Below are 40,388 nucleotides of genomic sequence, written 5' to 3'. Positions count from 1 at the left end.
CGAACACAGAAGTTAAGCTTCTTCACGCCGAGAGTAGTTGGTGGGAAACTGCCTGCGAGGGTAGGTAGCCGCCGCGCTCTTTTTTAATAATCCGGTTTAGCTCAGTTGGTAGAGCGCTTGACTGTTAATCAAGATGTCGTCAGTTCGAATCTGGCAACCGGAGTAATGGAGTGTTGTCCGAGTGGCTGAAGGAGCATGATTGGAAATCATGTATACGGGCTTTAACCTGTATCGAGGGTTCAAATCCCTCACACTCCGTTAACTTGAAAGCGAATAAAGTTTTAAAAAAAGACTTGTCAATTATCAATAAATTTGGTATATTAATATTCGTGCTCGAGAGATCTGGCCCGTTGGTCAAGTGGTTAAGACACCGCCCTTTCACGGCGGTAACATGAGTTCAAATCTCGTACGGGTCATTTATGGAGGATTAGCTCAGCTGGGAGAGCATCTGCCTTACAAGCAGGAGGTCACAGGTTCGAGCCCTGTATCCTCCATAGTTCCTAAAGAGAACCACCATTTAGGTGGTTCTTTTTTTATACCTTAGGAACAAATTGTTAAATTTATCAGATCGGTTCAAGTCCTGATAGGATTCGTTATACGAAGATGCCTTGTAACCGAATAGCTTGTCTATAGGGGGACATTATGGAAAAACGTTTATTTACTTCAGAGTCAGTTTCAGAAGGACATCCAGATAAAATTGCTGATCAAATTTCTGATGCTGTTTTAGATGCCATTTTAAAAGAAGATCCAAATGGTCGTGTTGCTTGTGAAACTATTGTAACTACTGGTATGGTTTTTGTTTTTGGTGAAATCTCCACTTCTGCATATGTTGATATTCAGAGTGTTGTACGCCAAACAATTTTAGATATTGGTTACAATGATCCAAGTCTTGGATTTGATGGTAATAATTGTGCTGTTATGGTTGATATTGATGAACAATCCCCAGATATTGCTGAAGGGGTCGATCATTCTATTGAAACTAGAGATAGCAAAGATTCTGATATCTTGGATAAAATTGGCGCAGGTGATCAGGGGCTAATGTTTGGTTACGCAATTGATGAGACACCTGAATTGATGCCATTGCCAATTTCTTTAGCTCACCGATTAATGAGAAAGGTTGCGGAACTTAGAAAAAATCATATTCTTGACTGGCTTAGACCAGATAGTAAAGCTCAAGTTACTGTTGAATATGACGAAAATGATCAACCTAAGCGAGTAGATACTGTTGTTATTTCTACTCAAACTGATGCTGAAGTTTCAAATGAAGAAATTAAGCGTGCAATGATTGAAGATGTAATTAAAGTAGTTATTCCTGAAAAGTTACTTGATAGCGATACAAGATATTTAATTAATCCATCTGGCCGATTTGTTATTGGAGGTCCTAAGGGAGATTCTGGTTTAACTGGTAGAAAGATAATTGTTGATACATATGGTGGATATGCACGTCATGGTGGTGGTGCTTTTTCTGGTAAAGATGCGACTAAAGTGGATCGTAGTGCTAGTTACGCAGCTAGATATGTTGCCAAAAACATTGTGGCGGCTGGACTTGCCAAAAAATGTGAAGTTCAATTAGCTTATGCCATCGGAGTAGCCCACCCTGTTTCTGTTCGAATTGATACAGAAGGAACTGGTAAAGTAGCAAATGATGTTTTAGTAAAGGCTGTTAGGGCAGTATTCGATTTAAGACCTGCAGGAATTATTGAAATGCTTAATTTAAGACGCCCGATTTACCGTCAAACTGCTGCTTATGGACATTTCGGCAGAACTGATATTGATTTACCTTGGGAAAGAACCGATAAAACCCAAGCTCTTTTAGACTTTATTAAAGAAAATTAGAAGGTCAAATAAATGGGAAAAAGAAGAATTGCGATTGTCACTTTTGCTATCTTTTTGACTACTTTTATGAGTGCAGTTGAGGGGACTATTGTTTCAACTGCTATGCCAACCATTGTTTCTGATTTAGATGGACTAGAAATTATGAACTGGGTTGTTTCAACCTTTTTGTTAATGACTGCAATTTCAACTCCATTATATGGTAAAATGGCTGACCGTTTTGGAAGAAAACCAGTATTTTTATTTGGAATTTTTGTTTTTGTACTTGGCTCTTGTTTATGTGGGCTTTCACAAAATATGCTCCAATTGATTATTTTTAGAGTTGTTCAAGGGTTAGGTTCTGGTGCGATTCAGCCAGTTGCAATTACAATGCTTGCTGACATGTATCCCCTAAATAAACGTGCCAAAATGATAGGTCTAAATTCAAGTTTTTGGGGATTAGCATCAGTAATTGCCCCACTACTTGGAGGATTTATTGTTCAACATCTTACTTGGCATTGGGTATTTTATATTAATTTACCTTTTGGAATTTTGGCATTTTTATTAATTAGCTTCTTCTTTAAAGAAGAAATTACTCCTAAAGAAGGAAAATTGGATCTTCAAGGGACAATTTTTTTAGTTAGCTTTTTATTAGCATTTATGCTCTTTTTACAAGGGCTAAGTGAAAAGTATTCAATCTTAATCTTAGGGATTTTAATAGTTTTAAGTTGTGCATCTTTGGTACTTTTTAAGAAAGCTGAGCAAAAGGCAGCCGATCCACTTATGCCACTTGAAATGTTTAGAAATAAAGAGTTTGTTGCTCAAAATGCAATCACTTTACTTATTATGGGAGTAGTAATAGGCTTAGAGTTTTATTTACCAACGTGGATGCAAGGTATAAATGGATTATCAGCATCTATTGCAGGTTTTGCAGTAACACCTAGTGCGCTTATGTGGGTGGTTGGCTCATTTGTTGTAGGTAATTTAATGACCAAATTAGGTTCTAAAAAGTTAATTGCATATTCAATAGTACTTTTACTTATAGCAAATTTAAGTTTGATAATAATACCAAGATATACTCCATTTTGGGTATTTTGTACTATTACTTTTTTCCATGGTCTAACATTTGGTGCAATTACTACAACTACCCAAGTTAAAAGTCAGGTAATTGTTGGTAAAGAGAATATAGGAGTGGCTACTGCTTTTAATACTCTTATGAAATATTTAGGTCAAACTATTATGGTTTCAATTTATGGAATTGTCTTTAATAGTGTAATGGCTAATAAGTTGGCTCAATATCCCAAATTAAATATGTCGATGATGAATAAGGTGGTTAACTCACAAAAGGTACATCAGTTGGCAAGTAATTTAATACCAGACTTGCGAAATGTTTTACATATCAGCTTGCAGAGTGTTTATATTACGAGTTTTATTGTGATTATATTAGCATTAATAATTAATCAAACTTATAGAGAGAAATAACAAAAAAGGTGTGTGATTTGATTAATCACGCACCTTTTTTTGTTGAGTAATTTTAGTTCTAAATATTAATAATCCTAACAAGAAGAAAGTTATTGCTTCAATAAATCCACCGACTACATCACTTGGATAATGAACGTGGACATAAATACGACTCATTCCAATAATGAAAGGAAGTATTGGGAGAGTGATTAATAATAATCGCTTCAATATACCTTTTTTCATTAACACGATGACAACTACTATCAAAACTAGGCAGATTGACATACTTCCAGCTGAGTGTCCACTAGGAAATGAATAACCAGTTGCCTTTACTAAATGTGGAACTGTTGGACGTGGACGCTGGACAATATGCTTTAATAGCCAATTATTTCCATTAGCAGTTACCATTACAAAAGTACTAAAACTTGCTAATGCATATTTCTTTTTAAAAAGTAAAAATATTACTAAGACTACGGTGTATCCAATGACTACAGGAGTATTAGCTAGAACTGTTAAATGCTTCAAAATAAATAATTCAGTTTTGTTTTGATTAGCAATTAAACTTATAAATAGTTTGTCGAACCCTTTAATAAAACTTGCTTGATAAGCAACACTGAATACCCAAAATACATAAAAAGCACAAGAAAAGAGGGTTAAGATGCTAAAACGAATAAGATTATTTTTTTCTTTCATATCAATATTCACCTTTGTTAAAATTAAGCTTATGTGGTAAATTATAATTATTGTCAATAAGATAATAAAGGGTAAGGAGTAGTAAAAATTAACTGCTTGTTTAGAGAAAAGTCGGTTGGTGAAAGACTTTAAGTAGGATTTTGAACTCGCCTTTTTACGAGCCCGTAGTTTGGTATCGCTTTAAGATACTATTGAGTGTCATGTTTATTCATGGAACTTAGGTGGTACCGCGATGTTTCGTCCTATGATTTTTTCATAGGACTTTTTTATTTAGGAGGTATTTATGTATAACCACAAAGTAGTTGAAAAGAAGTGGCAAAAGTATTGGGCAGAACATAATACTTTTAAAACCGGCACAGATCCAAAGAAGAAAAATTATTATGCCTTGGATATGTTCCCATTTCCATCTGGTAAAGGACTTCACGTAGGTCACCCAGAAGGATATACTGCAACTGATATTGTTTCAAGAATGAAGCGCGCACAAGGCTACAACGTGCTTCACCCAATGGGGTGGGATGCATTTGGGTTGCCAACTGAACAATATGCTTTAAAGACTGGACAAGACCCAGCAGTTGTAACTGATGAAAATATTGCTAACTTTAAGAAACAACTTAATATGTTGGGCTTTTCTTATGATTGGGACCGTGAAGTTAAGACTAGTGATCCTAATTACTATAAGTGGACTCAATGGGTTTTTGAACAAATGTATAAGATGGGACTTGCTTATGAAGCAGAAGTTCCAGTTAACTGGTCTCCAGATTTAGGGACAGTTGTAGCTAACGAAGAAATCGTTGATGGCAAAACTGAACGTGGTGGTTATCCAGTATACCGTCGTAATATGCGCCAATGGATGCTTAAAATGACAGCTTATGCTGATAGACTTTTAGAAGACTTAGATGAGTTAGATTGGCCAGAACCAGTTAAGGAAATGCAAAGAAACTGGATTGGTCGGTCTGAAGGAGCTCAAGTTCGTTTTAAGATTAAAGATAGCGATAAGAACTTTGAAGTATATACTACCCGTCCAGACACTTTATATGGCGTTTGTTACACTGTATTAGCTCCAGAAAATCCACTTGTTAAGGAAATTACCACTCCTGAACAAAAAGCGGCTGTTGAAGCTTATATCAAAGAAGTTGAATCTAAGTCAGATCTTGAAAGAACTGATTTGAACAAGGATAAGACCGGTGTATTTACCGGAGCATTTGCAATTAACCCTGTAAATGGTGAAGAAGTACCAGTTTGGATTGGGGATTATGTTTTAGCAAGCTATGGTACTGGTGCTGTTATGGCAGTTCCAGCTCATGACCAAAGAGATTATGAATTTGCTAAAAAGCATGATTTACCAATTAAACGTGTTATTGAAGGTGGCGACTTGGATAAAGAAGCCTTTGTCGATGATGGTGTACACGTAAATAGTGATATCTTAAATGGCTTGAATATTGAAGATGCTAAGAAGAAGATTATTGCCTACCTTGAAGAACATAACTTAGGTGAAGCTAAAGTTAATTACAAACTTCGTGACTGGGACTTCAGTCGTCAAAGATACTGGGGTGAACCAATTCCAGTAATTCACTGGGAAGATGGTGAAACTACTTTAGTTCCTGAAGATGAGTTACCATTAGTATTGCCACATGCCACTGATATCAAGCCAAGTGGAACTCCGGAAAGTCCTCTTGCTAACTTAACTGATTGGGTAAATGTTGTTGATGAAAATGGTCGAAAAGGTAAGCGCGAAACTAATACTATGCCTAATTGGGCTGGATCTTCATGGTATTACTTACGTTATGTCGATCCACACAACAATGAAAAGTTAGGTGACTATGAATTATTTAAGAAGTGGTTACCAGTTGACTTATACATTGGTGGTGCAGAACATGCTGTGCGTCACTTGTTATACGCTAGATTTTGGCACAAGGTTCTTTATGATTTGGGTGTTGTGCCAACTAAAGAACCATTCCAACGTCTATACAATCAAGGTTTAATCTTGAAAGATCATGATAAGATGAGCAAATCAAAGGGTAACGTTGTTAACCCTGATGAAGTAATTGAAGAATATGGTGCTGATTCACTTAGAACTTACGAAATGTTTATGGGGCCATTAGATGCTTCAATTGATTGGGATGATAATGGTCCAGCTTCAACTAAAAAGTTCTTAGACCGGGTATGGCGTTTATTTGTAAATGATTTAGACTTAGATCCAATTGTTAGCGATAAAGTAGTTGAAGAAAATGATGGCAGTTTAGACAAGATATACAACCAAACTGTTAAGAAAGTTACCGAAGACTTCGAAAGCTTACACTTTAATACTGCTATTTCACAAATGATGGTCTTTGTAAATGAAGCACAAAAGGCTAAAACAATCCCTATGGAATATGCAGAAGGCTTTGTAAAATTGCTTGCACCTGTTGCTCCTCATATGATGGAAGAAATTTGGCAAGTTTTGGGTCACAACGAAAGTATCTCTTATGCTGAATGGCCAAAATTTGATCCAGAAAAATTAGTTGAATCAACAGTTGAAATTATGGTTCAAGTTAACGGTAAGTTACGTGGTAAGTTTTCAGCAGCAAAAGATGCAGCAAAAGATGAACTTGAAAAAGCTGCTATGGCAGATCACCATGTTCAAAAATTCCTTGAAGGTAAGGATGTAAAGAAGGTTATTGTAATTCCAAACAAGATTGTTAATATTGTGGCTAAATAGGTTAATTTTTTCCTAAATAGAGCTAATTCTATTAGATTGTATTTTTTAGATAGTAGAATTAATACATAACATTCTTGAATGGGAAAAAGTATGAAAAATAAAAATATAGAAAATAAAGATTCTCAGGCCCAACTTTTAAAAGGCTCTGCTTGGATGACAGCTGGTTCGATTCTTTCACGAATTTTAGGTGCATTATACATTATTCCTTGGTATGCATGGATGGGGAAAGATGGTAATTTAGCTAATGCCATAACTGCACAAAGCTATAATATTTATAGTTTATTTATAATAGTTTCAACTGCAGGTATTCCTGGTGCAGTTGCCAAGCAAATAGCCAAATATAATGCTTTAAATGAGTATGGCGTATCTCGTAAATTATTTCATCGTGGCTTGCTCTTAATGATTGGCTTTGGAATTGTTTGTGCGGGCTTAATGTTTGGACTGGCTCCAATATTAGCTGGACAAGATCCAAGACAAATTCCTGTGTTAAAAAGCTTATCTTATGCAATATTAATTATTCCTTTAATGAGTATCATGCGTGGGTATTTTCAAGGGTTTAATGATATGATGCCGAGTGCTTTATCGCAGTTTATTGAACAGCTTGCTCGAGTGGCATGGATGCTTATGACTGCATATGTCATTATGAAGATGCAAGACGGAAATTATTTGCGAGCAGTTACCCAATCTAATTTAGCTGCGGCAATTGGTGCGATGTTTGGAATTTTACTTTTGGTTTACTATTATCAAAAGCAAAAAAGAGAAATGGATGATTTGGTTGAAAATTCTAATAATGAACTTCAAGTTTCGACTAATAGCTTATTATTAGAAATAGTACAACAATCTATTCCTTTTATTATTATTGATTCAGGAATTAACATTTTTCAGTTAGTGGATCAATATACATTCCATCCAATCATGGCTAGCTTTGTACATGCTAGTTTTGACCAAATTGAAAGTATGTATGCTTTGTTTGGACTAAATGCTAATAAGCTGATTATGATTATTGTCTCTTTGTCAACAGCAATGGCAGTTACTGCAATACCACTTTTATCAGGTGCTAGAGCAAGAAGAGACTATCAGGATATTCGGAAACAAATTGAAAACACATTAGAGTTATTCTTTTTCTTTATGATTCCATCTGCTTTCGGGATGGCAGCTATTAGTACTCCAATTTATACTATCTTTTATGGTTTTGATCCTGTGGGTAGCAACGTGTTATTCATTGCATCATTTACAGCTATCATTTTAGGACTATTTACTGTTTTGATGGCTGTTCAACAAGGATTATCAGAAAACATACTCGCCATAAAATATTTAGTAGTTGGCTTAATTATTAAATGTATCATCCAATATCCACTTATCCGCTTGTTCCAGATTAATGGGCCATTACTTGCGACTGATTTAGCTTTTATGTTTACAATTTTGCTTTCATTGAAGCATTTAAAAGTAGCCTTTCATTTCAACTTTAAAAGAACGAAGCGTCGCTTTATTGGAATCGTAAGTTTTTCAGCAATAATGTTTATAGTAATTTTTGCTTTACAGTTTATTCTGGGAAGATTCATTCCGGCTGATCGCCGAGTTACTGCAATGATTCTGGTTGGAATTTGTGTTGGAGTTGGAATTCTAGTTTATGCGTTCTTAGCTTTAATTAGCGGATTAGCGCATAGTATTTTAGGACCTAAAATTAGCAAATTAGAAAGAAAATTACATATCAATTACTATAATCCTAAACACTAAAAGCCTGCCTAAGTGCGGGCTTTTTTTGTAAGTTAATAGAAAAGAGTAATTAATGATGAAGAAAATACTAAAGATATTCTACTGTATAGTAGCTTGTTTAACTTTGACGGCTTGCTCTTCAACAAAAAAAGCAGAAAAAAGCGCTAGTAGCGTACCTGCTACAAATGCTAAACAAGCTGATAAAAGAGTAGTTACTTTCTTTTTTCATGGTTGGGGTTCAAGCATTAATGCTGAAAAGCAGATGGTAAATGCGGCTAAAAAAGCTGGTGTTACTAAAGATGTCTTGACTGTAATAGTTGATTCAAATGGAGTAGCTCATATTCAAAATGCTATTTCTAAGCAAGCAAAAAATCCAATTGTAAAAGTTGGATATTTGGATAACGAAAATACTAATTATCATACAGATGCTAAGTATGCTTATGCAGCGATTATGGCTGTACAAAAGCAATATCATTATAAGAAAATGAATTTAGTAGGCCATTCAATGGGAAATATGAGTATTATGTACTTGTTGATGGATTATGGAAAAAGAAAAAGTTTGCCTAAGTTGGAAAAACAGGTAGATATAGCAGGCCATTTCAATGGGATTATTGCCTATGATAAAACCTCTTATACTACCTTGAATCATGATGGTAAGCCTGAACAAATGAATAATATTTACAAGGAATTGCTAAAGATGAGATCTCTATATCCTAAAGGGGTATCAGTTTTAAATATTTATGGTAATTTAAATGATGGAAGTAATTCTGATGGTATAGTATCAAATGTATCTTCACGCTCACTCAAGTATTTAATTGCACCTCATGTTAAATCCTATACAGAAAAAGAAATTTTAGGGAAAATGGGTCAACATAGTAAGCTTCATGAAAATAAACAAGTAGATCAGGTGTTGATTAAGTTTTTATGGAATAAATAATTGATTGCATACTAAAAGGGATGATGTTTTTACGCATCATCCCTTTTACGCATCCTTTAAGCATTCTTTTCAGGTAAAACCTTATTCATAATAATTGCAATAATAGCACCAATTGCTACAGGGGAGTCAAATAAGAACTTTAAAAATTGAGGAAGATGTGTTGTTGCTGAACTAGGTAAGAAAATTAGTGCTAAAGCAAATACAAGTGGGATACCAACAACATACATTTCACGTTCGTTAAAATCATAATTCTTAATAACTCTAAAACCACTTAACATAATAATGATAGTTACAATGGCAAATACGCCACCAATAACAGCAGCTGGAATAGCATTGATTAAAGCGGAGAGTTTTCCAATGAAAGACAGAATAACAAACCAAACACCAGCAAAAACGAACACTTTTCTACTTGCTACTCCAGTAATTGAAATAACACCGGCATTTGTAGAGTAACCAGTAACTGGTGTAGCACCACCAAGTGCTGCTAAAATACAACCTACACCTTCACCAATAACTCCATGGTTAATTTGCTTATCAGAAAGTGGTTCATCAATAACTGAGCTTACTGCAAACCAAGTCCCGGTAGTTTCTGCAAGAAGAACCATATAAATGATTAACATGGTGAGAATTGTGGACCAAGAAAAACTTAAATGATAATTAATAAAGGCAATATGAGGGATGCTAAATAATGGTGCTGAACTAACTGAAGATAAATTTAAAACGCCCATAAATGAAGCAAAAACACAACCAACAAATAAAGCGATAATAACTGAAGCAATTCTGAAGAATTTACCCCATTTTGGTAAATAATCGGAAATCATGGAACAGAAGATTAAGGTAATACCAGTAATAATTGCTAAAGTAATATTTTGACTTAGAGAAGGACCATTTTTTGTCACGGTATAAATATTGTCTTTTAAAGCGGAAGGAATTAAGCTAAGTCCTACAATTGTAATGATTGTTCCACTGACTAGTGGAGGAATAAAAGTTTTAACTATCCACTGGTAAACACCTAAAAAACCAAAAAGAGTAACAATAATAGCACCTACTAAACATGCCCCTAGAACGCTACCCATTTTTCCACTTGTACCTAGATAAATTCCAATTATAGCTCCAATTGGAACAAACGATGGACCTTGACATACTGGAAGTTTCATAAAGAACAACACTTGTACAAGTGTTGCCAATCCTGCACCTAAAAATGTTGATTGAATTAACCCAGAAGCATCGCTACTAGAAAGTGCTAAGCTAGTCGCAATAATAAATGGAGGAACATAAACATCCATTGCTAGGACGTGCTGCAATCCTAAAATAATTGCTTGAGAGGTTGGAACATTTTGATCTGGACCGATGGTTAAATTACCGTTTTTGTTTGCCATTTTTTACTCCTTATAGTTGATTTTGATATACCTTTTTTCCTTGAACAAAAACTGCTTTAATTGATGGTGAATTTGTTAAATATAGTGCTTTTTGCCATAAACTATCTTGATTATCAAAGCCACCATAAGTTGGCAAGGTTGATAAATCAATAACTTGAGCATCAAAAGAATAGTCCTTTTTAAATAATCCTAGTTTTAGTTTTAAAGCTTGACCACCTCCGACTGTTGCGTGCCAAAAGGCTTTAGCGAGAGTGATGCGACTATTTGCTTTACCACGTTTTTCACTAGGTAAGGAACTGTCGACACCATCTTCTAACAATCTTGATACAATGACTGCTTGGCGTAAGTTGTCATAAATACTTGGACTAAATCCTCCAGAAATGTCGGACCCTAAACCGATATTTATTCCTAACCGTTGGAATTTTGCTACAGGTAACACACTATTAGCAAAATAGGCGTTAGAAATTGGACAATGAGCAATTGAGGTACCTGTTTCAGCGAAAATATTTGCTCCAGTGGTATCTAATTTTACACAGTGTGCCATAATACTTCTTGGACCTAATAAGCCAAAGCTTTTAAGCATTTCTGCATCACTTTTTCCAAACCGATTAAAAACATAGCTGTCTTCCCAATCGCTTTCACTACAATGAGATTGAACGTAGTAGTTATGTGTTTGGGCTAATTCTCCTAAATTTTTGAGTGTTGAATCAGTACAACTAGGAATAAAGCGGGGTGTGATGACAGGATAAATTCCTTGCAGGGTATTTTGAGCTAGTTTTTCAACTTCTTTACAAAAATCTTCTGTTTCTAACAAAGCAGCTTGACTACTTTCATCACGATAATAGTCAGGTGTTTGATCGGGATTATCCATTACCACTTTTCCGACAAATGCTCGCTGTCCTTTCTTTGCACAAATTTTTGCTAAGCTAAGACTTGTATTTTTATTAGCTGAGGCAAAATAGAGTGCAGTAGTTGTCCCATGAGCTAAAAGAGTATCAACCAAGTTGTTATAAACTTCTTTTGAAAATTCGGGATTTGAGTATTTAGACTCAAGAGGGAAAGTACAGTTGTCAAGCCAATCATAAAGAGGACTATCAAGCGCCACACCAGCTTGTGGCCATTGTGGGGCATGGATGTGTAAATCTATAAAGCCTGGTAATATCAACTTACTATCATCAAAAGCTATTAATCTTTCTTCCTTTTTTGCTTGTTTAAGCTTTTCTTGATAGGTTGCGTCAGTGGGTTTAAGTAAAAACTGAATGATTCCACTTCTATCTAAACCAATTAATGCATGATTTGTGAACTCCACTTTGCCATATTCGGGAGGATGGCAAATATTTGCTAGTATATATTTGTTTATGTTCATATTTGCTCCTTTTTTTAATAACTTATAGGTGTATTATACATTTAATTTAGGACTAAATACAAACCATTTTTAATTAAAGTAAATATAATATACGTGATTAATGAGGAAGAATCATATTGTAATTTCTTTTCAGTTTGATTACTCAAAAGATTTCCTTGCTATAAATCGGTATAATGGTATATACTGAAACACTTGGCTTTTGGTGGAGGAATAGTAATGAAAAAAGCAAAATTTAAGCTAGATAAAACTTTTATAATTGGATTACTTGCGATAGTAGTTGTTCTAGTTATAGGAACGGTATATATTGTTAAGACTAACGATATATCATCGGAAAATTCGAAGACTTTACAAACGACAAAGGTTAGCAATAACACAAAAAAAGTGGCTCCATCGGCAAAGGATAATGTAAAAAATCAACATTTAATAATTAATGTAGATGATAATGTAGAAAATGTTACGATCAATAATGTAAATACCTTAGTTAATAAAAATAATACTGATTTGAAAAAACTTAATTGCTATCAATTTGGTGTATGTGTTGTAAGTTTTGTAAGTAAAAGTATCCATAATCCTAATTATTTAGCACTTTGGAATAATGCTCTTAAAAACAAGCAATTTAATATTAATCTTGTTTCAAGTAGTAACGGTATCTCAGCTTTTATGAATAAAGGAACTGTCTATAAAGTTAAAGTAGACGATAGAGAAGTGTATTATTCAATAGATAAGAATAAGAATGTGCATTTTTATGATGGATCCAATATGTCATCTCTTATTGAAATTGGCTCAGCTAAATTAGGACAGATTATATTTGTCGTTAATCGACCTCAAAACCAATCAGAAGTAAAACACGTAATTAAATATGTTAACGTAAATAGCACTAATTAATGAATGTCCAATTTTATTTTGCATTTAATAATAGTAAAATATCTATAAAAAATAATAGGACTATTGTTTAGTTCAAGGTGGGACTGGAGGATTTTTTATGACGGATGCGAGAGTAGTAAAAACAAAGCAAAAACTTTATCGGGCAATGGGGGAATTACTTGATGAAAAAAGCTTTGATGAAATTACTGTGATTGATCTAGCTCAACAGGCACATACGACTAGAAAAACCTTTTATAGTCATTATCAAGATAAGATTGAATTAATTGAAGAATACGAAAATCAAATTTTTGATGAACTTTCAAAATTACAGGCCCACTATAAGTTTTTAGATAAAAATTATATTACAACTTACTTTAGACATATTGGTAATCAAGACTTATTATTAAAAGGACTTCTTTCATATAATGGTTCTCTTGAAATTCAAAACCTTTTTAAAGAGGGAATGTATCAAGAGGCGCAAAAGTTATTGTCTTTAAAAATTAAGGATAAGACTAAATTGAATTATGCAGCGTTGATTTTTGCTAATGGCTTATTTGGAGTAACTCAATATTGGCTAATGAATGGCAAAAAAGAAAGTCCAGAAGAAATGGCTGATATTATTATTCATTTAGGGTTGTTACCAGGTGCAATTTTTGAAGAAAATCATCGTAATTAATTTAAAATATTTTGAATTAGTTAAGCTTGTGTTGAGATTTAATACAGAGTCTTATATCATATACTAATAAATTAGTTAAGATAAGCAGCATTGAAGGTTATTTAAATGAATTTTGAGATTATCCCTGTTGAAAAAAGTGAACGAGCGTTACATTATTTAGTAAATTTATCATGTGATGCCTTTAAGGCCACTTTTTCTCCATATTATGATAAAGGAGAAATAGAGGCGTACCTTGATTTAGCTTATAATCCTGCTATTTTGAGGAAGGAGCTTTCATCTGAAAGTTCAAGATTTTACTTTATTGAAGTTGATGGCGAAAAAGCAGGATATTTCAAGGTGAACTGGGATAAATCAGTAACTAATGAAAAGTACCTTCACGATTTTGAACTTCAAAGATTATATTTATTGCCTAAATATCAAAAGCAATGCTTAGGTCAAAAAGCAATGGACTTTGTACTAAATTTGGCTCAAAAACTTGAAAAACAAACAGTCTGGTTAGAAGTTTGGGAAGGAAATAAAGTAGCATTGAATTTCTTTAAAGAAAATAATTTTGTTGCCGTTAGTAATAATGCTTTCCCTTTAGGACACTATGCGCAAACTGTTAAAGTATTAAAAAAAGATTTATAGTCGCTCGTTTGAGCGATTTTTTTATTTGTTATAATAAGGCTATGCAAAGGAGAAAAGAAAATGGATTTTTATTCGCTTGATTATATTCAAAACCAAGAAAGTTTTAATTCGACCTTGATTATGGGATCAATTGTTGTTTCAATTATCCTCCTTATTTGGGCAGTCATTTTTTATTTTCGGCATAACTACGATATAAAATATCGCGATTTTGCAATTATTTTTGGCTTATTTATTTCTATTCAGGTTTTTCGGCAAGTTGAAAATTATAATCAGTCTAGGCAACAAGGTAATAAGACCTCACAAATGGCTCCATTTATTAAATCGGTTGCTAGAGAAAATAACGTTAAAACTAAGAACGTATATGTTAATTCTTCACAACTTGCTGATGGAATTATTGTTAAGATCCAAGATCGTTTTTATCGTGTAACATTATCTTCTGATGCAGCAAGTTATAGTTTGGTTAGAACTCATTTAGTTTCCAAGCAAGTAAAATATCATGATTAGGAGGATAAGATGGACTATACTACAGTTACTTTGAAATTTGCAATCGGTATGCTTTGCCTGATTTTGCAAATTAATTTATTTGGCAAGAAAAATTTAGCACCTTCATCTCCAATTGATCAAATTCAGAATTTTGTTCTTGGTGGAATTATCGGTGGGATTATTTATAACGAATCAATAACTGTAATTCAATTTGTAATTATTTTATTGATTTGGACTTTAATTGTTTTTGTTATTTATGTTTTGAAGGCTCGTTTACGTTTAGCGCGAATTTTAATAGATGGGCAACCGTTTAACATTATCAAAAATGGACAAATTCAAGTAAAAACATGTGTCAAAAATGGTATAACTGCAAATGAAATCATGATGCGCTTACGAGCTAATGGAATTAATGACACTAGCCAAGTGAAAAGCGCTTTTGTTGATGCCAATGGACAATTTGTGGTTATTGAAAATAACGAAAGTAATGTTAAATTCCCAGTAATTAATGATGGGCAAGTAAATCATGATGTTTTGGACTTAATTCATAAAGATGAAAAATGGCTAAATGAGCAGTTGAAACAAAAAGGAATTAATAATGCAGTGGATGTTTATTTAGCTGAATATATTCGAGGGCGTTTACGTATAGTAGGCTACCCTAAATAAAAGGGTCAACCTTTAAAATAAAGGTTGACCTTTTTGCATATTTAAAATTTCATAGCATTTAAAAAATCTTGTATTCTCTGGTTATTATTGTTGAAAAAGTCCTTGCATTCTCCATCAAAAATGACGTGACCTTTTTCTAAAAAAATCACTTTATCAGCTACTTTGCGAGCAAAATCCATATTATGAGTTACAACGATCATTGATTTGCCTTCTAGGGCTAATTTTTGCATTAAGTGTAAAATTTGAGCTTCAAGTTCTGGATCCAGTGCGCTTGTAGGTTCATCAAATAGGATATAACTAGGTTTTAATGCTAAAGCGCGAGCGATTGATACGCGCTGTTGCTGTCCACCGGATAATTCTGATGGATAACGATTTTCATAACCTTCTAATCCGACTTCGGCTAGTAATTTTTTACCTTCTTGGATTGCTTGATCTTTATTTTCATTTTTGGCTTGAGTAGGTCCCTCAATTATATTTTCTAGAATAGTCATGTGAGGAAATAGACTCCAACTTTGGAAAACCATGGCACTTTTTCGACGAAGTTGTAAGATTTCATTATTTGATAAATTTTCATTATAGTTTACTTTTATATCATCTAATTCAATTGTGCCATTTTCAGGTTGGTCTAATAAGTTTATAGAGCGAAGAAGTGTGGATTTCCCGGCACCACTGGGGCCTAAAATAACAGTAGTCTTATTTTTTGGAAAAACAACATTGATATTGTCTAAAATTTTGTTATTTTCATAACTTTTATTTATGTTGGTAAGTTTAAGCATCATTTCACCTCAAAGCGTCTTTCAAGATATAGCTGCAATAAAGAAAGTAAAGAACAGAAAATTGCATAAATAATGGCAACAATTGAATACATAATCATTGGTTGGTAGTTATGAGAAGCAATTTCTTGGCTGACCATAAACATTTCTACTAAGGTAATAGAGCTAGCTAAAGATGTATCTTTTACTAAGCCAATAAATGAATTGGATAAAGGTGGGATTGCAATTCTTACGGCTTGAGGGAAGATAACTCTACTTAAAACTTTTCGATATGTTAAGCCAATAGAATAAGCTGCTTCCCACTGGTCTTGAGGAACTGATGAAATAGAAGCACGAATTGTTTCAGAAGCATATGCCCCAGTGTTCAAAGAGAAGGTTAATATACCGGCAGTCCAGGCTCCCAATTGAATGCCAATACTAGGTAGGCCATAAAAGACTATAAATAGTTGAACTAATAATGGAGTAGAGCGAAATATCCAAACGTAAAAAGTAAAAAAGCCTTTTAGAAGTTGCCAAAGACTTTTCTTTAATGGATTACCTTTTGGAGTAGACATTCGAATTAAAGCGGTGATAGATGCAATTATGATTCCTAATATAAAAGAAATAATTGCAATTGGAATTGTATATTTTAATCCAGCGATTAATATTTCTGGGACACTTGTTTTAATAATTTCCCACATGATTAATCCTTTCTATATATTATTTTTGTATTTAAATAAAATTCAATTACTTTTTGTTAGAAACTCTTTTAACAATCTATCATCTTACTAAAAGTAAGTCAAATATAATGCTAGTAAATTTAAAGTAAAAATATAAATAATAAAAATAAATTAACGATAGATTAAATTACATTTCAACAAGTTAATATCTTTGAAAGCGGTGTCAAAAACGTAGTATACTTAAATTGTGAATGGTTATATTTAAAAACGTGCAAAATATATTTAACTTAACTATTACATATATATTTGTATTATTTATTAAATTATTATTAACGAACCAATATATGTTTTTTGAGGTGGGAGAAATATGAAATTTAGCAATATAAGGAAACGTTTAACTCTTAAATCTGCCAAACAACGGCAAAATTGGTCATTTAGAAAGACAACAATTGGGCTTTGTTCAGTTTTATTGTCAACTACTTTATTATGGGGAATTACTAATATACAGCATAATTCTGTAGTTGTTAGAGCTGAAAATACAGCAAATAGTGAACAATCCTTATTTACAAGTCAGCAAAATATTTCAGGTGCTCAAGGAATTACTAGTTATGTTGGAATTAGTTCAGCAGATGGTAGTTCATTTACTTTAAATGATGGATCAGCTATTTCAATTACTTATCCTACGTTAGATGCTACTTCATCAAGAACTGACTATCTGCCTTTAAGTGATATTACTTTGAGTCCATATGGGACAAAGAACTTTACTTTTTATATTTATAGTAAACAAGATTATGGAAGAACTCTTTCTCAACTAAATTACAATATTACTCAAGGGACTAATACTGTAATTGTAGCGTCTTACTCATCAAAATTAGGTAATGGGATAAATTATAATAATTTCAAAGTTTATCAAGCACCTGAATTAACCGAAGTAGCGAAAAAGGGACTTAATCTTGAACCTGGTGCTAGTTTACCTGATCCATCAACGGTTTTAGCTAATTATAATACTGTTAAAAAAGGTGCAATGAAAATCGAATGGGGAGAGTTAGATACTCAAACTACTGGTCAAAAGACTGCCAAATTAAATATTACCTACAATGGTAGTGGAGCCTGGGGAATGCGTGGTGAAGGTGGTGCAACTTACACCAGAACTTTAGACGTCCCAGTGGCTATTTATTCTGTTAAGGATCCAGTTAAAACACCCGTTCCTAAGGCCTATCAGACAGACTTAACTACAGAATATAAAGAAAAAATCATTGCTGCTATTAAAGAGGCTAATCCTAATGCTCAAGATGTGACAGTTGATTCTAAAGGGAATGCAACTGTTAGTTTCCCTGGAGAAACTAAGGCAGAGGTTACAAGTGATCGTACAATTAAAGATGTTGATAAATCGGAACTTGATGCAGCAATTAAAGATGGAACTACAACTAAAACTCAAGTTGTTTATATTAATGCAGATAGTAGTAAAAAGACTGCATATGACCAAGCTTTAACCGATGGAAAGTCATTATATGATAGTGATACAGCTAGCCAAGATGAAATAGATAGTCAAGTTTCCCAAATTAAAGTAGCTAAAGAGGCTTTAAACGGTAAGGAAACTAATAAAACTGGTCTTGAAGAAGCAATTAAGAAAGCTGAAGAGGAAAAGGGGAAAGAAAGTTACGGAAATGCTTCTAACGCTGCCAAGTCAGCATTGGATTTAGCAATTCAAAAGGCAAAAGATGTGTTAAATGATGAAAATGCTAGCCAAGAAGACGTTGATAAGGCAATTAGTGACTTAAATGATGCAATTAGTGGTTTAAGTAACAGTCAGGCAAAAGATGTGCAAGCTCCAACTAAGACTCCCGTTCCAGAAGCTTATCGTGATAACTTAAACGATGAATATAAGAATCGGATAGTTGAAGCAGTTAAAGAAGCAAATGAAAATGCTGATTTAGTTGTAGTTGATAATTTAGGAAATGTTGTTATTACTTTTAAAGATGGTTCTATTGCTAAACTATCTAAAGATGAAACAGTTAAAGACGTTGATAAAACAGCATTAAATTCTGCATTAAGTGAATATTCAGATACTATTAGAACACCAGAATACTATAATGCCAGTCAAGATGCTAAAGACAATTATGATAAGACAAAAGCAGATGGACAAGAAGCTTCTGCCAGCACAACGGCAAGTCAAGAAATGGTTGATACAGCAACTACAGCTATTACCAATGCTAAAAAAGCACTTGATGGTAAAGTAACTGACAAGCAGCAATTACAAGATTTATATGCAAAAGGCAATTCTACTAAAGAAAGCCAAGTTTATACTAATGGATCTACTGCTGGTCAAAATGCTCTGAAAGAAGCGCTAGCTACTGCACAGCAAGTAATTGATAATGACCAAGCTACTCAAGAAGAAGTAAATGTAGCTGTTAAACAATTACAAGATGCTTTAGATTTATTAGCCAAAAGTCAAGCCTTCTTTGCTAATAACCCAGAAAAAGTAGCTATACCTAAAGCTTATTATCAAAAACAATTAACTCGCAATCTAAAGAGTAAAGGTGAAAATGAGATTAGACAAGCAAATCCAGATGTAGTTGATACAGTTACTGTTAATGATCCAGGTGCTGCAAATGTTGTCTTTAAAGATGGTTCTAAGAAATACTTTGAAAACACAGTAACTACTAAAGAAGTAGATACTTCCAGGCTTAAACAATTGACTGATGAACAAGAGAGTATTCATAAGACTGGCCTATATATTAATGCTAGTGAAGGTGCTCAAAGCAGATATGATAGCACTATTGGGGATGGATTAGATGGCTTGGAAAATCCAACCTTAACCCAAGATCAAGTAGATACCTTAGCTGATGCAATTGAAAATGCCAAATCAATGCTTGATGGTTATGAAACTAATAAACAAGCCTTAAAGGAATTGCTAGATGAAGCTCCAAGCTATAAATTGACCGAACCATATACGACTGCTTCTGATGAAGCTCGTCAGGCTTATGACCAAGCAATTAATGCTGGTAGTGGGGTCTATAATGAAGATACCTTTACTCAAAAAGAAGTCGATACAATGGTTCAGATTATTGAAAAAGCAAAGCGTGATTTACAAGAAAGTTCTGATGAAGCTGCAAGTAAAATTAATCTTTCCATTAATAAAACTCCTGTTGGTGATAAAGAAAGCTTAACTGAAGGTGAAAAAGATAAAGTTAAGGCTGAAGTGCAAAAGGTTAACACAGATCCAGATATTTTAGAAATTACTACTAATAATGATGGTAGTGTAAACGTTAAATTTAAAGATGGTTCGAGTGGAGTGTTCCAATTGATAGTAGATATACCATAAAAGAGACTGATAAAACTGCTTTAAAGAATGCAATTGATCTTGAAGATTATGTTAAAACTCAACAAACTGTAAATTATAATGGTCAAGACATTAAAATTTATGAATCTGCAACAGCTGTTGCAAGAAAAGAATATGACGATGCAATTGAAGCAGGAAAAGTAGTTTATACCAATGACAAAGCTACACAGGATGAAATTGATGCCGCAACTAAGCGCATTAATGATGCAGTTAAGGGATTAGTAAGCGCCGCAACTAATGCTCAAGTTAACTTTAATTACGGCTTTGGTTTGACTCCGGTAATTAATTTAGATAATGTTTCTGATTCAGAAAAGACAATTATTAAGTCAAAGATCGCTGAAGGTAATAAAGGTGATGATGGTCAAACTTTAGTTGATATTGATGCTACTACAATTGATGCTGAAGGTAGTGCAGTTGTTGCCATGAAAGATGGTTCAAAAGTTCACGTTGATAAGAAGTTTACAGTTAGAGCAGTTAATAAGAGTGTTTTACAAAAAGATATTGAAATTGCTAATGATCTTAAGGGCAATAAAACTGAATATGATAAAGCAACTGATGCAGCAAGAGCAAACTTTGAAGAAAAATTAACTAATGCTAATGCCGCTAATGATAATCCAACTTCACAAGAAGATGTTGATAAAGCAGCTAGTGAACTTGAACAAGCTATGAGTGATTTAATTAAAAGCATTAAAGCCGCTTCAAGTAAAGTAAAGCAGCCAACAACTCAAATTGCCGTAGGACGTGACCGTGAACTATACACTAAAGAAGAGGATAATGAAAAAGGCAAGATTGAAGCAGCTGTAAGAGAAGTAAATCCTAATGCTTCAAGTGTTGAAAGTGATGTTTATGGTAATGTAACTGTTCATTTAAGCGATGGTACAACGGTTGTAATTGATAAGTCTAAGACAACTAAAGATACGACTAAAGATGCCTTAAAAGATGCAATAGCTAATGCCAAAAATGAAGAGGAAAATGGCAATATCTATAAGAATGCTTCGACTCAATCTAAGCAAGACTTTGATACTGCGTTGACTAAAGCACAAGAAGTATTTGATTCGACAAAATCCAGTCAAAAAGAAATTGATGACGCTACTAACTCCTTAAAGACTGCTTTTGAAACCATGGCTGATTCGGTTAAGACGGCTCAAAGTAAAGTTAATAAAGATGTTGAAAGAACTCCAGTTGGTAACAAGACTAACATTACTGAAAAAGAAAGTTTAAGTATTCATGATAAGGTTTTAGCAAAGAATCCAAATACAACAGTAACTGTTGATAATGAAGGAAATGCTACGGTTGAATTTAGTGATGGTTCTAAGGGTTTTGTAAGTAATGATTACACTACAACTAATGTTGATAAGAGCCAACTTCAAGCAAGTTTTGACCAAGCAACTGGAATCAAAGATACTGATACTGTTAATAATGCTTCAACCAATGCTAAAGAGAAATTCAATGAAGCATATAATCAGGCTAAAGAAACTTTAGCTAAAGCGACTGCTACACAAGACGACGTAAATAATACTAAATCCGCTTTAGATGAAGCGATGCAAAACTTATCTAATAGCTTAGCGAGTGCAATTATTGCCCCAGAGAGGGTAGCAGTTCCTAAGGGTATACAAGGTAATATTACTGAAGAATCTGGTTATGTAGCTAAAATTCAAGATGCTATTAAAGTGGCTAATGAAGGTAAAATAGAACAAGTTGCTGTAGCTTCAGATGGCAGTGCAATTATAACCTTTACTGATGGCTCAATCGCTAAATTAACTTCAGGCCAAACTATTAAAGATGTAGATAAGAGTGCCTTGGTAAATGCAGTTAATGAAGCGCCTAGTGTAAAGGGAACAGCAAAATACTACAATGCAGATGCAGCATTGCAAACTGCATATACTGATCAAATCACAGTTGGTCAAACTATGTTAGACCGTGATAGTGATAGCCAAGAAGCAATTAATGAACAAGTATCTAATATTCAGACCGCTAAAAATAATTTAAATGGTATAGATACTAATAAAGAGCAACTTAGAATACTTTACGGAACTGTTGATAGTGTTAAAGCTGGCTCAACTTATGCTAATGCTTCTGCGAAAGCTAAGACTGATTTAGATAGTGCGGCTAATAGAGCTAAAGCTGTTTTAGATAATGATAGTTCTACCCAAAAAGAGGTTGATGATGCTTATGCAGCTTTGGATGAAGCTATTAAAGCATTATCCGATAGTCAAGCTACAAAGATGGGAGCAGTAACTCCAGTTGAAGTCCCCAAGAGTATTCAGAGTAATTTAACTGATGACTTTAAGAGTGAGATTAGGGATGCTGTTAAATCAGCTGATGAAAATGTTGATATTGTTAAGGTTGATAATGAGGGTAATGTTACTGTCATTATGAAAGATGGTTCAACTACTAGTTTAGATAAATCCAAGACTGTAACAGATGTCGACAAATCAGCACTTCGCCCATTGGTAGAAGAAGCAGATACTGTTAAGGCTAGTGCAAAATACTACAATGCTGACGATGAACTTAAAGATGCATATGATACTGCAATTAGTCATGGTAATGATATTTTAACTAGTGATAGTGCAACTAAAGAAGATGTCGCACAAGCAGTAACTGATATTACCAAGGCTAAGAATGCTTTAGATGGTGCTGAAACTAATAAGGACGGCTTGCGTGCTACCTATACTAATGCAACTGAATTAAAGGATGGAGACAGTTACAAGTTAGGGACTGCCGCAGCTAAAGAGGCATTTGACAAGGCATATAGCGATGCTGATAGCATTTTAAAGAAAGACAATGCGACTCAAAAAGAAGTAAATGATGCTAATGATGCCTTGCAAAAAGCCATGGCCGGTTTTGGCGATAGTGAAGCAAGTAAAATTATAATGCCAGAAAAGACTGTTGTACCTGAGTACTATCAAGATAATTTGGAAGATTCAACTAATCCATATGCTCAAAAGATTATTGATGCTATCAAGGCTAAGAACCCAAAGGCTACTGATGATATTACCTTTAGCGGGGATGAAGCAGTAGTTAAGTTTGAAGATGGTTCACAAATTGGTGTGAAGAAGATTAACTTGATTAGTAATGTATCATTTGATACCTTGAAGCCTTTAGTTGATGAAGCTAACGATGTGATGGAAAGCGTTAAATATAAGAATGCTGATAGAGAACTACAAACTGCTTATATTACAACAGTAAATAAAGGTAGTAAAGCTCTGGGTGATACAAAAATTGATCAATCATCTGTTGATACTTTAGTGACTGAAATTAGTAATGCTAAGAATGCATTAAATGGTCAAGAAACAGATAAAAGTGAACTTGAAGCACTTGTTAAAGAGGCACCAGAAGTTAAAGAAGCTAATAAGAATGCCTCAACTAAAGCTAAAGAAGCTTATGATGAAGCAATTCAAGCAGGCCAAGATGTATTAGATAATTCTGATGCCACACAAAGCGAAGTGAATGAAGCTAAAGAAAAGATTGAAGAAGCTAAGAGAAACTTAGCTAACGAAATTAAAACACTAGCTGAAAAGCTTAACGTGGAAGTAACGAAGACAGAAGTAGGAGATAAAAAAAATATAACTGAATCTGAAAAGTCTGAAATTACTAAGAATGTGACAGATGCAGTACAAGCAAAGAATCCAAATGATAAATTTGAGGTGAGTGTTGATAACCAAGGTAACGCAACAGTAACATTTGAGGATGGTTCAGTTGGTCAAATTACTAATGATAAGACTACTAAGGCAGTAGATAAAACAGGACTACAATCAGATGTAAATAAGCAAGCAGCTGTTCATAAAACTTCTAAATACTATAATGCAAGTGAAGAAACTAAGCAGGCTTATGATGAAGCAATTCAAGCAGGTCAAGTTGTACTTGACAATGAGAAAGCAACTAAGCAAGCAGTAATAGATGCAAGAAGTGAAATTCAGAAAGCATTAGATGCATTAGATGGCGAAGAAACAGATAAAAGTGAACTTGAAGCACTTGTTAAAGAGGCACCAGAAGTTAAAGAAGCTAATAAGAATGCCTCAACTAAAGCTAAAGAAGCTTATGATGAAGCAATTCAAGCAGGCCAAGATGTATTAGATAATTCTGATGCCACACAAAGCGAAGTGAATGAAGCTAAAGAAAAGATTGAAGAAGCTAAGAGAAACTTAGCTAACGAAATTAAAACACTAGCTGAAAAGCTTAACGTGGAAGTAACGAAGACAGAAGTAGGAGATAAAGAAAATATAACTGAATCTGAAAAGTCTGAAATTACTAAGAATGTGACAGATGCAGTACAAGCAAAGAATCCAAATGATAAGTTTGAGGTGAGCGTTGATAACCAAGGTAACGCAACAGTAACATTTGAGGATGGTTCAGTTGGTCAAATTACTAATGATAAGACTACTAAGGCAGTAGATAAAACAGGACTACAATCAGATGTAAATAAGCAAGCAGCTGTTCATAAAACTTCTAAATACTATAATGCAAGTGAAGAAACCAAGCAGGCTTATGATGAAGCAATTCAAGCAGGTCAAGTTGTACTTGACAATGAGAAAGCAACTAAGCAAGCAGTAACAGATGCAAGAAGTGAAATTCAGAAAGCGTTAGATGCATTAGATGGCGAAGAAACTAATTTTGATAAGTTGATAGCAGCTATTGCGAAGGCTGAAGAAGCAAAAACTAGTGAAAAATATGTTTACGAAAGTGATGCTAATAAAGAAGCCTTTGATGAAATGCTTGATAAAGCTAAGGCTGAAATGGGGCAAACTAATGTTAGTCAAAAGACAGTTGATCAAATTACTGATGAACTGATTAAAGCAATTAATTCGTTGACTGGTGTTAAACCTGCCCCAGTAGAGCCAGAAGTTGTTCCAACAAAATCTGAAGTTAATAAATCAGAACTACAGAGCCAACTTGATAAGGGTAAAGAAGTTCAAAATAGCCCTCAATATCAATCTGCTACATCGGAATCAAAGGCCAAATTAGAAACAGCTCTTGATAATGGTCAAAAGATTTATGATGATAAGGCAAGCACTCAAGAACAAGTGAACGAAGCTAGTCAATCAATAGAGACGGCATTAGCTAACTTAACATCAACTGTAGAAAAGCCTGTTTCAACTCCTCAAACTCCAACTAAGTCAGTAGTTATAACTAAAGCTGATTCAAGGCTTAATAAAGCTAAGAGCAACACTTTGCCAAAACAAGCTAAATTGCCACAAACTGGTGAAACAACTAAGGCAAATACTTGGTTAGGATTTGGAGTTATTGGTCTGTTATTAGCAGTATTGGGAATTAAAAAGAAAAAGGAGGATGAATAAAAATAAATAGATAAAAGTGTCTGAAGGGAAAAATTTATAAAGCAAAAAAGTGTTGATAATCTTGGTTACATAAAACCTTGATATATCAACACTTTTTTATATAAAGTTATTTTTTAGTAATATCACCATCAAAGTATTTCTTAGAAAGTTGTGATAAAGTACCATCTTCTCTTAAATCATTAAGAGCTTTGTTGATTTTTTTTTGTAAAGAACTATTTCCTTTAGACATCATGATTCCGATTTCTTGAGCTGGAATTTGATTAGTTGGGATTTCAACATATTTTAAATCAGTTACGTGTTGACTCTTTTGATAGTACAGGAATGCTTCTTTAGAATTCATCGCTGCAACAACACGATTTTGGCGAATTAACTCCATAGCTGTTGAGAAATCAGTAGAAGATACATTTTGTCCTCCAAATTTCTTTACATTATCAGCATTGGCTGTACCAGTAGCCGCAGCAATTTTTAAACCTTTAATATCTTTAGCACTCTTAATAGTGTTATTCGTTTTCTTCATGATTAAAGCTGATTTTGAATAAATGTATGGAGTCGAAAAAGTATATGCTTTTTTACGTTCAGGTGTCATTGCAATATCGTTGATAACAATATCAAACTTTTTAGCACCTAAACCTGCAATAAGTGAGTCCCATTTAGTAGGAACGAATTTAATTTTATAACCAGCTTTCTTTGCTACTGCTTTTGCTAAATCAACTTCAAAACCTTTTAACTTTCCATTTTCACGGTAGGAATATGGTGCATATGTTCCTTCAAGTCCAACAGTTAAAGTGCCTTTATTTAAAACTTCACTATTTGTTGATTTTTGGTTGCTGCATGCTACAAGCCCCAAACTAATAGCAATTAATCCAGCAAATAAACTTATTTTTTTAAACCAACGCATGGCAAATCCTCCTCATAAAATTACTAACTTTTTGTTAGTGCTCATTGATTAATAATTTAACATCTTACAAAAAGTAAGTCAATAATTTTACTTATTTTTGATGTGTCCTTCTTTGCCAGCTAATCCATACCAAAATAATTCCCAATATGCGTCAATGTTTTCTTTAAATTCTTTATGATCTAATTTCAAAACAAGTGATAAGAAATTACAAATTTGTTCATCTGAAGCAGAAGCTTGAATAAATTTGTCTTTACGGCCAACTCTGATAATCATTAGCCAACTATCGTTTACTTTCTTTTCTATATAAGATGTGAGCTCAGGATTATTGTTTGTATATGAGCAAAAATCGACCCAAACTTTTGGACCGTATTTTTGTTTAAATTCGGCTTCAAAATTTATTTGCTGTAATTTTTCAAAAAAAGTTAAAGTGTCATTATTTAGTTTAGAATATGCATTGGCCATCGCTTCATCAATAAGTTCTTGGCAAACTAGATTAACTAATTCATTTTTGTCAGAAAAGTATTTATACATTGTTACGTATGAGATTCCTGATTTTTTGCTAATATCACGTACATTAGTAGCGTAAATTCCTTTAGTTAAAAATAATGTTTTAGCTGCTGTGATAATTTTTTTGCGATTGAGTTCTTTCTTTTCTTCACGTTGCATTTAATCACTACCTTTCAACAAAATAATACCATAAAAATTAAATAATTAATGTTAATGTTTAATTTTATTGACAAAGCATTCTAGTCTGTATTATTATTTATAAAAATTAAATATAGTGTTAGAACGTTTAACTTTTCCAAGGAGGTAATTATGGCTTTTTTAGAATTGAAGAATATTTATAAATCATATTTTCTAGGAAAAGAAGAATTTCCCGTTTTAAAAGGGATAAATTTAGATTTTGAATTGGGAGATTTCGTATCAATTCTTGGAGAATCTGGTGGTGGAAAGTCTACCTTAATGAATATTATTGGTGGCTTAGATCGTGCTTTTAGTGGTGAAGTTTTATTAGCAGGACAGAAGTTAAATCATAGTAAAGAAGCAAGTCTGAATAAATATCGGCGAGAAACTATTGGCTATATCTATCAAAGCTATAACTTAATTCCGCATTTAAATGTTTTAGATAATGTGGCATTGGCACTAGATATGACAACGCTAACTGCTAATGAAAGAAAAAAGCGTGCTTTAGATTTATTAGAGCAAGTAGGGTTACAAGATCATGTGAAAAAGTATCCTAAACAATTATCAGGTGGACAGAAGCAGCGTGTTGCAATAGCGAGAGCATTAGCTAGTGATCCACAAGTAATTATTGCGGATGAACCAACTGGAGCACTTGATTCCCAAAATACTGAGGAAGTATTAGCACTATTAAATAAAATAGCTGCTGAAGGTAGATTAGTTATTACGGTGACCCACTCTCAGCACGTTGCCGACTCTGGAACCAGAATTGTTCGTTTAGCAGATGGAAAAATAATCTCGGATCAACGATTAAAGTCAGCCTATAATGCTAAAGTGGAAAGTAAATTACAATCGAGAAAATTACCATTAGTGACAAGTATGCGAAATGCCTTTAAGCATTTTAAATATCATTTTAAGAGAAACTTACTAATAATTCTTGGTACAGCTGTGGGCCTTTTTAGTGTCATTACCTTTAATGGATTAGGGACTGGTGTTAAAGGATATGTAAATGAACAAATTAATAGTTTAGTTAACCCAAAACAAGTTCTTGTCACACCTTATGTGAAAAGTAGTAATAATAATCAACAAAATTCATATGTGAACTTAACTGCAGGGGATAAAACTGTTAATACCTTTTCAAATAAAGATATTAGCGCTCTAAAGAAAGTGAAAAATGTTTCTAAAGTAGAAAAAATTCATACCCTTACCAATGTTGATGTTAGTCTTAATAAAAAAAAACACTAATATTACAACAGTGACTAATTGGACTAGTGTTTTAAATGCTTCAAGTATTAAAAAAGGACGAATGCCAAAAACTGGTGAAGTAGTTTTAGATAAAAAGAATATCGCTAAAAGTTTGACTAATAACCCTAATTCTTTAATTGGCAAGACAATTACTTTAACCTATGCTGGATTAAATAAATTAGGTCAAAAAGCAACGATAATGATTAAAGTAAAAGTAGTTGGATTAACTGAAAGTAGCGGATCGAGTCAAATTAATGCAATTGGTGGCAATACTATTGAAAATGCATTAAAAGCAGCGAATATGTCAACAGATGTAGCTGCATTAGGTGTTAGTGCAAGTAGTATGAATACCGCTAAAAAAGTTGCCAAGAGCATTAATAAATTAAAAATCTCAGGTAAACTTAGATTTACTGCAACTGCAGTGTCTTCAATGCTTGATAGAATTGAAACTTATATTAGTTTAATTACCAATGTTTTAGCTGGAATTGCAGGTATTTCTTTATTAGTATCAGCTTTAATGATTATCGTAACAATGTATATGTCAGTTTCTGATCGAACTAAAGAGATTGGAATTTTGCGTGCATTAGGTGAAAGTAAAAGAGATATTCGCCGTCTATTTACTAGTGAATCTATTTTGTTAGGAATATTTAGTGCAACATTTGCGACAGTTATTGCTTTAGCCGTACAATCTTTAGCAAATTCAGCATTAAGTCAAATTGCGCATTATTCATTTATTCAAATTAGTTTTTCTAATATTATTTCTGCTTTCATTATTTCAATAGTTATCTCTTTATTAGCAGCAATTTTACCAGCACGACATGCGGCAGGTTTAAATCCTATTGATGCTCTAGCAGGAGAATAAAAAAGAGATGAGAATTTTCGAGAATTCTCACCTCTTTTTTTAATTGGAATTCTTTTTAACTAAAAAGTTAAGTTTAGTATAAAATACTTTTTGATTTACTCCTGTAAAATATTTACCAACTGTTGGTATTAATCCTAATAGATAAATTATTAATATTGAAGTTAGGCTAACTAAAATAAATAATAGAAAAACAGCAAGTGTGCCTTTGTTTTCAATAAAATAAGGTATATTTCTATTAAAAAATAAGATTAATAAGTTATGTATTAAATAGACTCCATAACATGATGGGACAATAAACTCAAATATTTTAATTAATTTTATAGGATACTTTTCTTGTGCTTTTTGACATAATAAGAAAAAGGTAGAAGCTAATATACATACAAAAAGAGAAGTGTATAATTTAAAACTTTCATCATATGCTCCTCTATTTTTTAATGTGAAGAAATAAGTTCCAAGAGCTATAACAAAGATTATTGATAGGAATACAATTAATAATCTTTTATATGAAATTTTTTGTGTGTCTATTTTAGAAAGATAATATCCTAATAAAAAATATCCAGCATAGCCACCTATTATTTTCCAATCTTGACTCGTTGAAAAAATTAGTTTTAATGGAAATGGAAGAATATTATTGAATGTTGGTAAAATAATTACAAATATTAGCCAAATAAATAACACGTATTTTAATAATGATTTATTTTGGGTTATCAATAAAAGAACTGGCGAAAAAACATATATAATAATAAAAGGGTACATAAACCATAATGATATTTCTCCAGGCCTTCCTGGTATTTGAAGTATTGATATTAATAAAAGTTTGAGATTGTTAATTTTCAATATAAATGAGTATCCAATAATATTGATAATTGACCAAATAAAAAATGGAATTAATAATTTAGGTAACCTTTTTTTCCATAATATGTTTATATTAGCTGTTGAATCGGAATTTAATAATAAACTACCAGAAATCATGAAAAAAATAGGGACACTGCATGTTGCAAAAGATGTTAAAAAATTAACTAAATGCCATGAAAAATCGATAGGCATACGTAGTTTAGTTGCAGATGCATGTAATAGAATAACTCCCAACATTGAAATGATTCTTAAAAAATCTATATAAAAAATTCGTTTCATTAATATAAAACCTCTCTAAGAACATGAAAAAATCAATTATATTTTATAAAACCTCTTTGAATAAGTAAATATGTACGGGGGATTGTATATATTTAGAATTACCTTATAATACAAAGGGTCTGGGAAAAAAAGTCGATTTCAGGTTAGATTTCGATAAATTCTAAAAATAAAAACGTTGATATATCAAGGTTTATAAAACCAAGATAATCAACGTTTTTTGTAATTTAAGAGTTTTTTCCAGACTCTTTGTATTAATCTTTATTAATATATCTAGGATTAGTTTCAGGAGCAACAAAATAACAAATTACTGTACCTAATAATAAGACCACTCCACAAATAGCCATTGTTACGTATGAACCATATGCACTAACAATAACAGGAAGTAAGAACGTTCCTAGTGCTGCGCCAATTCTACTCATAGCAATGACAAAACCAACTCCAGTACCACGAAGTTTAATATCAAATAATTCAGATGTATAAGGGAAATCTAACAATACAGATGCGGTTAAAATAACTGCTAAAAGTGTAAAGATTGTTATTTCGACAATTGAATTAATTGATTTGCCAAAAGCTAGTATAAATAGACATAGACTAGAGATTGAGAATGTAACAATTAAAAAGCTTCTTCTGCGGTATTTATTAAAGAAGTAGATACCAATAGCTGGCCCAGCAACAGTTGCAATATTATAAAATAAACCAGCTAGGTATGTATCTGTTACATCCATACTCTTTAACAATATTGGTAAGAAAATATTAATACCAAAGAAAGCAAAAGATTGCGTTGTGTAAAAAGCAGTACCAGCTAAAGTTTGGCGCCAGTAATTTTTTGAAAAAAGAGTCATCCAGTTAATACTTGGATCTTCTTCTAATTCTACTAAGTGTTTTGGTAGTCCCCATTCTTCTCCAAGGCGTTCATGAATTAATTCAGTTGCAGATTCATTTTGATTATGGCTAGCAAGCCAAGATGGTGAAGCTGGTAAACGGATAAAACTACGATTAAGTGCAGCAATCAATCCAAATACAGCGCTTGAAGCTAGAAGCAACTTCCAATTACTTATGTAATGTCCAGTAACGTAAGCAATTAATAAGCCTAATGTCCAATAAAAAAGTAAGTGACTTTGTTTTGCTGCAGCATCTTTAGTAGGTAGCCACTCAACCATTAATGAATTACCAACAGTATAGTCAACAGCAATCATTAAACCAATCAATAGACGTAAAACTAATAAAATCCAAACATTAGTTGTAAAATATTGTAGTAAAGATAAAATTGTAAAGATATACATGTTACTCATTAACATGTGTTTTCTACCAAATTTATCTGCAAGTTGTCCCATAAAGAAACTTCCAATTAGACCAATTAAACTGGCTGCTCCTAAAAGACCTAAGATAAAATTATTAATTCCTAATTCTTGTTGGGCATTACCAAAAGCAATTCCAGCAACATTTAAGGCATAGGCACATGCGATTTGCCCGATGTTCATAGCCCAATAAATTTGAGAATGCACTTTTGAAAATGGTGCATCTTTATAATTTTTTGTTTGAGTCATTGGGTTTTTTTCCTTTCCAAATTTCTAACACACAATAGAAATAATACCATGATTGGTCTAATAAAAAAATAGCCATCTACGGATGGCTATAATTATTGTGTTTATATTGTTTCTAAACATCTTTATTTATTTTCTTTTTTTATAAATTGTGGATTGGTTTCAGGAGCTACAAAGATACAAATTATTGTACCAATTAATAAAACAACGCCACAAACACATAATGTTATATAGGCACCAGCTAAATTAACAATTATAGGTAATAAAAATGTACCTGCAGCAGCACCAACACGGCTCATCGTGATAACGAAACCAACACCAGTTGCTCTAATTCTTAAATCAAATAATTCAGTAGTATAAGTAAAGTCTAGTAACAATGAAATTGATAAAACAATTGAAAAAATTGTAAAAATAATCAAGGTTAATATTGAAGGTAATTGAGGGAACAAAGCTAAAATAAATAAACAAATAATTGAAATAGAGAATGTAACAATTAAGAAACTTCGTCTACTCATCTTGTTGAAAAGCCAAATCCCAATTGCTGTACCAACAATAATGGCTAAATTGTAAAGTAAACCTGATAAGAAGGCATTATTCATGTGCATATTCTTCAATAAGATTGGTAAGAATATACTAATACCAAAGAAAGCAAAAGCTTGGGTAGCATAAAAAGCCGTTCCAGCTAATGTTGCTCGCCAATATTTTTTACCAAAAAGTTCAAGTGGAGAAGCATCAGTTTTCTTTTTTACTCTTAGTAAACTTTTTGGAAGTCCCCATTTTTTACCAAGATTTTTCTGAATAACTTTTTGTGCTTGTCGATGCTCACCTTGACTAGCAAGCCAAGATGGAGAGTGGGGAATTTGAACAATGCTCCGATAAATAGCAGCTATTAGGCCTAAAACTGCTGACGAACAAAGCATAAAGCGCCAATCGCTAATAAATTGGCTAGCTAGAAAGGATAATCCAAATCCATATGACCAATATAATAAAAGATTACTTTGTTTTTTAGCTCCATCTTTGGTTGGCATCCATTCGACTAAAATAGAATTACCAACTGTGTAGTCAATTGCAATCATCAATCCAATTCCTACTCTGAGTAAAAATAATAAAAATAAGTTACTGGTAAAGAATTGTAATATTGATAAAAGTGAGTAAATATACATATTTGCCATCAGCAAATGCTTACGCCCGAATCGATCAGAAATACGGCCCATGATGAAGCTACCAGCTAATCCGATTAGTGACCCTGCCCCTAATAGACCTAGCCAAGTATCATTAATACTTAGAAAAGCTTTAGCATGGTTAAAAGCACTACCAGCTATCCCTAGTGCATAAGCACATGCAATTTGCCCTAAAACTAATGCCCAATATAATTGAGCATGTACATCAGAAAAAGGGGCTTTTTTGTAACTTTTACGTTTATAAAATATGTTCTTTTTTTGTTTACGTTTTATTTCTGTTTTACTTTGTTGATTTTGTTCACCCATGTGGGGATGCAACATCCTTTCTTAAAATCATCTTTATACTAAAACTGATAATAACATGATAACATAAAGTAAAGATGATATAGAAAGATATGCTATTATGAGGTATTTTTATGGACAAAAAAGATGAAATCAGAATGTTAAAAAATTTTTCTGATGCTAATGCAACTTCTGGCTTCGAAGAAGAATTTGTTAAGCTTTTTACCAACACTATTAAAAAATATGCTGATATCGAAGTTGATGGCATGTTAAATGTCTATGCAAACAAAAAAGAAAATAAGGCTGGTCGATTGACAGTACAGCTTGATGCGCATTCTGATGCAGTGGGATTTATTACGCAAGCAGTTCGTCCCAATGGGTTAATTAAATTTGTTCCATTAGGCGGATGGTCACGAGTAAATATTCCTGCTTTAAAAGTAAAGATTAGAAATAAAAATGGTGAATATATATCCGGTGTTGTGGCAACTAAGCCACCTCATTTTATGAATGCTAGTGAGAGAAATAAGTTACCAGAAGTAGCCGATTTATCTATTGACGTTGGTTCTAGTAGTCGAGCAGAAACTATTAATGATTATCAAATTGATACTGGATGCCCAATTTTTGTTGATGTTAAATGTGAATATAATGAAAAGACTGGACTCTTTTTCGGAAAAGATTTTGATGATCGTTTTGGAGCAGCTGCAATGGCAACTGTCTTAGAAGAGTTGCAGGGTGAGAATTTAGATGTTAATGTAACTGCTGCTCTGTCTAGTCAAGAAGAGGTAGGGCTTCGAGGGGCATATGTAACTGCTCGAAAGGTAAGGCCCGATTTGTGTATTGTTCTTGAAAGTTGTCCTGCAGATGATACCTTTGAACCAGATTGGCTTAGTCAAACTGGGCTTAAACGTGGTGTAATGTTAAGAGATATGGATGTTACTTTTTTGCCGAATCCTAAGTTCCAACAATATGCTTGTGATTTAGCTACTAAAAATAATATTCCGTTCACTAGAAGTGTTCGAACTGGTGGTGGACAAGATGGAGCAGCAATTTACTATGAAAATGGTGCTCCAACTATAGTAATAGGAATTCCGGTAAGATATGAACATTCACCATATTGTTTCAGTAGTTATCAAGATTATCGAGCTAGTGTTGATTTAACCAAAGCAATTTTAAAAGATATGACTGCTGAAAAGTTAGCAAGCTTTAAGACTTTTTAGTAACCACTTTAAAGAAGCCATGATATACTAACACTATAGTTAAATATTTATAATTGTTTTGTCACTAGGGGAGCTAGTAGCTGAGAGACTTAGGTCGACCCTTTGAACCTGAACTGGATAATGCCAGCGCGAGGAAAGTGGATTAAATTTAGAAATTAACCCTCCTTTTGACTAAGTTAAAAGGAGGATTTTTATGTTTAAGAAGAAATTAAATTGGGATATTCAAGCAATTATTTTGGTAAGTTTAGTTGGATTAATAATGGGCGTAATTTATACTTATGGATTTAATTTGATTTATAATTTAACCAAAGCAGCCCTATTACCAACAGGCTATGCTCAATTGACTGATACTTTAATGAGTGGCTTATGGTATATGGCGGCACCTTTAGCAGTTTATTTTGTTCCAGTAAAAGGTAGTGCTACCTTAGGTGAAACATTAGCTGCTTTTGGTGAAATGCTTGTTGGAGGACAGTGGGGTGCAATTACTATTTTGGCGGGTTTTGTACAGGGATTGGGAAATGAAGTAGGCTTTTTGACATCTAAAAGTCGAAAACATTTTACTTGGTCAGCTGTTTTACTGGGGGCAACTGGTGCGCATTTTACCGGTTTTTTCTTAACGTATGTATTGTATGGGTGGTACAAGTATAATCTAACTTTGCAAATTTTGATGTTTATTACTGGCTGGCTAAGCAGTTTAATATTTGATGGTGTATTGATTAAATTGATTTGTAGTCGGTTTGAAAGAGCTTTTTTTAAAAAATAAACAAAAATTCCTAATAAGTTTCAAAGTTTTAAACTATAGCTTTTTTCGGCTCTATAATTTTTCCTGTTGATAGCTTATTTGAGTTAAACTGTTAACGGGTTTTTTATTGCATAAAAAAGAGGCCATAGGCACCTTTACTTACATCCCAAGACTATCTAACTCAAGAACAAGTTGTAATGGAAGGTATTAGTTGTGATCCAAGGCTAGATAATGCGTATAACTTACTGCAAGACTTTATTGACCTTCAAGCACAACTTACGAGCAGTCTTAAATGGTGCTAGATTCAGCTACTCTAATGGTTGTTTAGAAGGTTTTAATAGCAAGATTAAACAGATTGAGCGTACTGCTTATGGTTATTCAAATTATATTTACTTACTAACAAGAATTAGATTAGAGAAAACAGGGTTAAAGAAAAAGAACCAAGCAATTTATATATTGCTTGATTCTTTAAATCACTCCATATCAACAGTATTTGACAAAGAGCCCTTTTTTCATACTTTGATTAGTATTAAAATGTATAGTGTCGTATATCGATTTTAAGAATATTTTGAAATGAGGAATTTTATGAGCGAAAAGAAAAAGAAGATAACCTTGGTTGGGTTAATCTTAATGATTTTCTCCTCAATTTATGGTTATAGTAACTCATTAACAGCTTTTTATCAGATGGGCTATGCTAGTATTATCTGGTACGTATTAACAGCAGTTTTGTTTTTCTTGCCGTCAGCTTTGATGTTTGCAGAATATGGTGCTTCATTTAAAGCAGCTAAGGGTGGAATTTTTTCTTGGCTACGTGGCTCAATTGGTGAAAAGCCTGCTTTTGTCGGTACTTTTATCTGGTTAGCTGCTTGGGTAATTTGGTTGGTATCGTCTACACAATTTTTCTTGGTATCAGTTGCAACAGCAATTTTTGGTAAAGATACTACAACTAGTTGGCATTTATTTGGGTTATCAAGTGATCAAACTTTAGGTATTTTAGAAATAATTTTTTTGGTACTTGTGTGTGCAATTGCATCAAAAGGTATTAATGGAATTGTAAGAATTTCAAGTATTTGCGGAGTGGCAACTTTAGGGATTTCAGTAGTTTTTATTGTTGTTAGTTTGATTATATTAATGATGCAACATGGTCAATTAGCTGAGCCATTAACAGCAGCGAGTTTAGTAAAATCACCGAATTCATCATTTACTAGTCCATTTGCAGTAGTTTCTTTCATTGTATATGCTTTGTTTGCGTATGGTGGTTTGGAAACTATGGCTGGGGTAATTGACAATGTTGAAAAACCAGAAAAAACATTCCCTCGTGGTTTGATTTGGGCTATGATTATGATGACCGTACTTTATATTTTGACTATTTTTTTATGTGGTGTTACAGCTAATTGGTCAGAGATATTAGGTCAAAAGAATGTAAATTTGGCTAATGTTGAATATGTTTTAATCAATAATATGGGATTGGTTTTCGGTAAAGCCTTTGGCTTAGGACATGCCCAAGCATTAATATTAGGTAAAGTATTTTCACAAATTACAGCTATTAGTGATGTATTAGGTGGATTAGGTGCAGCTTTTGTTATGCTTTATTCTCCTATTAAGTCATTTATTGAAGGATGTGATAAGCGATTACTTCCGAAGAAATTAACTACTTTAAACAAATATGATATGCCAGAATTTGCTATGTGGTGTGAAGTGGCTTTTGTATCATTGATTATTTTGCTTATTTCATTTGGTGGTAGTTCTGCAAGTGCTTTTTACACAGTTCTCACAGATATGATGAATGTTTCATCAGCAGCGCCATACTTGTTTTTGATTGGAGCTTTTCCATTTTTTAAGATGAAGAAAGATTTGGATCGACCTTTTGTATTTTATCGAAGTCAAAAGTGTGTTTGGATTGTTATCGCCTCTGGGATTATTTTTACGATTATTGAACCGATAGTTGAAGGTGATCCAGCAACAGCATTTTGGACAGCCTTTGGTCCAGTTTTCTTTGGTGTAGTAGCTTGGATTTTCTATTCAAGGGCAGAAAAGAAAATAAAAGATTTGTAATAAAAATTTAGTAGAAAAGAGCTTTGCGGAAGCAAAGCTCTTTTTGTTCATAAATTCTTCACATTTTTATCTTCATTTTTTCGAACTTACAAATGATAAGTAACAAAAAAGTCACAAATTTATACCATTATAAGCACAACTCCTAGATAAACTAGTTAGCAAATAATAGAAATACAAAGTTTGATAGTGGGTAATTCAAATTTTTGTATTTGGAATAATGTTTCGAATAATCTGGGAGGTTTATTTAAATGTTTTCAAAGAAAAATAAAAAGCAATATGATTTAAAACATGCAGATGGCCGGCAACACTGGTCTTTGAGAAAGACTACATTAGGTATGGCCTCTGTATTGCTGTCAACTACTATTTATTTAGGTTCAACAAATGTTTTAGTTCATGCGGATACTACTAGTGATTCTCAAACTAGTCAAGCTACTACCTCAAGCTCAAGTAGTGATACGAGTTCATCAAGTTCACAAACAAGTAGCTCAGAATCTAGTTCAGCAACAAGTGCAAGCTCTACTAGTGAACAAACTAATTCTACTACATCTTCAAATAGTGAAGCATCCTCATCTGCTTCTTCATCAGAATCATCTACTAGTTCAGTTTCTTCTTCAAGTTCTAGTTCAAGTTCTGATTCAAATGAAAATGAAACTAATACTAGCTCTAATGTAGTCTCTACTTCATCATCCTCATCTGCTGACACTAATGATTCAACAACTGATCAAACAAGTTCAAGTGCAGATGGATCTTCTTCATCTAACCAATCTCTTTATACAGATGAAGCAAGTGCAACTTCAGCTGCTAATAAAATTACAGAAGATAATAAAACTACCACCACAACAACTACAATTTCTACAGCATATGATAATAAATCAACAGCTTCAACTCAAAAATCTAGCTTTGATTTTAGCCAATATTCAGGTTTGCCAGAATATTATATGTGGATGAGTTATATTAATAGCAATAAAGATATTAAAGCAAATGCTAGTTCAAATGTAGTGATTTCGGATCCAGTATATGACGCAACAACTAATACAGTTACATATACAATTCATTTTAATCCGTCAAATGGGATAGTAACTACTTCTGGAAGTACTTTAACTGATGCATCTGCTCAATATGCAATTGAAATTAGTAAGAATTTGAAAGTGGTATCTATTTCATATGGCTATAACGGTAATATGACCGATGGAACTTCTACTTATACATCAGGTGGTGGGACACTTTCTTCAAGTTCAACTAATGGAACTGCAACAAAGATGATTGTATCAAACACCACTTACGCGAATACTAGCACAACTGGCTTATCATCAAGTAATGCAATAAGTTCTGTATCAAGTGATATAGGGCAAACAATTATTTTTTCACCGAACACAACACTTTATTACCAAGCTTCAAATTCTAAAGGACTTGATGTAACGATTGTAGCAACTGTATATTCAAGTGTTTCAACTTCTTTCACAGGGGTAAATGCAATTGAAAGCTATATTCCTAAATCCCTTTGGAATAATAATTCAGGTATTAGAGATATGTTGGGTGATACCCCAGTAGTCATGAGTACTTACAAGGCTGTGACAAGCTCTACAATTGCTGAAGGGCAAGCTGCTTCTAATACCACAACAACTACTATGACTAATGCAACTGGAGTGGCATCAACTTCAATTCCAGTTAGTGTAGTATTTGATAATAGTTCATCTGAAAGTAATATTACAAGTGTTGATTATACCTTAACTAAAAGTGCAAGTAGCTTGAAAGAAGCTAATTCAACTGCTTATGTTAATGCAACAGATGATAGTACTTCAGGAAGTTTATCGGCAAGTAATAATTACACTCAAAATTATTATGATGTTGAAGCAATTCCATCTGGTACAACAGTTAGTTCATCGGCTTTAGCAAGTGATCTATTAACTAGTGATGCATTGACAGTGACAGATGTTAAAATTAATTCAACTTCAGGTACATATAGTTACCTTGTTAGTCAAACCAATTCGGGAATTGAAATTCATGTTATTGACAAAACTGATTTAGAAACAGCTGTAAATGACCAAAATGATGTTCAAAAGACCTCAGCTTACTACAACGCAAGTGATGATAAGAAACAAGCGTACGATGATGCGGTAGCTGCTGGTCAAACAGTGTTGAACAATGATTCCGCTACTCAAAGTGAAGTAGATAGCGCTACAACTGCAATTAACAGTGCAAAGTCAGCCTTAGATGGTGAAACCACAGACAAGAACGCTTTGGAAACAGCAGTGAATGACCAAAGCGATGTTCAAAAGACCTCAGCTTACTACAACGCAAGTGATGATAAGAAACAAGCATATGATGATGCAGTAAGTGCTGGTCAAACAGTGTTGAATGATGATTCCGCTACTCAAAGTGAAGTGGATAGTGCTACAAGTGCAATTGATAATGCAAAATCAGCACTAGATGGTCAAGCTACAGATAAGACAGCCTTAGAAACTGCTGTAAATGATCAAAATGATGTTCAAAAGACCTCAGCCTACTACAATGCAAGTGATGATAAGAAACAAGCATATGATGATGCGGTAGCTGCCGGTCAAACAGTGTTGAACAATGACTCCGCAACCCAAAGTGAAGTGGATAGTGCCACAAGTGCAATTAACAATGCAAAGTCAGCCTTAGATGGTCAAGCTACAGATAAGACAGCCTTAGAAACTGCTGTAAATGAACAATCAACAGTAGAAAGCACTCCAGCTTACTACAACGCAAGTGATGATAAGAAACAAGCATATGATGATGCAGTAAGTGCTGGTCAAAAGGTGTTGAACAATGATTCCGCTACTCAAAGTGAAGCAGATAGTGCTACAACTACAATTAACAGTGCAAAGGCAGCCTTAGATGGTGAAACCACAGACAAGAGAGCTTTGGAAACAGCAGTGAATGACCAAAGCAATGTTCAAAAGACCTCAGCTTACTACAACGCAAGTGACGAAAAGAAGCAAGCGTACGATGATGCGGTAGCTGCTGGTCAAACAGTGTTGAACAATGATTCCGCTACTCAAAGCGAAGTGGATAGTGCTACAACTGCAATTAACAATGCAAAGTCAGCCTTAGATGGTGAAACCACAGACAAGAG

General features: G+C 33.4%; 26 protein-coding genes, 4 tRNA genes, 1 rRNA gene, 3 pseudogenes, 2 riboswitches and 1 other annotated feature. Of the genes and pseudogenes, 24 read left to right on the top strand and 10 right to left on the bottom strand.

Annotated elements, in window-relative coordinates; translation table 11 throughout:
* The 7 genes from rrf to ETI37_RS06480 all read left to right on the top strand — a co-directional run.
* A 5S ribosomal RNA gene (gene rrf, locus ETI37_RS08015) occupies positions 1-77 on the top strand; the annotation flags it as partial.
* 13 nt (positions 78-90) lie between these two features.
* Positions 91-163, top strand: a tRNA-Asn gene (locus ETI37_RS06505).
* A gap of 4 nt (positions 164-167) precedes the next feature.
* Positions 168-258 (top strand) — tRNA-Ser (locus ETI37_RS06500).
* Positions 259-344: 86 nt separating this feature from the next.
* Positions 345-416, top strand: a tRNA-Glu gene (locus ETI37_RS06495).
* 5 nt (positions 417-421) lie between these two features.
* Positions 422-494: transfer RNA gene (locus tag ETI37_RS06490), tRNA-Val, on the top strand.
* A 72-nt stretch (positions 495-566) separates the two neighbouring features.
* A riboswitch (SMK box riboswitch) is annotated at positions 567-645 on the top strand.
* Positions 643-1,836: a methionine adenosyltransferase gene (gene metK, locus ETI37_RS06485; RefSeq protein ID WP_006587146.1), complete on the top strand. Its 1,194-nt coding sequence runs from the start codon at positions 643-645 to the stop codon at positions 1,834-1,836. (Overlaps the previous riboswitch by 3 nt.)
* 12 nt (positions 1,837-1,848) lie before the next feature.
* On the top strand, positions 1,849-3,294 hold the full coding sequence (locus ETI37_RS06480; RefSeq protein ID WP_006587145.1) for an MDR family MFS transporter: 1,446 nt from the start codon (positions 1,849-1,851) through the stop codon (positions 3,292-3,294).
* A 21-nt stretch (positions 3,295-3,315) separates the two neighbouring features.
* On the opposite strand, the gene ETI37_RS06475 is transcribed toward ETI37_RS06480, so the two are convergent.
* On the bottom strand, positions 3,316-3,966 hold the full coding sequence (locus ETI37_RS06475; protein ID WP_022091285.1) for a phosphatase PAP2 family protein: 651 nt from the start codon (positions 3,964-3,966) through the stop codon (positions 3,316-3,318).
* Positions 3,967-4,030: 64 nt separating this feature from the next.
* Positions 4,031-4,214, top strand: a binding site (T-box leader).
* A 35-nt stretch (positions 4,215-4,249) separates the two neighbouring features.
* On the opposite strand from ETI37_RS06475, the gene leuS reads away from it, so the two are divergent.
* The 3 genes from leuS (at position 4,250) to ETI37_RS06460 (ending at position 9,317) form a co-directional block, all read left to right on the top strand.
* On the top strand, positions 4,250-6,664 hold the full coding sequence (gene leuS / locus ETI37_RS06470) for a leucine--tRNA ligase (RefSeq protein WP_006587143.1): 2,415 nt from the start codon (positions 4,250-4,252) through the stop codon (positions 6,662-6,664).
* Positions 6,665-6,754: 90 nt separating this feature from the next.
* Positions 6,755-8,401, top strand: a complete 1,647-nt coding sequence (locus ETI37_RS06465) for a putative polysaccharide biosynthesis protein (RefSeq protein WP_034535771.1) — start codon at positions 6,755-6,757, stop codon at positions 8,399-8,401.
* A 55-nt stretch (positions 8,402-8,456) separates the two neighbouring features.
* Positions 8,457-9,317 carry an alpha/beta hydrolase gene (locus ETI37_RS06460; protein WP_006587497.1) on the top strand — a complete coding sequence of 287 codons (861 nt, stop codon included), beginning with the start codon at positions 8,457-8,459 and terminating at the stop codon, positions 9,315-9,317.
* Positions 9,318-9,373: 56 nt separating this feature from the next.
* On the opposite strand, the gene ETI37_RS06455 is transcribed toward ETI37_RS06460, so the two are convergent.
* Both ETI37_RS06455 and ETI37_RS06450 read right to left on the bottom strand, forming a co-directional pair.
* Positions 9,374-10,696, bottom strand: coding sequence for a uracil-xanthine permease family protein (locus tag ETI37_RS06455; RefSeq protein WP_006587140.1), 1,323 nt, complete (start codon positions 10,694-10,696; stop codon positions 9,374-9,376).
* Between the two features lie 10 nt (positions 10,697-10,706).
* Positions 10,707-12,062, bottom strand: a complete 1,356-nt coding sequence (locus tag ETI37_RS06450; RefSeq protein ID WP_006587139.1) for an amidohydrolase family protein — start codon at positions 12,060-12,062, stop codon at positions 10,707-10,709.
* Between the two features lie 216 nt (positions 12,063-12,278).
* On the opposite strand from ETI37_RS06450, the gene ETI37_RS06445 reads away from it, so the two are divergent.
* From ETI37_RS06445 to ETI37_RS06425, 5 genes are all read left to right on the top strand, one after another.
* The gene (locus ETI37_RS06445; protein ID WP_022091283.1) at positions 12,279-12,947 is read left to right on the top strand and encodes a hypothetical protein; all 669 of its coding nucleotides are present in this window, start codon (positions 12,279-12,281) and stop codon (positions 12,945-12,947) included.
* A gap of 97 nt (positions 12,948-13,044) precedes the next feature.
* Positions 13,045-13,602 carry a TetR/AcrR family transcriptional regulator gene (locus tag ETI37_RS06440; protein ID WP_006587137.1) on the top strand — a complete coding sequence of 186 codons (558 nt, stop codon included), beginning with the start codon at positions 13,045-13,047 and terminating at the stop codon, positions 13,600-13,602.
* A 105-nt stretch (positions 13,603-13,707) separates the two neighbouring features.
* A complete protein-coding gene (locus ETI37_RS06435) occupies positions 13,708-14,229 on the top strand; it encodes a GNAT family N-acetyltransferase (protein WP_006587136.1) in 522 nt (173 codons plus the stop codon).
* A 60-nt stretch (positions 14,230-14,289) separates the two neighbouring features.
* Complete coding sequence (locus ETI37_RS06430) at positions 14,290-14,733, top strand: DUF3290 domain-containing protein (RefSeq protein WP_006587135.1); 444 nt, start codon at positions 14,290-14,292, stop codon at positions 14,731-14,733.
* Between the two features lie 9 nt (positions 14,734-14,742).
* On the top strand, positions 14,743-15,375 hold the full coding sequence (locus ETI37_RS06425; RefSeq protein ID WP_006587134.1) for a DUF421 domain-containing protein: 633 nt from the start codon (positions 14,743-14,745) through the stop codon (positions 15,373-15,375).
* A gap of 41 nt (positions 15,376-15,416) precedes the next feature.
* Here the strand turns inward: ETI37_RS06425 and ETI37_RS06420 are convergent, their stop codons facing one another.
* Positions 15,417-16,151, bottom strand: a complete 735-nt coding sequence (locus ETI37_RS06420; protein WP_034530317.1) for an amino acid ABC transporter ATP-binding protein — start codon at positions 16,149-16,151, stop codon at positions 15,417-15,419.
* A complete protein-coding gene (locus tag ETI37_RS06415) occupies positions 16,151-16,828 on the bottom strand; it encodes an amino acid ABC transporter permease (protein WP_006587132.1) in 678 nt (225 codons plus the stop codon). Before ETI37_RS06415 ends, ETI37_RS06420 begins: the two co-directional genes overlap by 1 nt.
* Before the next feature lie 346 nt (positions 16,829-17,174).
* Here ETI37_RS06415 and ETI37_RS06410 point away from each other — a divergent pair, with 346 nt between their 5' ends.
* From ETI37_RS06410 to ETI37_RS06405, 3 genes and pseudogenes are all read left to right on the top strand, one after another.
* The gene (locus ETI37_RS06410; RefSeq protein ID WP_143458495.1) at positions 17,175-20,132 is read left to right on the top strand and encodes a MiiA motif-containing surface protein; all 2,958 of its coding nucleotides are present in this window, start codon (positions 17,175-17,177) and stop codon (positions 20,130-20,132) included.
* Positions 20,111-20,359, top strand: a pseudogene (locus ETI37_RS08010) (hypothetical protein); the annotation flags it as partial. The gene ETI37_RS06410 and the pseudogene ETI37_RS08010, both read left to right, overlap by 22 nt.
* A gap of 60 nt (positions 20,360-20,419) precedes the next feature.
* A complete protein-coding gene (locus tag ETI37_RS06405; protein ID WP_143458494.1) occupies positions 20,420-25,447 on the top strand; it encodes a MiiA motif-containing surface protein in 5,028 nt (1,675 codons plus the stop codon).
* A 106-nt stretch (positions 25,448-25,553) separates the two neighbouring features.
* Here ETI37_RS06405 and ETI37_RS06400 read toward each other — a convergent pair whose 3' ends face one another.
* Together ETI37_RS06400 and ETI37_RS06395 are read right to left on the bottom strand one after the other, a co-directional pair.
* The gene (locus tag ETI37_RS06400; RefSeq protein ID WP_006587129.1) at positions 25,554-26,345 is read right to left on the bottom strand and encodes a transporter substrate-binding domain-containing protein; all 792 of its coding nucleotides are present in this window, start codon (positions 26,343-26,345) and stop codon (positions 25,554-25,556) included.
* A gap of 87 nt (positions 26,346-26,432) precedes the next feature.
* Positions 26,433-27,011 (bottom strand): TetR/AcrR family transcriptional regulator, encoded by a 579-nt coding sequence (locus ETI37_RS06395; RefSeq protein WP_006587493.1) that lies wholly within the window; start codon positions 27,009-27,011, stop codon positions 26,433-26,435.
* Between the two features lie 150 nt (positions 27,012-27,161).
* Between ETI37_RS06395 and ETI37_RS06390 the strand changes: the two are divergent.
* A pseudogene (locus ETI37_RS06390) lies at positions 27,162-29,133 on the top strand (ABC transporter ATP-binding protein/permease).
* 39 nt (positions 29,134-29,172) lie between these two features.
* On the opposite strand, the gene ETI37_RS06385 reads toward ETI37_RS06390, so the two are convergent.
* The 3 genes from ETI37_RS06385 to ETI37_RS06375 all read right to left on the bottom strand — a co-directional run bounded on the left by ETI37_RS06385 (position 29,173) and on the right by ETI37_RS06375 (position 33,298).
* Positions 29,173-30,267: an acyltransferase gene (locus tag ETI37_RS06385; protein WP_048595940.1), complete on the bottom strand. Its 1,095-nt coding sequence runs from the start codon at positions 30,265-30,267 to the stop codon at positions 29,173-29,175.
* Positions 30,268-30,518: 251 nt separating this feature from the next.
* Positions 30,519-31,814, bottom strand: coding sequence for an MFS transporter (locus ETI37_RS06380; protein ID WP_006587123.1), 1,296 nt, complete (start codon positions 31,812-31,814; stop codon positions 30,519-30,521).
* Positions 31,815-31,936: 122 nt separating this feature from the next.
* On the bottom strand, positions 31,937-33,298 hold the full coding sequence (locus ETI37_RS06375; protein WP_006587491.1) for an MFS transporter: 1,362 nt from the start codon (positions 33,296-33,298) through the stop codon (positions 31,937-31,939).
* 110 nt (positions 33,299-33,408) lie between these two features.
* Between ETI37_RS06375 and ETI37_RS06370 the strand changes: the two genes are divergently transcribed.
* The 5 genes and pseudogenes from ETI37_RS06370 to ETI37_RS07915 form a co-directional block, all read left to right on the top strand.
* Positions 33,409-34,491, top strand: coding sequence for a M42 family metallopeptidase (locus tag ETI37_RS06370; RefSeq protein WP_006587121.1), 1,083 nt, complete (start codon positions 33,409-33,411; stop codon positions 34,489-34,491).
* A gap of 56 nt (positions 34,492-34,547) precedes the next feature.
* Positions 34,548-34,644, top strand: a riboswitch (TPP riboswitch).
* A gap of 40 nt (positions 34,645-34,684) precedes the next feature.
* Positions 34,685-35,254: an ECF transporter S component gene (locus ETI37_RS06365; RefSeq protein ID WP_006587120.1), complete on the top strand. Its 570-nt coding sequence runs from the start codon at positions 34,685-34,687 to the stop codon at positions 35,252-35,254.
* Between the two features lie 146 nt (positions 35,255-35,400).
* Positions 35,401-35,697, top strand: a pseudogene (locus tag ETI37_RS06360) (transposase); the annotation flags it as partial.
* A gap of 121 nt (positions 35,698-35,818) precedes the next feature.
* Positions 35,819-37,288, top strand: coding sequence for a glutamate/gamma-aminobutyrate family transporter YjeM (gene yjeM / locus ETI37_RS06355; RefSeq protein ID WP_022091279.1), 1,470 nt, complete (start codon positions 35,819-35,821; stop codon positions 37,286-37,288).
* A 248-nt stretch (positions 37,289-37,536) separates the two neighbouring features.
* Positions 37,537-40,388 (top strand): FIVAR domain-containing protein (locus ETI37_RS07915; protein ID WP_143458493.1); only part of this gene is annotated, 2,852 nt, incomplete at its 3' end.

The sequence above is a fragment of the Lactobacillus mulieris genome, assembly GCF_007095465.1.
GTDB lineage: Bacteria > Bacillota > Bacilli > Lactobacillales > Lactobacillaceae > Lactobacillus > Lactobacillus mulieris.
The sequence above is the reverse complement of the archived record's forward strand: the minus strand, read 5'-3'. Positions and strand labels throughout refer to the sequence as shown.

What these genes read in the sequence shown, in the direction of transcription:
- metK (WP_006587146.1), top strand. Translation starts at nt 643, where the DNA reads ATGGAAAAACGTTTATTTACTTCAGAGTCAGTTTCAGAAGGACATCCA.
- ETI37_RS06480 (WP_006587145.1), top strand. Translation starts at nt 1,849, where the DNA reads ATGGGAAAAAGAAGAATTGCGATTGTCACTTTTGCTATCTTTTTGACT.
- ETI37_RS06475 (WP_022091285.1), bottom strand. Translation starts at nt 3,966, where the DNA reads ATGAAAGAAAAAAATAATCTTATTCGTTTTAGCATCTTAACCCTCTTT.
- leuS (WP_006587143.1), top strand. Translation starts at nt 4,250, where the DNA reads ATGTATAACCACAAAGTAGTTGAAAAGAAGTGGCAAAAGTATTGGGCA.
- ETI37_RS06465 (WP_034535771.1), top strand. Translation starts at nt 6,755, where the DNA reads ATGAAAAATAAAAATATAGAAAATAAAGATTCTCAGGCCCAACTTTTA.
- ETI37_RS06460 (WP_006587497.1), top strand. Translation starts at nt 8,457, where the DNA reads ATGAAGAAAATACTAAAGATATTCTACTGTATAGTAGCTTGTTTAACT.
- ETI37_RS06455 (WP_006587140.1), bottom strand. Translation starts at nt 10,696, where the DNA reads ATGGCAAACAAAAACGGTAATTTAACCATCGGTCCAGATCAAAATGTT.
- ETI37_RS06450 (WP_006587139.1), bottom strand. Translation starts at nt 12,062, where the DNA reads ATGAACATAAACAAATATATACTAGCAAATATTTGCCATCCTCCCGAA.
- ETI37_RS06445 (WP_022091283.1), top strand. Translation starts at nt 12,279, where the DNA reads ATGAAAAAAGCAAAATTTAAGCTAGATAAAACTTTTATAATTGGATTA.
- ETI37_RS06440 (WP_006587137.1), top strand. Translation starts at nt 13,045, where the DNA reads ATGACGGATGCGAGAGTAGTAAAAACAAAGCAAAAACTTTATCGGGCA.
- ETI37_RS06435 (WP_006587136.1), top strand. Translation starts at nt 13,708, where the DNA reads ATGAATTTTGAGATTATCCCTGTTGAAAAAAGTGAACGAGCGTTACAT.
- ETI37_RS06430 (WP_006587135.1), top strand. Translation starts at nt 14,290, where the DNA reads ATGGATTTTTATTCGCTTGATTATATTCAAAACCAAGAAAGTTTTAAT.
- ETI37_RS06425 (WP_006587134.1), top strand. Translation starts at nt 14,743, where the DNA reads ATGGACTATACTACAGTTACTTTGAAATTTGCAATCGGTATGCTTTGC.
- ETI37_RS06420 (WP_034530317.1), bottom strand. Translation starts at nt 16,151, where the DNA reads ATGCTTAAACTTACCAACATAAATAAAAGTTATGAAAATAACAAAATT.
- ETI37_RS06415 (WP_006587132.1), bottom strand. Translation starts at nt 16,828, where the DNA reads ATGTGGGAAATTATTAAAACAAGTGTCCCAGAAATATTAATCGCTGGA.
- ETI37_RS06410 (WP_143458495.1), top strand. Translation starts at nt 17,175, where the DNA reads ATGAAATTTAGCAATATAAGGAAACGTTTAACTCTTAAATCTGCCAAA.
- ETI37_RS06400 (WP_006587129.1), bottom strand. Translation starts at nt 26,345, where the DNA reads ATGCGTTGGTTTAAAAAAATAAGTTTATTTGCTGGATTAATTGCTATT.
- ETI37_RS06395 (WP_006587493.1), bottom strand. Translation starts at nt 27,011, where the DNA reads ATGCAACGTGAAGAAAAGAAAGAACTCAATCGCAAAAAAATTATCACA.
- ETI37_RS06385 (WP_048595940.1), bottom strand. Translation starts at nt 30,267, where the DNA reads ATGAAACGAATTTTTTATATAGATTTTTTAAGAATCATTTCAATGTTG.
- ETI37_RS06380 (WP_006587123.1), bottom strand. Translation starts at nt 31,814, where the DNA reads ATGACTCAAACAAAAAATTATAAAGATGCACCATTTTCAAAAGTGCAT.
- ETI37_RS06375 (WP_006587491.1), bottom strand. Translation starts at nt 33,298, where the DNA reads ATGGGTGAACAAAATCAACAAAGTAAAACAGAAATAAAACGTAAACAA.
- ETI37_RS06370 (WP_006587121.1), top strand. Translation starts at nt 33,409, where the DNA reads ATGGACAAAAAAGATGAAATCAGAATGTTAAAAAATTTTTCTGATGCT.
- ETI37_RS06365 (WP_006587120.1), top strand. Translation starts at nt 34,685, where the DNA reads ATGTTTAAGAAGAAATTAAATTGGGATATTCAAGCAATTATTTTGGTA.
- yjeM (WP_022091279.1), top strand. Translation starts at nt 35,819, where the DNA reads ATGAGCGAAAAGAAAAAGAAGATAACCTTGGTTGGGTTAATCTTAATG.